General features: G+C 60.2%; 40 protein-coding genes (2 of these 40 only partly in view). 18 read left to right on the top strand and 22 right to left on the bottom strand.

Annotation, left to right across the window (positions count from 1 at the left end; genetic code table 11):
• Window positions 1-682, bottom strand: partial view of a tyrosine--tRNA ligase gene (gene tyrS, locus M1E04_RS02320; RefSeq protein WP_369319137.1) — the 5' portion only. Its footprint begins 518 nt before the window's first position; 682 of the gene's 1200 nt are visible here — the first part of the coding sequence; its start codon is at window positions 680-682; its stop codon lies off the left edge, out of view.
• Window positions 683-893: 211 nt separating this feature from the next.
• Between tyrS and M1E04_RS02315 the strand changes: the two genes are divergently transcribed.
• Entirely contained in the window at window positions 894-2327 is a 1434-nt protein-coding gene (locus M1E04_RS02315) for a peptidoglycan DD-metalloendopeptidase family protein (RefSeq protein ID WP_369319205.1), read from the top strand.
• 3 nt (window positions 2328-2330) lie between these two features.
• Window positions 2331-3422 carry an anhydro-N-acetylmuramic acid kinase gene (locus M1E04_RS02310; protein ID WP_065991367.1) on the top strand — a complete coding sequence of 364 codons (1092 nt, stop codon included), beginning with the start codon at window positions 2331-2333 and terminating at the stop codon, window positions 3420-3422.
• Between the two features lie 62 nt (window positions 3423-3484).
• Here M1E04_RS02310 and erpA read toward each other — a convergent pair whose 3' ends face one another.
• Entirely contained in the window at window positions 3485-3835 is a 351-nt protein-coding gene (gene erpA, locus M1E04_RS02305; protein ID WP_065991366.1) for an iron-sulfur cluster insertion protein ErpA, read from the bottom strand.
• Between the two features lie 176 nt (window positions 3836-4011).
• Window positions 4012-5046 carry an N-acetyl-gamma-glutamyl-phosphate reductase gene (gene argC / locus M1E04_RS02300; RefSeq protein ID WP_192134848.1) on the bottom strand — a complete coding sequence of 345 codons (1035 nt, stop codon included), beginning with the start codon at window positions 5044-5046 and terminating at the stop codon, window positions 4012-4014.
• A 133-nt stretch (window positions 5047-5179) separates the two neighbouring features.
• Here argC and hemJ point away from each other — a divergent pair, with 133 nt between their 5' ends.
• The 5 genes from hemJ to coq7 all read left to right on the top strand — a co-directional run bounded on the left by hemJ (window position 5180) and on the right by coq7 (window position 8603).
• A complete protein-coding gene (gene hemJ / locus M1E04_RS02295; RefSeq protein ID WP_065991364.1) occupies window positions 5180-5605 on the top strand; it encodes a protoporphyrinogen oxidase HemJ in 426 nt (141 codons plus the stop codon).
• 44 nt (window positions 5606-5649) lie between these two features.
• Window positions 5650-6564, top strand: coding sequence for a DUF805 domain-containing protein (locus tag M1E04_RS02290; RefSeq protein WP_065991363.1), 915 nt, complete (start codon window positions 5650-5652; stop codon window positions 6562-6564).
• Window positions 6565-6619: 55 nt separating this feature from the next.
• On the top strand, window positions 6620-7405 hold the full coding sequence (locus tag M1E04_RS02285; RefSeq protein WP_456292334.1) for an SDR family NAD(P)-dependent oxidoreductase: 786 nt from the start codon (window positions 6620-6622) through the stop codon (window positions 7403-7405).
• 86 nt (window positions 7406-7491) lie between these two features.
• Window positions 7492-7830: a histidine triad nucleotide-binding protein gene (locus M1E04_RS02280; protein WP_065991361.1), complete on the top strand. Its 339-nt coding sequence runs from the start codon at window positions 7492-7494 to the stop codon at window positions 7828-7830.
• Window positions 7831-7955: 125 nt separating this feature from the next.
• On the top strand, window positions 7956-8603 hold the full coding sequence (gene coq7 / locus M1E04_RS02275) for a 2-polyprenyl-3-methyl-6-methoxy-1,4-benzoquinone monooxygenase (RefSeq protein WP_369319139.1): 648 nt from the start codon (window positions 7956-7958) through the stop codon (window positions 8601-8603).
• A gap of 104 nt (window positions 8604-8707) precedes the next feature.
• Here coq7 and speD read toward each other — a convergent pair whose 3' ends face one another.
• Both speD and M1E04_RS02265 read right to left on the bottom strand, forming a co-directional pair.
• Entirely contained in the window at window positions 8708-9502 is a 795-nt protein-coding gene (speD, locus tag M1E04_RS02270) for an adenosylmethionine decarboxylase (protein WP_037019204.1), read from the bottom strand.
• Window positions 9503-9737: 235 nt separating this feature from the next.
• Window positions 9738-10160, bottom strand: coding sequence for an OsmC family protein (locus tag M1E04_RS02265; protein WP_037019202.1), 423 nt, complete (start codon window positions 10158-10160; stop codon window positions 9738-9740).
• A 206-nt stretch (window positions 10161-10366) separates the two neighbouring features.
• Between M1E04_RS02265 and crp the strand changes: the two genes are divergently transcribed.
• A complete protein-coding gene (crp, locus tag M1E04_RS02260; protein ID WP_065991358.1) occupies window positions 10367-11011 on the top strand; it encodes a cAMP-activated global transcriptional regulator CRP in 645 nt (214 codons plus the stop codon).
• A 27-nt stretch (window positions 11012-11038) separates the two neighbouring features.
• Here the strand turns inward: crp and M1E04_RS02255 are convergent, their stop codons facing one another.
• From M1E04_RS02255 to M1E04_RS02240, 4 genes are read right to left on the bottom strand one after another with little or no spacing between them, the layout of a single operon-like run.
• Entirely contained in the window at window positions 11039-11734 is a 696-nt protein-coding gene (locus M1E04_RS02255; RefSeq protein ID WP_456292333.1) for a lipoate--protein ligase family protein, read from the bottom strand.
• 49 nt (window positions 11735-11783) lie between these two features.
• Entirely contained in the window at window positions 11784-12620 is an 837-nt protein-coding gene (gene trpC / locus M1E04_RS02250) for an indole-3-glycerol phosphate synthase TrpC (RefSeq protein WP_065991356.1), read from the bottom strand.
• Window positions 12617-13666 carry an anthranilate phosphoribosyltransferase gene (gene trpD, locus M1E04_RS02245; RefSeq protein ID WP_192135072.1) on the bottom strand — a complete coding sequence of 350 codons (1050 nt, stop codon included), beginning with the start codon at window positions 13664-13666 and terminating at the stop codon, window positions 12617-12619. The genes trpC and trpD overlap by 4 nt, the downstream gene beginning before the upstream one ends.
• Before the next feature lie 18 nt (window positions 13667-13684).
• A complete protein-coding gene (locus M1E04_RS02240; protein WP_074887043.1) occupies window positions 13685-14284 on the bottom strand; it encodes an aminodeoxychorismate/anthranilate synthase component II in 600 nt (199 codons plus the stop codon).
• Window positions 14285-14753: 469 nt separating this feature from the next.
• On the opposite strand from M1E04_RS02240, the gene estP reads away from it, so the two are divergent.
• The gene (gene estP, locus M1E04_RS02235; RefSeq protein ID WP_456292332.1) at window positions 14754-16694 is read left to right on the top strand and encodes an esterase EstP; all 1941 of its coding nucleotides are present in this window, start codon (window positions 14754-14756) and stop codon (window positions 16692-16694) included.
• A 57-nt stretch (window positions 16695-16751) separates the two neighbouring features.
• On the opposite strand, the gene trpE is transcribed toward estP, so the two are convergent.
• The 10 genes from trpE to M1E04_RS02185 form a co-directional block, all read right to left on the bottom strand.
• A complete protein-coding gene (gene trpE, locus M1E04_RS02230) occupies window positions 16752-18233 on the bottom strand; it encodes an anthranilate synthase component I (protein ID WP_192134863.1) in 1482 nt (493 codons plus the stop codon).
• 68 nt (window positions 18234-18301) lie between these two features.
• Window positions 18302-19084 (bottom strand): phosphoglycolate phosphatase, encoded by a 783-nt coding sequence (locus M1E04_RS02225; protein ID WP_456293138.1) that lies wholly within the window; start codon window positions 19082-19084, stop codon window positions 18302-18304.
• A 47-nt stretch (window positions 19085-19131) separates the two neighbouring features.
• Window positions 19132-19803, bottom strand: coding sequence for a ribulose-phosphate 3-epimerase (rpe, locus tag M1E04_RS02220; protein ID WP_192134865.1), 672 nt, complete (start codon window positions 19801-19803; stop codon window positions 19132-19134).
• Window positions 19804-19960: 157 nt separating this feature from the next.
• Window positions 19961-21109 carry an iron-containing alcohol dehydrogenase gene (locus M1E04_RS02215; protein ID WP_192134867.1) on the bottom strand — a complete coding sequence of 383 codons (1149 nt, stop codon included), beginning with the start codon at window positions 21107-21109 and terminating at the stop codon, window positions 19961-19963.
• Window positions 21110-21855: 746 nt separating this feature from the next.
• On the bottom strand, window positions 21856-22680 hold the full coding sequence (locus tag M1E04_RS02210) for an ABC transporter permease (protein ID WP_065991348.1): 825 nt from the start codon (window positions 22678-22680) through the stop codon (window positions 21856-21858).
• Window positions 22681-22691: 11 nt separating this feature from the next.
• On the bottom strand, window positions 22692-23939 hold the full coding sequence (locus M1E04_RS02205; RefSeq protein WP_192134869.1) for an ABC transporter permease: 1248 nt from the start codon (window positions 23937-23939) through the stop codon (window positions 22692-22694).
• A 111-nt stretch (window positions 23940-24050) separates the two neighbouring features.
• Window positions 24051-25082 (bottom strand): polyamine ABC transporter substrate-binding protein, encoded by a 1032-nt coding sequence (locus M1E04_RS02200; protein ID WP_192134871.1) that lies wholly within the window; start codon window positions 25080-25082, stop codon window positions 24051-24053.
• Between the two features lie 90 nt (window positions 25083-25172).
• The gene (locus tag M1E04_RS02195) at window positions 25173-26297 is read right to left on the bottom strand and encodes an ABC transporter ATP-binding protein (protein ID WP_456292331.1); all 1125 of its coding nucleotides are present in this window, start codon (window positions 26295-26297) and stop codon (window positions 25173-25175) included.
• 290 nt (window positions 26298-26587) lie between these two features.
• The gene (locus M1E04_RS02190) at window positions 26588-27217 is read right to left on the bottom strand and encodes a response regulator (protein ID WP_065991344.1); all 630 of its coding nucleotides are present in this window, start codon (window positions 27215-27217) and stop codon (window positions 26588-26590) included.
• Complete coding sequence (locus M1E04_RS02185; RefSeq protein WP_456293137.1) at window positions 27214-29202, bottom strand: PAS domain-containing sensor histidine kinase; 1989 nt, start codon at window positions 29200-29202, stop codon at window positions 27214-27216. Before M1E04_RS02185 ends, M1E04_RS02190 begins: the two co-directional genes overlap by 4 nt.
• Before the next feature lie 222 nt (window positions 29203-29424).
• Here M1E04_RS02185 and M1E04_RS02180 point away from each other — a divergent pair, with 222 nt between their 5' ends.
• The gene (locus M1E04_RS02180) at window positions 29425-30408 is read left to right on the top strand and encodes an alpha/beta hydrolase family protein (RefSeq protein ID WP_456292330.1); all 984 of its coding nucleotides are present in this window, start codon (window positions 29425-29427) and stop codon (window positions 30406-30408) included.
• A 53-nt stretch (window positions 30409-30461) separates the two neighbouring features.
• On the opposite strand, the gene M1E04_RS02175 is transcribed toward M1E04_RS02180, so the two are convergent.
• Genes M1E04_RS02175 through M1E04_RS02165 form a run of 3 tightly spaced genes read right to left on the bottom strand, consistent with a single transcriptional unit; the run spans window position 30462 to window position 33006 of the window.
• The gene (locus M1E04_RS02175) at window positions 30462-31235 is read right to left on the bottom strand and encodes a DnaJ domain-containing protein (protein WP_369319147.1); all 774 of its coding nucleotides are present in this window, start codon (window positions 31233-31235) and stop codon (window positions 30462-30464) included.
• Entirely contained in the window at window positions 31236-31904 is a 669-nt protein-coding gene (murU, locus tag M1E04_RS02170; protein ID WP_369319148.1) for an N-acetylmuramate alpha-1-phosphate uridylyltransferase MurU, read from the bottom strand. It lies immediately after the preceding gene.
• 58 nt (window positions 31905-31962) lie between these two features.
• Window positions 31963-33006 (bottom strand): aminoglycoside phosphotransferase family protein, encoded by a 1044-nt coding sequence (locus M1E04_RS02165; protein ID WP_065991339.1) that lies wholly within the window; start codon window positions 33004-33006, stop codon window positions 31963-31965.
• 129 nt (window positions 33007-33135) lie between these two features.
• Between M1E04_RS02165 and M1E04_RS02160 the strand changes: the two genes are divergently transcribed.
• The 8 genes from M1E04_RS02160 to M1E04_RS02125 all read left to right on the top strand — a co-directional run.
• Window positions 33136-35919 (top strand): LPS-assembly protein LptD, encoded by a 2784-nt coding sequence (locus M1E04_RS02160; RefSeq protein WP_192134886.1) that lies wholly within the window; start codon window positions 33136-33138, stop codon window positions 35917-35919.
• Window positions 35900-37222: a peptidylprolyl isomerase gene (locus M1E04_RS02155; protein WP_456292329.1), complete on the top strand. Its 1323-nt coding sequence runs from the start codon at window positions 35900-35902 to the stop codon at window positions 37220-37222. The genes M1E04_RS02160 and M1E04_RS02155 overlap by 20 nt, the downstream gene beginning before the upstream one ends.
• A complete protein-coding gene (pdxA, locus tag M1E04_RS02150) occupies window positions 37219-38208 on the top strand; it encodes a 4-hydroxythreonine-4-phosphate dehydrogenase PdxA (RefSeq protein ID WP_192134890.1) in 990 nt (329 codons plus the stop codon). The genes M1E04_RS02155 and pdxA overlap by 4 nt, the downstream gene beginning before the upstream one ends.
• Window positions 38205-39011, top strand: a complete 807-nt coding sequence (gene rsmA, locus M1E04_RS02145) for a 16S rRNA (adenine(1518)-N(6)/adenine(1519)-N(6))-dimethyltransferase RsmA (RefSeq protein ID WP_065991336.1) — start codon at window positions 38205-38207, stop codon at window positions 39009-39011. The genes pdxA and rsmA overlap by 4 nt, the downstream gene beginning before the upstream one ends.
• A 118-nt stretch (window positions 39012-39129) precedes the next feature.
• Window positions 39130-39510, top strand: a complete 381-nt coding sequence (apaG, locus tag M1E04_RS02140) for a Co2+/Mg2+ efflux protein ApaG (protein WP_192134892.1) — start codon at window positions 39130-39132, stop codon at window positions 39508-39510.
• On the top strand, window positions 39510-40391 hold the full coding sequence (locus M1E04_RS02135) for a symmetrical bis(5'-nucleosyl)-tetraphosphatase (RefSeq protein ID WP_296310699.1): 882 nt from the start codon (window positions 39510-39512) through the stop codon (window positions 40389-40391). The genes apaG and M1E04_RS02135 overlap by 1 nt, the downstream gene beginning before the upstream one ends.
• A 53-nt stretch (window positions 40392-40444) precedes the next feature.
• A complete protein-coding gene (gene glpE / locus M1E04_RS02130; RefSeq protein ID WP_065991333.1) occupies window positions 40445-40765 on the top strand; it encodes a thiosulfate sulfurtransferase GlpE in 321 nt (106 codons plus the stop codon).
• Window positions 40766-41052: 287 nt separating this feature from the next.
• Window positions 41053-41471: the beginning of a PrkA family serine protein kinase gene (locus tag M1E04_RS02125; RefSeq protein WP_065991332.1), read on the top strand. 1504 nt of this gene lie beyond the right edge of the window; the window shows 419 of its 1923 coding nt (coding positions 1-419); the start codon lies at window positions 41053-41055; its stop codon lies beyond the right edge, outside the window.

Raw genomic sequence — 41471 nt, 5'->3', positions numbered from 1 at the left:
ACATCTTCTTGACGCCGTCCAATCCTTCCAGCAATGGCATCGTCAGAACACACTGAGCCTCCTGACCATATGCACGCTGCAGCTCGCGCCCCATCAGCAAGTTGAATTTCTGATCGGTCCCGCCCAGCTCAACGTCGGCGCGCAAAGCAACCGAGTCGTAACCCTGGACCAGCGGATAAAGGAATTCGTGGATGGCGATGGACTGGTTCGACTTGTAACGTTTGTCGAAGTCATCACGCTCCAGCATGCGCGCTACGGTGTACTGGGAAGAGAGTCGGATGAAGTCTGCAGGACTGAGTTGATCCATCCAGGTGGAATTGAACGCCACCTCGGTTTTGGCCGGATCAAGAATCTTGAACACCTGAGCCTTGTAGGTCTCGGCGTAGTCGAGCACTTGCTCGCGGCTAAGCGGGGGACGGGTGGCACTCTTGCCACTCGGATCACCAATCATGCCGGTGAAGTCGCCGATCAGGAAAATCACCTGATGACCAAGATCCTGGAATTGACGCAGCTTATTAATAAGCACCGTGTGCCCGAGGTGAAGGTCGGGCGCGGTCGGATCAAAACCGGCCTTGATGCGAAGTGGCTGCCCACGCTTGAGCTTTGTGACCAGCTCGGCCTCGACCAGGAGTTCATCTGCACCACGCTTGATCAGCGCTAGCTGCTCTTCAACCGACTTCATAACCGCCCCGTAATGCCGTATTTCAAAGGGAAACAACCATACAAGATCAGCGCCCAAATACAAGTTCTGACAATAGGAGCGCGACGAATCGCGGAGCGAGCCGATCGCAAGCTTGCCTCAGGCGAGATTTGGTTATATTTTATACAGTTATTTCATCTTCATCATGTCATTCATCTTTTCCATTTCATCTTTTTCAAAGTCAAAATTACCTATGACCGACACTCCGCCTAAAGCGCCACCGCTTTATCCGAAGAGCCACCTGCTAGCAGCCAGCGGCATCGCCGCACTGCTTAGCCTGGCTCTCCTCGTATTCCCATCCAGCGACGTCGAAGCCAAACGAACCAACCTTGCTCTGGAACTGGACACACCTGCCGACCAGATCAAGCAAGAACAAGACGCTCAAGAACAGACTCAAGCCACAGAGGCACCCGTAGATTCTCCCTTCGCCCAGATCGAAGGTGATGCGGCTGAACCGGCTGATGCCGCGAAGACAGCAAGTGACACCAAGGCCGCGCCGAAAGAGGTTGCTACTGCCAAAGGCCCGACCCACCGGGAAGTGGTGGTCTCAAAGGGCGATACGCTGTCGACGTTGTTCAGCAAAGTCGGCCTGCCTGCGACGGCGGTGCACGACGTTATTGCCAGCGACAAACAAGCCAAGCAGTTCAGTCAGCTGAAAAATGGCCAGGTGCTACAATTCGAGCTCTCGCCTGAGGGCAATCTCAAGCAGTTGCACAGCAAGCTGAGCGAGACAGAAAGCATCAGTTTGTCTCGCACGGACAAGGGCTATACGTTTACCCGTGACGTGAGCAAACCTAATGTACGCACGGCCTATGTGCATGGCACGATCAACAACTCACTGTCGCAATCCGCCCAGCGCGCAGGCCTCAGCCATACGATGACAATGGAGATGGCAAACATCTTCGGGTACGACGTCGACTTCACCCAGGATATCCGCAAGGGCGACGAATTCGATGTGATTTACGAGCAGAAGGTTGTCAACGGCAAGACGGTCAGTACAGGGAATATCCTTTCGGCTCGCTTCGTAAACCGTGGCAAAACCTACACCGCTGTGCGGTATACGAACAAACAGGGCAACACCAACTATTACACTGCGGACGGCAACAGCATGCGTAAGGCGTTCATCCGTACGCCGGTCGAATTCGCCCGCATCAGCTCACTGTTCTCATCCGGTCGCAAACACCCGATCCTGAACAAGATTCGCGCCCACCAAGGCATCGACTACGCTGCACCTCGTGGCACCCCAATCAAGGCCACTGGCGATGGTAAAGTCATCCTTGCCGGTCGGCGCGGCGGTTACGGCAACACTGTGATCATTCAGCACGGTGAAACCTACCGGACGCTGTACGGCCACATGCAGGGTTTTGCCAAGGGCATTCAGTCCGGATCCAGCGTCAAGCAGGGCCAGGTCATTGGCTATATTGGAACCACCGGCCTGTCCACGGGTCCTCATGTTCATTACGAGTTCCAGGTAAATGGCGTTCATGTCGACCCGCTGGGGCAGAAGCTGCCGATGGCTGATCCGATCGCCAAGTCCGAAAAACAGCGGTTCATGCAGGAGAGCCAACCTTTGATGGCTCGCATGGACCAGGAAAAGGCCACCATGCTGGCCTCGAGTAAGCGCTGACCCATGACTTTATATGTAGGTGTAATGTCCGGAAGCAGTCTGGACGGACTCGACTTCGCGCTGGTAGAACAGGATGACCGACCACGTTTGCTCGGCACCTACTACATTCCCATGCCGGACGACCTTCGCGCCGAACTGCTGGGGCTCTGCGCCAGCGGCCCGGACGAGTTGGCCCGCGCCGGCATCGCCGAGCAGAAATGGGTTCGTCTCGCGGCTCAAGGCGTGCTGGCCCTGCTGGACCAGCAGAGCGTGTCAGCCGGTGAAATCCGCGCGATCGGCAGTCACGGTCAGACGATTCGTCATGAGCCGGCCCGCGGCTTCACCATCCAGATTGGCAACCCTGCCCTGCTCGCCGAGCTAACGGGCATCACCGTGGTCAGCGACTTCCGCAAGCGCGATATCGCCGCAGGTGGCCAGGGGGCGCCGCTGGTTCCCGCTTTCCATGAAGCGTTGTTCGACGATAACAAAGACTACCGCGCCGTGCTCAACGTCGGTGGTTTCAGCAACCTCAGCCTGATCGAAATCGACAAACCGGTTTCCGGCTTCGACTCAGGGCCAGGCAATGTGCTGCTGGACGCCTGGATTCAGGCACAGCGGGGCGTGAGCTATGACCGCGATGGCGCGTGGGGCGCGAGCGGGACAGTCAATGATGCGCTGCTGAAGTCCATGCTCAGTGATCAGTTCTTTCAAACGAAGGGGCCTAAGAGCACGGGTCGTGAAGTATTCAACCTTGGCTGGGTTCACCACCATCTGTTCCAGATGCCAACGCTGAGACCCGAAGATGTGCAGGCGACACTGCTCGAAGTCACCGCATTGAGCATTACCGAGTCCCTGCAATCGGCACAGGCGCAGACCAAAGAACTGCTGGTCTGCGGCGGCGGTGCTCACAACAAGGCGTTGATGGATCGGCTGGCGGCGCTACTGCCAGCAACAAAGGTTTCTAGCACTGCAGAGTTCGGCGTTGATCCTGATTGGGTCGAAGCGATGGCGTTTGCCTGGCTTGCCCATTGCGCGCTGGAGAGCGTACCCGCCAACCGTCCAAGCGTGACGGGGGCCAAAGGCCTGCGAGTGCTGGGCGCGATCTACCCGGCCTGACCCAACGCCCACCATGCAAAACGCCGCGCAAATGCGCGGCGTTTTTGTGTGTATCGCCTGGATCAGATCGAGAACGAAGAGCCACAGCCACAGGTAGTCGCGGCATTGGGGTTCTTGATCACGAAGCGAGAGCCTTCAAGCCCCTCCTGATAATCCACCTCCGCACCTGCCAGGTACTGGAAGCTCATAGGGTCGACCACCAGACTGACGCCCTCGCGCTCGACAATGGTGTCATCATCGGCGACGTCTTCGTCAAAGGTGAAGCCGTACTGGAAACCGGAACAACCGCCACCGGTCACGAAGACACGGAGCTTCAGGCGATCATTACCCTCTTCATCGACCAGAGTTTTCACCTTGTGCGCGGCACCGTGGGTGAATTCCAAAGCCACTGGGGTAAAGGATTCAACGCTCATGTTCAAAATCTCCCGGCGCTAAGCCGTCATAATGCGTAATGACGCGCATTATCCGCTTCTCCTAGAAAATTGGTCAACTATTGTGACGGCAGCCACAGCTCGCAAGCGACAAGCCGCAAAAAACAGCCGCTATCACCAGCGAGTTGAGACTTGCCGCTTGAGGCCTGAAGCCGCTATTACGGCAACATCCCCGCATGGGACAGGCCTAGGCGTTCATCAAGGCCAAACATGATGTTCATGTTCTGCACGGCCTGGCCCGAAGCGCCTTTGACCAGATTGTCGATGACCGACAGCACCACCACCAAATCCCCGTCCTGAGGCCGATGCACGGCCATGCGGCACACATTGGCGCCACGTACGCTCCGGGTTTCCGGATGGCTTCCGGCGGGCATCACGTCGACGAAAGGCTCATTGGCATAGCGCTTTTCGAACAACGCCTGCAGATCGACCGACTTGTCCACGACGGTTGCGTACAACGTGGCGTGAATCCCACGGATCATCGGCGTCAGGTGCGGCACGAACGTCAGCCCGATATCGCCACCTGCAGCACGGCGTAGCCCTTGAGTGATTTCGGGGAGATGGCGATGGCCTTTAACGGCATAGGCCTTGAAGCTCTCGCTGGTTTCGGAATACAGCGAGCCCACACTGGCGCCGCGACCTGCACCACTGACACCCGATTTGCAGTCCGCGATCAGGCGCAATGGATCAGCAAGGCCCGCTTCGAGCAGTGGCAGAAAACCCAACTGAGTGGCGGTCGGATAGCAGCCAGGCACTGCAATCAGGCGCGCGCCCTTGATGTGCTCGCGATTGACTTCCGGCAGGCCGTAAACCGCTTCGTCGAGCAATTCGGGCGCGCCGTGGGGCTGGTTGTACCACTTGGCCCACTCGACCGGGTCTTGCAGACGGAAGTCAGCGGAGAGGTCGATGACCTTGGTGCCCGCGGCGAGCAACTCGCCCGCCAGCGCATGTGCGACACCGTGGGGCGTGGCGAAGAACACCACATCGCACGCGCCCAGCACTTTGACGTCCGGTACGCTGAACGCCAGGCCGTCATAGTGACCACGCAGGTTGGGATACATGTCAGCGACAGGCAAACCTGCCTCGGAGCGCGAGGTGATCGCAACCACTTCAGCCTCTGGGTGTTGCGCCAGAAGACGCAGCAACTCGACGCCGGTGTAACCCGTACCGCCGACGATACCGACCTTGACCATAACCTGCCCCTCAACCAAACCAGTGGAAAGCCGCTGATCATATGGGTCGATTGCCGATGGGACAACCGCGAACGTGACGTACGGGCGCGGAAGCCACTACTATTTGGCACCGTGTCCCTGGAAACAAACCAAAATGCTCTATCTCTGGATTAAAGCGCTGCACATCATTGCAATGGTGTGCTGGTTCGCCGCCCTGTTCTATCTGCCGCGATTGTTCGTCTATCACGCCATGAGCGAAGACTCCGTAAGCCGCGAGCGTTTCTGCACCATGGAACGCAAGTTGTACCGCGGGATCATGATGCCCTCGATGATCGCTACCCTGGTATTCGGTATCTGGCTGATCGTTCTCGCACCGGGTTTCCTGCAGCAAGGCTGGTTGCATGCCAAGCTCACCCTCGTTGTCCTGTTGATTGGTTACCACCACGTGTGCGGCGCGCAGGTCAAACGCTTCGCGCGCGGCGAACCTGGTCGCAGCCATGTGTTCTATCGCTGGTTCAACGAGGTACCCGTGTTGATCTTGCTGGCGGTGGTCATTCTGGTCGTCGTCAAACCGTTCTGACGCGCATTGCTCATATCGTATGAACTCAAGACAAGGAAGCCAGCATGGCGGAGCACTTCAAGATCGTTTTCGAGGGACAGCTGCGAACAGGCGTTGAGCTGGAGACAGCGCGCCAGAACCTGGCGCAGCTGTTCAAGACTGAGGTGTCCGGCGTTGATCGTCTCTTCACCGGCAAACCCGTGACCATCAAGCGAAGCCTGACGCGGGACGACGCGCAGCGTTATCTCGCGGCGTTGAACGATGCAGGTGTCGAGGGCCGTATCGAGCCCGAGGAGCCCGTGTCATTGAGGCTTGAGGACGTGGTCGAAGATACTCCACAGCGTCCGGCTTTCGAACCTGCGGCCTCGCCCTACGCACCGCCGCGCACGCCGGCCGCACAAAACTGGCCCGCCGTAGGCGACTTGAAGGTGTTCTCCATTCGGGGGCGAATCGGCCGTCTGCGCTACCTGGCGTGGAGTCTGGCGCTGGTGGCCGTCGGCCTGCTGGTCGCTGCCGTGTGCGTCGGCGTTCTCAGCGTTTCGCTGGTGGCGGGCGGACTGCTCGGCACCGTTGCCCTCGTCGCGTTCGTGGTTGTCAGCATCCAGATCGGCGCCCAGCGGTTGCACGACGCCGGTTGGTCAGCCTGGTTGCTGTTGCTGAATCTGGTGCCGGTGGTGGGCAGCTTCTTTCCGATCCTGATGATGGCAGTCCCTGGCAACACGGGCCCGAATCGGTATGGTCCGCCGCCGCCCGGCAACACACCGCGCGTCAAGGTCCTCGCCATTCTGTGGCTCGCGGTGCTGGCGCTGGCCTTAGTGGCCGGGATGATGGGTGGTCTGAACACTGTTCAGGAGCAGGTCGAAGCCACCACCAGCGAATACGAGCAAGCGCTGCCTTACGACGATGACGCGGAACAACCGGTCGTTCCCGTTGATCCTGTCGATAGTGGTGACTCGTCCGACAGCAACGACGACCAATAACTATCTGGCAGCAAGGACGCTGTCTCAATACAAGCTGCAAACACTGGAGAATTGCATGACCCGTTATGCCATGGTCACAGGTGCATCCAGCGGTATTGGCCTGGCGATGGCCGAAGCCCTCGCACGCCGGGGTCGCAACCTTATTCTGGTGGCCAGGCACCGGGAGATGCTCGAGAGCATCGCCATCGAGTTCACCCAACGCTTTGGTGTCGAGGTGCTGTTCCGCGCCTGCGATCTGGGTGAGCCGCTGCGCCTCTCGGGCTTTCTGCTTGAACTCGAGGAAGGCTCGCGAAGCATCGACTTGCTGGTTAACTGCGCTGGCATCGGCAACAGCGGGCCCTTTCTCGCTCAAGAGTGGGCGCAAGAGCAAGATCTGCTCGACCTTAATGTGCTCGCGTTGACGCGTCTCTGTCACACGGTTGGCAACCTGATGGCGGTGCAAGGCGGCGGCCAGATCCTCAACGTTGCGTCGATCATGGGCTTTCAGCCGGGACCATGGATGAGCACCTACGCGGCGAGCAAAGCGTACGTCCTGCATTTTTCCGAAGGGCTTCGCGAGGAGCTGCACAAGACCGGCGTGAAGATTTCGGTGTTGTGCCCCGGGCCGACGCGCACAGCGTTTTTCCGCACCGCACAACTGGATGCCGGCAAGTTTACGCACGACGACCACATGACCGCCGAGGAGGTCGCGCTGTACACGGTTCGCGCGCTCGACAAGAACCGTGCGGTGATCATCCCGGGTTGGCGAAACAGGCTACAGACACGCCTGCCGCGCTTTGCCAGTCGCTGGATGACGCGAAAGCTCTGGGGCTCGATGCTCAAATCTCGTACGTCAGTCTGACGGGGCACATCGCAATAAACGTCTGGGCGTGAACCGGGACGCTCAGTACACTGCCTTCATCCCCCTCGAAACGGAGCAAGAAGGCTGTGGATACTTTGTTTACCAAGATCATCAATCGGGAAATCCCGGCGAAGATCATCTACGAAGATGATCAAGTGCTGGCCTTTCACGACATCGCCCCCCAGGCGCCTGTGCATTTTCTGGTTATCCCGAAGAAGCCGATTGCCACCCTCAACGACGTGACTGAAGACGATAAGGGCCTGCTGGGCCACATTCTGTTCACAGCCCAGCGCCTGGCAAAAGAACTGGGTTGCGAGGACGGCTTCCGCGTGGTCATGAACACCAACGAAAAAGGCGGACAGACCGTCTATCACATCCACATGCACGTGCTGGGTCAGCGCCAGATGAACTGGCCGCCGGGCTGAGTCATCCTCTCCGGTCTTCGTAGACCTGCCGGATGCGCGCCAACGCCCCGGCGGGCTGACACCGGACAAGCCCGGTTACACCGTTTGAGGTAGACTGACCGCCGTGGATTTACCCGGAGGCGCCCATGGCTACCGAACGTCACTACTCCCCTATCGACCGTTTCCTGCTTCAAGCCGACGCAGCGATGAAGACGCTGCTGCCCGTCAGCGCGCACGCACATCGTCCTTCGCCTGCCATCGTTCAACCCGACGTCAAGATGAATGAGTCCGACACCCGGCATGTCGCAGGGCTCATGCGCATCAATCACACTGGCGAAGTCTGTGCTCAGGCGTTGTATCAGGGGCAGGCACTCACCGCGAAACTGCCTCAGGTGCGCAAAGCCATGGAGCACGCCGCCGAGGAAGAAATCGACCATCTGGTGTGGTGCGAGCAACGCATTCATCAGTTGGGCAGTCATACCAGTGTGCTCAACCCATTGTTCTACGGTGCTTCGTTTGGCATCGGCGCAGTGGCTGGCTTGATCAGCGATCGAATCAGCCTGGGCTTCGTTGCCGCGACGGAAGATCAGGTGTGCAAACACTTGAATGAGCATTTGGAGCAATTGCCAGTCGAGGATGAGAAGTCGCGGGCGATTCTCAAACAGATGCGCGCCGACGAAGAGCATCACGCAGAAAGCGCGATCGAGGCAGGCGGTTTCCGCTTCCCGGCGCCGGTGAAGTTCGGCATGAGCCTGTTGGCAAAAATCATGACCAAAACCACCTACAGGATCTGATCGAATCTGCGGTCGGCCGGCCTTTATCAGCGAACAAAGCTGCCACGAAAGACCGGAAACAAAGAAGGCGCCTGAACAGGCGCCTTTTTTGTATCACTGAGACCTTAGACCGGCATGTTGCGGCCGTAGAAGATTTCGAGCATCTCGTGCTTCACGCGGCCGGTCACCTGCTCGCGCTGTTCAGCGGAGAGATTGCTGGTGGCGTCGCCGAACAGGTAGTTGTCCAGCTCGAACTGCTTGAGCAGCATTTTGGTGTGGAACAGGTTTTCCTGGTACACGTTCACGTCAGTCATCTGGTAGCTGTCGCGCGTGTCATCGGAAAGGTAATTCTGGATCGAGTTGATCTCGTGGTCGATGAAATGCTTCTTGCCTTCAACGTCACGGGTGAAGCCGCGCACGCGATAGTCGACGGTCACGATGTCGGACTCGAACTTGTGGATCAGGTAATTCAGCGCTTTCAACGGGGAGATCACGCCGCAGGTCGACACGTCGATGTCCACACGGAACGTGGCGATGCCGTCAACGGGGTGGATTTCAGGGTAGGTGTGAACCGTGATGTGGCTCTTGTCCAGGTGCGCGAGAATGGTTTCCGGCAGCGGACCCGGCGATTCTTCGATCTGGCTGTCAGTCGGCGTAACCGGCTGCTCGGAGATCAGAATGGTCACACTGGCGCCTTGTGGATCGTAGTCCTGACGGGCGATGTTCAGGATGTTCGCGCCAATGATATCGACGACATCGGTGAGAATCCGCGTCAGGCGTTCGGCATCGTACACACTGTTGATGTACTCGACGTAGGCCTGCTGGTCCTGCGGGGTTTCCGCATAGCAGATGTCATAGATGTTGAAGCTCAAGGTCTTGGTCAGGTTATTGAACCCGTGGAGCTTGAGTTTGCTTTTCACCGTTAAAAACTCTCTATATGGGTGCGGCGCTGGCCGCGTGATCAAGCATGCCCGTCAACTGAGCCCGGCTCAGCTGCGTAGGACGGTTAACACCTCTTCGCGTTGGCGATTTTGGTTGTCTGGTCGGAGGCGAGCCGGCTACCCGGCGGTCGCGCCCTGAAAAAGGGGCGCATTATGCAGACGTCAGAAGTCGCATGCCATAGCCTGCACCGCTTTTGTGAAAATTGAGCGTTGCTCAACCCAGTTCGATGATCTCGTAGTCGTGGGTGATTTCGACGCCGGCATTACCCAGCATGATCGACGCCGAGCAGTATTTCTCGGCGGACAGCTCGATCGCACGTTTGACCTGCGTCTCTTTGAGGCCGCGCCCTTTAACCACGAAGTGCAAATGGATCTTGGTGAACACCTTGGGATCTTCGTTGGCGCGCTCGGCTTCCAGGAACGCCTCACAACTCTCGATGGGCTGACGGGCTTTCTTGAGAATGCTGACCACGTCGTAATTGCTGCAGCCACCCAGGCCAATCAGCACCATTTCCATCGGGCGAACACCCAGATTGCGACCGCCGCTTTCTGGCGGGCCATCCATCACAACCACATGGCCGCTGCCGGACTCACCGAGGAACATCGCCTCACCCGCCCATTGAATACGCGCTTTCATCACCGGACTCCAATGCTTGAAAAATGGCGGCCAGCTTAGCACAGGGCCCTGCCGTCGCTGAGTGGACGGGACATGCCCGGCAACGACCGAAATGTAGGAAGTGTCTGAAAAATTGGCTAATTGCCGCTGTTGAACTGCGTCAAATGGCAACTACTGCCGATACCTCTAAGAATGCCTAAGGGCGCAGTTTTTTACGGGATACAGCCATGCTCGCCGTGCAGCCTCCGAACAAGATGAAAATCGCCGACAAACTGCTGCCGCACGCCCAGCGGCGACGATGCCTGGCGAAGACCAATATCCTCTGCGCAGGCGAAGAATCGGATTCGCTGTACCTGCTCATCAAGGGCTCGGTGACGATCCTGATCGAAGACAACGAAGGTCGCGAGATGATCGTGGCCTATCTCAATACAGGGGACTTTTTTGGCGAACTGGGACTTTTCGAGCAGACGGCCGCCGGTGCCCACCGCAGCGCCTGGGTGCGCGCCAAAACCGAATGTGAAGTGGCCGAGATCAGCTACGCCAAGTTCCGCGAGCTCAGTCAGCAGGATCCCGAATTGATGTACGCCATCGGTGCGCAAATCGCCGAGCGTCTGCGCAACACTACCCGCAAGGTGGGCGATCTGGCGTTTCTGGACGTCACTGGCCGCGTTGCCCGCAGCCTGCTCGATCTGTGCAAGCAGCCTGACGCGATGACCCACCCCGATGGCATGCAGATCAAAATCACCCGCCAGGAGATTGGCCGTATCGTGGGGTGTTCGCGGGAGATGGTTGGTCGTGTGCTCAAATCGCTTGAGGAGCAAAACCTGGTGCATGTCCGGGGCAAAACCATGGTGGTTTTCGGCACCCGTTAACACACGCACCGGGTATTGGCAGGTGAGTCAGATTCCGGCCAGAAGGCGTATATAGCGCTCACTCAAACGGCCAAGAAAATCCGGGGCGTCGAACAGCTCATGCAGAGCGATATGGCTTTGCGCTTCGCACCGCGCATCGAGTTCACAGGTTTCATTGAAGCGATTGACTGCGTTGACCATCTCAACGCGCTCGTCATCCAGCAGCATCGCGGCATGGGCCAACACCACCGGCCGCTTGCCACCCTGACTCTGCCGCCAGCGCTGCGCAGTACCCACCATCTTGCGAGCGTTGAGGTTGACGTTGAAACGGCCATCGCAGAAGGCCCCTTCGACTTCGCCCAAGGATGCAGCGCCACCCAGCTCACTCAGCGTATCGAGGATCGGCTGACACAGGCGCATGTAGGCGTTCTCGATGCGGTCGCGATCCAGATCGGTGTCCGGCTGCACATACACAAGCGCCACGTTGACCGTCGAGGGCGATTGCGGCACGGGCTCGCCGCCACTTTCACGCAACAGCACAGGCCAGCCACTGTCGGCGAGCGTTTCGCTGGCTTCAGTGAAGCCAGGAAGACGGCTCAACCGCCTTGGCATGACCAGCGCGCGGTCGGTAGGCCGCCAGAACAGCAAACCGCTCTCGGCGTGCCCATCACACGCTGACGCCAGCAGATCCTGCTCGGCCTTGAGGCCGGCTTCAACGCACGTTGCCAAGAGCTGAAGGGTCATGCTGCCTCCTGACGTGAGTGGCGACGGCTTTCTGGCCTACACCGGTGGATCAGTCCAAACCGCCGGACTTGATCGCGGTGCCTTTCTCCGGGAAGAACAGTCGCTGCAATTCCACACCCGGCTTCTCGGCGCGCATGAATGCCTCACCCACCAAGAAGGAATAAACGTCGTTGATCTCCATCAGCTCGACATCCGCGCGGTTGAGAATCCCGCTTTCCGTGATGACCAGGCGATCACGGGGGATGCGCGGCAGCAGATCGAGCGTGGTTTCCAGACTGACGTCGAACGTGTGCAGATTGCGGTTGTTGACGCCCACCAGCGGAGTGTCGAGGGTTTTCAATGCCCGCTCCAGCTCGTCGCCATCGTGGACTTCTACCAGCACATCGAGGCCAACACCTTTGGCGACTGAGGCCAGCTCGGCCATCTTCACATCATCCAGCGCCGAAACGATCAGCAGGATGCAGTCGGCCCCCAATGCCCGCGCTTCGACGATCTGATAAGGGTCGATCATGAAGTCCTTGCGGATCACCGGCAGCGAACACGTCGCCCGGGCCTGCTTCAAATACTCATCAGCGCCCTGGAAGAAATCGACGTCGGTCAGCACAGAAAGACAGGTGGCCCCGCCTGCTTCGTAGCTAGTGGCAATCTCCGCAGGATGAAAGTTTTCGCGGATCACGCCCTTGCTCGGCGAAGCCTTCTTGATTTCTGCAATGACGGCCGGCTGCTTGCGCTTGGCCTGGGCAATCATCGCGGCAGCAAAACCACGCGGTGCATCGGCTGCTTTCGCCAGAGTTTCCAATTCGGCGAGGCTGACACTGGCACGGCGCGCAGCGACTTCCTCGACCTTTCGGGCCAGAATCTTTTCCAAAACCGTCGGCACACTCATTCTTCATTCTCCTGCTTGAATACCGCGGTAAAGGCACCCAGTTCTTCCAGCTTTTCGCGGGCCAGGCCCGTGTGTAATGCGTCGTGGGCCAACGCCACGCCTTCTTTCAATGACGAAGCATGATCAGCGGCATAAAGCGCAGCGCCGGCGTTGAGCACGATCATTTCGGCGGCTTTCTGGCCGTGCTCGGACTTGCGCCGACCCAGCGCGTCACGAATCAATTCCAGCGACTGCGCCGGGCTGTCGACCACCAGACCGAACAGGCTCTGGCTTTTCATGCCCAGATCTTCCGGCTGTACCCAGTATTCGGTCACTTCGCCGTTCTTCAGTTCCGCGACAAAGGTCGGCGCGGCGATGCTGAATTCGTCCAGGCCGTCCTGGGAATGCACCACCAGCACGTGTTTGCTGCCCATGCGCAGCAGCACCTCGGCCAATGGCCGGCACAGCGCCTGACTGAATACGCCGACCACCTGGTGCTTGACGCCGGCCGGGTTAGTCAGTGGACCGAGCATGTTGAACAGTGTGCGCAGGCCCAGTTCCTTGCGTGGCCCTGCGGCGTGTTTCATCGCGCCGTGGTGGGTTTGCGCGAACATGAAACCGATGCCGACGCTGTCGATGCAGCGCGCCACTTGCACCGGGGTCAGGTTCAGGTAGACGCCTGCGGCTTCCAGCAGATCGGCGCTGCCACTCTTGCCGGAGACCGCGCGATTGCCGTGCTTGGCGACTGTGCAACCGGCCGCCGCGATCACGAACGAGGCAGCGGTCGAGACGTTGAATATGTTGGCGCCATCACCGCCGGTGCCGACGATGTCGACCACGCCGTCGAGGGTTTTGAGTTGAACCTGATCCGCCAGCTCACGCATGACCGACACTGCACCAACGATCTCGTCAATGCTTTCGCTTTTCATGCGCATGCCCATCAGAAATGCGCCTATCTGCGCCTGGGTGCACTGGCCTGTCATGATTTCGCGCATGACCTCGCGCATTTCATCAGTGCTCAGGTCCAGTTGATTCACAACCCGGCCCAGCGCCGTTTTGATATCCATTGCCATGTCGATGTGTCCTTAACCCTGACGGGTGCCGCCGGTCTGCTTGAGGAAGTTGGCGAACAGCTCGTGGCCCTGCTCGGAAAGAATCGACTCAGGGTGAAACTGTACGCCCTCGACGTTAAGGGTTTTGTGACGCAGGCCCATGATTTCATCAACGGACCCATCTTCGCGCTGGGTCCAGGCGGTCAACTCCAGGCACTCCGGGAGTGTTTCGCGCTTGACCACCAGCGAGTGATAGCGGGTCACGGTCAGCGGATGCTTGAGGCCTTCGAACACGCCTTTGTCTTCGTGGATCAGCTCGCTGGTCTTGCCGTGCATGACCTGGCGCGCACGCACTACGTCGCCGCCAAACGCCTGGCCAATCGACTGATGACCCAGGCAGACGCCGAGCACGGGCAGCTTGCCAGCGAAGTGTTTGATCACGTCGATGGACACACCTGCTTCGTTTGGCGTGCACGGGCCGGGGGAAACGACGATACGTTCGGGGTTCAGGGCTTCGATTTCGGCGACGGTCATTTCGTCGTTGCGAATCACTTTGACGTCGGCACCCAGCTCGCCCAGGTACTGCACGACGTTGTAGGTGAAGGAGTCGTAGTTATCGATCATCAGCAGCATGGTGCTTAACCTTTTGAATGACTGACTTTTAACGTGGCCTTCCGTTTTCTGACCGCAGTTGCGCGCAGAGGGTCGCGGGAGGGATTCCGGCGAGTCACTGCAAAACCGAGGCATCAGAAGGCATATCAATACAGATCCGGCGGAGCCGGCGGGGGAAATAGTCAGGCGCGCCAACGCCAACGGGCGTGGCCCTTGATAACGCGCATCAAGAAGCTGCTGACAATCGACACAGGAAAGGTCTCGTTCATACGTTGCCGCACAGTAGCGTACCGCCGCAGGGCGCGCAATATCGCAGTGCCCGGATGGCGCGGGGCAGCGGCCGATTGGCAGGATTTGAATGCCCGCAAGGTGCAGATCGCAGCCTGAAGGCCGGTACAGAATATTTGCCGTGAATGCCACGGCATCGTGGGCGATTTGTGTCGCGGCTGCTACCTTCTCGTACAGCACTAAAACAATAAGGGATGCCCCCATGATCAAAGCCACACTGCGCTGGCCGTTCGCGGCTTGCCTGCTCTCGCTCGCCTGTTCCTCGGCCCTGGCCGCCTCTTCCCCCTATTCAACGATGATCGTATTTGGCGACAGCCTCGCCGACGCCGGGCAGTTTCCCGATGCCGGCGGACCACCCGGCGCCACCTTGCGTTTCACTAACCGCACCGGCCCGACATACCTGAACGGCAGCGGCGAGGCATTCGGTCTGAACTCATCGACGCTGTTGGGCGAAATGCTTGGCGTGGCGCCCGGGGATTTGCAGGCATCGACCTCCCCCGTCCGCGCGGCGCAAGGGTTGCCGGATGGCAACAACTGGGCTGTGGGTGGCGACCGGACCGATCAGATTCTCGCGGCGATCACCACCCAATCTCAGATTGCCAATACTGACGCCTCGACCGGCGTGACGACGGTGTTCCGGACGCGACCCGGTTATCTGGTTGAAAACAGCTCTCGGGCTGACCCGAATGCCCTTTACTATCTGACCGGGGGCGGCAATGACTTCCTTCAGGGCCGGGTGCTGAGTGCGGGACAGGCCGTCAATGCGGCGAACAACCTGGCGAACGGCGCACAAATCCTGTCCCAGGCCGGCGCGCGTTACATCATGGTCTGGCTGCTGCCTGACATCGGCCGCACACCCGCTGTATTCGGCACGCCATTGCAGGGGCCATCGTCGTTGCTGAGCGGGGTGTTCAACCAGCAGTTGGTCAATCGGCTGGGGCAAATCGATGCCGAGGTCATTCCGCTCAATGTGCCGGGGCTCATACGTGATGTCCTGACCGACCCGGCGCGCTACGGGCTGGCGGCCGATCAGAACCTGGTCGGTACCTGTTTCAACGGCAACAACTGCACCGCCAACAGCGTTTACGGGATTGGCGGCCTGACGCCTGATCCGACCAAACTGCTGTTCAACGACGGCGTGCACCCGACCGTCGCGGGTCAGCGTCTGATCGCCGACTACGGGTATTCGATTCTGTCCGCACCGTGGGAAATCACGCTGCTGCCGGAAATGGCCAACGGAACGTTGCGCGCGCAGCAGGATGAACTGCGCAGTCAGTGGCTGGCGGATTGGGGCAATTGGCAGAACGTCGGTGAATGGCGCGCCATCGTCGCCGGTGGCGGTCAGAAACTGGATTTCGACGCGCAAGGCAATTCCGCCAGCGGCGACGGTCACGGCTACAACCTCACGGTGGGCGGCAGCTATCGCTTCGCTGAAGACTGGAGAGCCGGGCTGGTTGCAGGTGCTTACCGGCAAACACTCGAAGCCGGCGCCAAGGATTCGGACTACAAACTCAACAGCTATATCGCGACCGCATTCGTGCAGTATCAGGCGCAGCACTGGTGGGCAGACCTGGCGGCATCAGGCGGAAAACTCGACTACGACAACCTCAAGCGCAAGTTCGCGCTGGGCATCAGCGAAGGCGCGGAGAAAGGCGACACCGACGGCGACCTGTGGGCGGTCAGTGGGCGCGTGGGCTTCGACCTGGCCGAACAGAGCAGTCGCTGGCATTTCTCGCCGTTCATCAGCGCCGACTATTCTCACGTCAACGTCGATGGCTACTCGGAGGACAGTGCTCGCGCGACCGCACTCAATTACGACGACCAGACGCGCAAGTCAAAGCGGCTAGGCGCGGGGCTTCAAGGGAAGTTCGACGTCACGCCGCAGACCCAGGTGTTTGGCGAAGTGGCCCATGAGCGTGAGTTCGAGACCGACCAGCAGGACGTGACCATCGCGCTGAACAGCGTGCCCGGCCTGGATTTTGATCTGAAGGGCTATGACCCCCAGCGCAGTTTGAATCGCGCAAGCGTGGGCCTGAGCCAGAAGCTGGCGCCCGACCTCACACTGCGTGCCGGCTATAACTGGCGCAAGAATGATGACGTGACGCAGCAAGGGGTGAATCTGGCGGTGAGTCTGGATTTCTGAAGCTACCAGGCATGTGGGAGCGACCGGGGTGGCGCTCCCACAGGGACGTCTAAATCTTCAAGCCTCTGGCGTCTGCTGCGCCAGCGCCACGGCGCGGAACATCGCGCGGCGCTTGTTGAGGGTTTCTTCCCACTCCAGCGCCGGCACAGAATCCGCGACAATGCCGCCACCAGCCTGCACGTGCAGCTCGCCGTTCTTGATCACCGCAGTACGAATAGCGATCGCGGTGTCCATGTTGCCGTTCCAGGCAAAGTAGCCCACTGCGCCGCCGTACACACCGCGCTTGACCGGTTCCAGCTCGTCGATGATTTCCATCGCACGAATCTTCGGCGCGCCCGACAAGGTGCCCGCCGGCAGGATGGCCCGCAGCGCATCCATCGCCGTCAGGCCACTCTTCAGCTGGCCGGTGACGTTCGACACGATGTGCATGACGTTTGAATAACGCTCGATGACCATCTTCTCGGTGAGCTTCACCGAACCGACTTCCGAAACCCGCCCGGTGTCGTTGCGTCCCAGATCGATGAGCATCAGGTGCTCGGCGATCTCTTTGTCGTCAGACAGCAAATCGACTTCCAGCGCGTAGTCTTCTTCCTCGGTGGCGCCGCGAGGACGCGTCCCGGCAATCGGGCGTACGGTGATCAAGTTGTCTTCGACCCGTACCAGCACTTCCGGCGAACTGCCGACGACGTGGAAGTCGCCGAAGTTGAAGAAGTACATATAAGGCGTCGGATTGAAACACCGCAGCGCGCGGTACAGGTCGATCGGTGCGGCCTTGAAGTCGATGGACATGCGCTGCGACGGCACGACCTGCATGCAGTCGCCCGCGAGGATGTATTCCTTGATCGTGTCGACGGCTTTTTCATAATCCGACTGGGTGAAGCTTGAACGGAACACCGGGTCCGCCGCCTGCGGACGGGTCAGGTCCAGACCACGGCGGGGCGTGATCGGCTGACGCAGTTTCTCCATCAACGCTTCGAGTCGCGCCAGGCCACCTTCATAGGCTTCAGGCTGAGCCGGATCGACCAGCACGATCGCGTGCATCTTGCCGGCCAGGTTATCGAACACCACGACGGCATCCGACACCATCAACAGAATATCCGGCACGCCCAGTGGATCAGGATTCGGGCATGCGCCCAGGCGCGGCTCTACATAACGCACGCAGTCATAACCGAAATACCCCACCAGACCGCCGTTGAAGCGTGGCAGACCGGCGATGGTCGGGACGTTGTAGCGGGCCTTGAAGGTCTCGACGAAGTCCAGCGGGTCTTCAGCTTCCAGGCGCTCGATCTCAACACCGTCGTGGGTCACGCTGACGGTGTGGTCGTGCACACGCATGACCGTGCGGCACGGCAGTCCGATGATCGAGTAACGCCCCCACTTCTCCCCGCCCTGCACGGACTCAAGCAGGTAGGAATTGGGCTCGTCAGCAAGCTTCAGATAGATCGACAGCGGCGTGTCGAAGTCAGCCAGGGTTTCGTAGGCAAGGGGAATGCGGTTGTAGCCTTCAGCGGCCAAACGCAGGAATTCTTCGCGGGTCATATCAGCCTCGTGGTCTGAGGTAAAACGGTCAGGGATGCAAACGCGCCGGGGCTCCGGCCAGGTTCAAGTCAGGCGCGCCAACGCCAGCGGGCCAGGGCCTTGATGACTTTCATCCAGAGTTTGCGAGTGACCACCACGATGGATTCTCTAAAGGAGGGGGCTTTGATGTCGGGCAACGTTATCTCAGCGCCCTGCGCTAAGCAACCGGCAGAACTGCCCGGAATCAGCATGCGCAAGTCATCGATCACCAGCGCCGGTGACTCTTCTGCGATAGGACGGCCGTGGTTGTAGCCGTAACTCAATGCCACACAGGCGACACCCGCCGCTTTGGCCGCCAGCACGTCGTTGCGCGAGTCACCCACGAACAGCGACTGAGACCCCGGTATACCGGCCATTTTCATGACAAAAAACAGCGCGGCCGGGTCGGGCTTCTGCTGCGGCAGCGTGTCGCCGCCGACGATCCAGCGAAAGAACCGCCCGAGCTTGAGGTCATCCAGCAAGGGGGCAACGAAGCGTTCCGGCTTGTTGGTGATCAGCGCCATCTCGACGCCCATCTTCTGCAGCCATTTCAGGGTTTCGCGCACGCCGGGGTAGACCTCGGTCAGGGCATGGCTGCCGCTATAGGCCTCCATGAAAATCGCCAGCGCAGCCTCGGTGGACTCTTCGTCCACGGCGGTGTGATCCATGCCGTTCGCCAAGGCGCGGCGAACCAGCACGCGTACGCCGTTGCCGATCCAGTCACGTACCCGTTCGATGCCCGCCGGCGGCCGGCCGAGCTGGATCAGGGTCTTGTCCACCGCTGCAGCCAGATCCGGCACCGAGTCGATCAGTGTGCCGTCGAGGTCGAACATGATCAGCCTGGGCAGACGTCCCGGAAACAGCTGTTCGAAGCCGCTGGTCAACGGGCCAACGCCAGTTCTGCGTGCATCTTCGCAATGACTTCGCGGTAATCAGGCGCATTGAAAATGGCCGAGCCCGCGACGAAGGTGTCAGCACCGGCTGCGGCAATCTCACGGATGTTGTTGACGTTGACGCCGCCGTCGATCTCCAGACGGATGTCGCGACCGGACGCATCGATCAGCGCACGAGCCTCGCGCAGCTTGTTGAGCGTGCCGGGGATAAATTTCTGACCACCGAAGCCCGGGTTGACGCTCATGAGCAGGATCATGTCGACCTTGTCCATGACGTACTCAAGCAGGTTCAGCGGGGTCGCCGGGTTGAACACCAGACCTGCCTTACAGCCGCCTTCGCGGATCAGTTGCAGGGAGCGATCAATGTGCTGGGTCGCTTCCGGGTGGAAGGTGATGTAAGTGGCGCCGGCTTCGATGAAGTCGCCGATGATGCGATCCACCGGGCTGACCATCAGATGGACATCGATGGGGGCGGTGATGCCGTATTTGCGCAACGCCGCGCAGACCATCGGTCCGATCGTCAGGTTGGGGACGTAGTGGTTGTCCATGACGTCGAAGTGGACGATGTCGGCGCCAGCGGCCAGGACGTTGTCGACTTCCTCTCCCAGGCGGGCGAAATCGGCGGACAGAATGGAAGGAGCAATAGCGAAGGGCTGCATGACGCACCTTTTATGAGCGAAATCACGGTGGCGCGCATTGTACTCCAAGAGTTTGAAACGTGCGTTGGGTCGCAAGTGAGTCAGTCAAGGGACGTGAGCTGTGGCCATAAACATACGCGCCGCGCCGCGCAGGCGGCACGTCATTGCGTCAGCCTGATCAATACGCCGCATGGTAGATTTTCTCGATGTCGGCGGCGGTCAGCTTCCGTGGATTGTTGCGCATCAGGCGTTCGATCCTGCTGGCCTCCTCGGCCATCGCGGGAATGGCGTCTTCGGGCACGTTGAAGCTACGCAGCCCGGACGGGATTTCCACCGCGGCGCACAAGTCGGCCATTGCTTTGACTGCCAGGTCTGCGGCGTCCCTGTCGCTCAAGTGCGCGACGCGGACGCCCATCGCATCGGCGATGTCGCGCATCCGTTCGACGCAGGCCAGCTTGTTCCACTCCATCACATACGGCAGCAACAGCGCGTTGCTCACGCCATGAGCGATGTTGAACCGCCCTCCCAATGGATACGCCAACGCATGGACTGCGCCAACCCCGGCATTGCCGAACGCCATGCCGGCCATGAGGCTGGCGGTGGCCATGTCTTCTCGCGCCTGCAAATTCGAAGGATTGGCGTAGGCCTTGGGCAGCGCCTTGACGATCAGTTTGATGGCGCCCAAGGCGATGGCGTCGGTGATCGGCGAGGCATTGACTGAAAGGTATGACTCGATGGCATGCACCAGCGCATCGACTCCGCTGGCTGCCGTGACACTGCGCGGACAGGTCAGGGTCATCAACGGGCTGACCAGCGCGACGTCGGGCAACAGGTAATCGCTGACGATGCCTTTTTTCAGCTGTGCTTGCTTGTCTGAAAAGATCGCCACGTTGGTGACTTCCGAACCGGTGCCTGCGGTGGTCGGGATGGCAATCAGCGGGGGGCCTTTGCGCTTGACCAGATCAACGCCGAACAACTCGGCCAGAGGCCCTTCGTGACTCGCGAACGCGGCGACGCCTTTGGCGATGTCGATGGCACTGCCGCCGCCCACACCGATCAGGCCGTCGTGACCGCCCTCTCGGTAGGCCCGGGTGCAGTCCTCGACGATAGAGATTTCGGGCTCGGGTTTGACCTGATCAAACAGGCCATAACGACGGCCGCCCAATTGCGCCAGCGCGAGGTCGACCGTTCCGGACTTAACCAGTATCGCGTCGGTGACGATGAGCGGGTTTTGAACGTTGAGCCGGGTCAGCTCGGCGGACAACTGCTCAATCGCGGCGGGGCCGGTGATCAGTTTGTTGGCGATCTTGAAAGCAGAAACACTCATCGGGCTCGTCCTTTATGTTGCTGTTGGAGCCGTGGCTCTTTTACAAGGCAGGATTGGCATGCGCTGAGTGAAACATAGACCGGATCGTGCGGGGCGTCAGTTTTGTGGTGCGGGAAGATCCCTCGGTGTGCGCTATCAATCTGCGGTGTGGCACCTGACGTCTTCCCGGCTAAAGCCAGTCCTACAAAGAGCAGGCGGTGTGTCAGCAACAATCATTGGACGCACGCGGTGTGTCAGCAACACTCACTGGGTGCACGCGCTGCATGTGTAGGACCGGCTTCAGCCGGGAAGAGGCCTTTGAGTGCGCTATTAATCTGCGGTGTGCCACCTGACGTCTTCCCGGCTAAAGCCGGTCCCACAAAGAGCAGGCGGTGTGTCAGCAACAATCATTGGACGCACGCGGTGTGTCAGCAACACTCACTGGGTGCACGCACTGCATGTGTAGGACCGGCTTCAGCCGGGAAGAGGCCTGCGTGGACACCGTCCATTTTGCAGTGTGCCGCAGGCCGCTTTCCCGGCTAAAGCCAGTCCCACAAAGAGCAGGCGGTGTGTCAGCAACAATCATTGGACGCACGCGGTGTGTCAGCAACACTCACTGGATGAACGCGCTGCATGTGTAGGACCGGCTTCAGCCGGGAAGAGGCCCTTGGGTGCGCTATCAATTTTGCGGTGTGGCACCTGGCGCCTTCCCGGCTAAAGCCGGTCCTACCATTCTCGTTTCAGCCAGTTCCTCCGGTGGGCTTTGATTACTCCACCGCCGTGCGCAGTTTCTCGCTCCGGCCGCGCAGCCATTCGAGCACCAGCAGGAGCACCACGGAGAATCCGATGAGCAGGGTTGCCGCGGCTGCGATGGTCGGGCTGAGGTTTTCGCGGATGCCGCTGAACATCTGCCGGGGCAAGGTCGCCTGGCCTGGACCGGCGAGGAACAGCGTGACAACCACTTCATCGAACGAGGTCGCGAAGGCAAACAGCGCCCCGGAGATCACCCCCGGCGCAATCAGCGGCAGGGTCACGCGCCGGAACGCCGTCGTTGGCGAAGCGCCCAGACTCGCCGCTGCACGCACCAGGTTGTAATTGAAGCCCTGCAACGTGGCAGACACGGTGATGATCACAAACGGCACACCCAATACGGCGTGCACCAGGATCAGCGAGATGTAGCTATTGCCCAGACCCAGCGGGGCAAAAAACAGATAACTCGCCACCCCGACAATCACCACCGGAACCACCATCGGCGAAATCACCAGCGCCATCACCAGCGCCTTGCCAGGGAAGTTACTGCGCGTCAGTCCGATGGCCGCCAACGTCCCGAAACCCATCGCCAGCACCGTGGCAGCCGGAGCGACAATCAGGCTGTTTTTCAGCGCGCGCATCCACTCGGCCGAGCCGAAAAAGTCCTGATACCAGTGCAGCGAAAAGCCCTGCAGCGGGTAGACCAGAAAACTCCCGGAGTTGAACGACAGCGGCACGATCACCAGCACCGGCAGCACCAGAAACAACAAAATCAACCCGCATAACGTGCGCAGCGTGTAATGCCAGACCCGCTCGATCGGCGAGGAATAAGGGCTCAACATGGTCGTTCTCCTCAGCTCAGACGCAGGCGGCTGGCGCCAACCAGCCAGTTGTAGATCAGGTACAGCACAACGGTCGCCAGCAGCAGCAACCCGCCCAGCGCCGTCGCCATGCCCCAGTTGATGCTGGTATTGGTGTAGAACGCCACGAAATAACTGACCATCTGATCGTTCGGGCTGCCGAGCAGCGCCGGGGTGATGTAGTAGCCGATGGCAAGGATGAACACCAACAGACAGCCCGCGCCCACACCGGCGTAGGTCTGCGGGAAGTACACGCGCCAGAAACTGGCGAACGGGTTGCAGCCCAGGGAGATCGCCGCGCGCATGTAGGTCGGCGAGATGCCTTTCATCACGCTGTAGATAGGCAGGATCATGAACGGCAGCATGATGTGCACCATCGAGATGTAAACGCCGACCCGGTTGAACACCAGTTCCAGCGGTTTATCGATGATGCCCATGGCCATCAGCGCGCCATTGATCAGGCCGCTCGATTGCAGCAACACGATCCAGGCTGCGACTCGCACCAGGATCGACGTCCAGAACGGCAGCAGGACCAGAATCATCAACAGGTTGCTCTGCCGCGCAGGCAGATTGGCCAACAGGTACGCCAGCGGGTAGGCCAGCAGCAGGCAGATCACGGTGATCACCAGGCCCATCCAGAAGGTGCGGGCAAAGATGTCGATGTAAATCGCCTGATCGGGTGTGGCCGGTGCCAGTTCACCGAGGTCATCGATGCGGTGGTCGACAGCGGCCAGCAGATAATAAGGGGTGAAACTTGAGGTGTTGCGGCGGATCGCCTGCCAATACGCGGGATCGCCCCAGCGTTCATCGATGGCTTCCAGGGCCTCTTTATAAGAAGCCGGCTCTTCCTTGAATGGCATGGCGCGGGCCGTTTTCGCCAACAGGCTGCGGTAGCCCGCCAGCTCCTGGTTCAAGCGTTTGGACAGATCGCCCAGGGTCTGATTCTTGCGCGCTTCGGCCAGGTCCTGGCTCGCGGCTTTGTAGACCGCGTCAGGCGGCAGCCCCTTGCCGTCCCATTTCGCCACTTCCACCACCGTGAGCGGCATGCCACCCACCACTTCCGGGTTACTGACGCTTTTGTAGAGCAGCGCCGCAATCGGCACGAGAAACACCAGCAGCAGGAAGATCACCAATGGCGCGATCAACGCCTGAGCCTTCCAACGATTGACGCGCTCGGCACGGGCCAGGCGTTGCTTCAGGGTCGGGCTGGCGCCTTCAGTCAGGGGCACGGCGGTGGCCATAGTGAACTCCGAAATCTCTCAACAAAGAGCGCGCCCCCTGCCCTGCTTTCAGACAGTTCAGACGACGCACCCGGATCTAACTCACAACCAAGCGCTTACTGGGCAGTGCGCTTATTTGGCGGCCCAAGAGTTGAAGCGCTGTTCCAGCGACTCACCGAAGTCGGCCCAGAATTTCACGTCGATCTGCACCTGATCCTTGATGTTCTCAGGGGTGGTCGGCATGTTTTTCAGGGTTTCAGCACTCAGCAACGGGACCGCGCCGGTGTTGGCCGGGCCGTAAGCGATATTTTCGGAATAGGTTTTTTGCTGCTCTGGCTTGAGGGAGTAAGCGATGAACTTCTTCGCCTCTTCGGCGTTTTTCGCGCCCTTCGGAATGGCCCATGCGTCGAAGTCATACACGCCGCCGGTCCAGACCACTTTCAAGTTGCTCTCTTTCTGCACGGCAGCGATGCGACCGTTGTAGGCCGAGCTCATCACGACGTCGCCCGACTGCAGATACTGAGGCGGCTGTGCGCCTGCTTCCCACCACTGAATGCTTGGCTTGAGCTTGTCGAGCATCTTGAAGGCGCGATCCTGGCCTTCCTTGGTCCCTAGCACCTTGTAGACGTCTTTCGGCGCAACGCCGTCAGCCATCAGCGCGAATTCCAGGGTGTATTTGGCGCCCTTGCGCAGGCCACGCTTGCCCGGGAATTTCTCGGTGTCCCAGAAATCAGCCCAGCCGGTCGGTGCGGATTTCAGCTTGTCGGCGTTGTAGGCCAGCACGGTGGACCAGACGAAAAAGCCCACGCCGCACTCGGAAATTGCGCCCTTTACGTAGTTGTCTTTGTTGCCGAGATCGACCGACGCCAGCGACTCGAACATGTCTTCGTCACAGCCGCGGGACAGCTCTGGCGATTCCACTTCAACCAGATCCCAGGTCACGCTCTTGGTGTCGACCATGGCTTTGACCTTGGCCATCTCACCGTTGTACTCGCCCGCGATGATCTTGCCGTTGCCGGCCTTTTCCCACGGCGCGTAGAAGGCCTTTTCCTGGGCCGCCTTGTTCGCGCCACCGAAGGAAATGACCGTCAGGTCCGCTGCCATGGCTTGCGCGGCGCACATCATGCCGACCGATAAGGCGGTGAGCTTCAATGTCTTGAGCATCAGTTTTTCTCTCCACGAACAATGTTGGTTAAGCGATGGGGGCGATTGGCTCGCCTCTGGGTTCTTCGGTTGACGCGTCACGCGGGTGTATCAATGTGCATCCAGCAACGGGTCCAGGGCGCGCGCGTGCTCGACCTGCCATCCAATGGGCACGACATCGCCAACGCTCAACGCCGGATCAAGCTCGGCGATGGGCTGCTTGACGAAGAAATCGGTTTTCCCGGCCACTTCCAGACGCACCCGCACGTGGTCGCCCAGGTAGATGAATTCGGCAACGCGGCCGGAGAAGCGGTTGACGCAACTCTCGCTGCGGCCGTTGAGATTCACGCGCTCGGGACGAATGGAAAGCGTGACCGGGCTCCCGGTGGCACCGACGTTGATCGCCAGCGCTTCGACTTTTTCGCCGCGCGCCAGGCCCACCACGCAGCGGTCGCCGCTCTGGCTGAGCAAGGTGCCGCTGATGCGGTTGTTCTCGCCGATGAAGTTGGCGACGAAGGTGTTTTTCGGCTCTTCGTAGAGGGTGCGCGGTGGGGCGATCTGCTGGATTTCGCCCTGATGGAACACCGCGACGCGGTCCGACATGGTCAGCGCTTCGCCCTGGTCGTGGGTGACGTAAACGACGGTCACGCCCAGACGCTGGTGCAGGTGCTTGATTTCCATCTGCATGTGTTCGCGCAGCTGTTTGTCGAGTGCCCCGAGGGGTTCGTCCATCAGCACCAGCTGCGGTTCGAAGACCAACGCCCGGGCCAGCGCGACACGTTGCTGCTGACCACCCGACAGCTGCGCGGGGTAACGATGGGCGAAGGTGCCGAGCTGCACCATGTCGAGGGCGCGTTTGACCTTTTCGGCCATGTCGGTCTTGCTCATGCCGCGCACCGACAGCGGAAACGCCAGGTTTTCAGCGACGGTCATGTGCGGGAACAGCGCGTAATTCTGGAACACCATGCCGATGTCGCGCTTGTGCGGCGGCACGTTGTTGATCGAACGGCCGGCCAGCAGGATCTCGCCAGCAGTCGGTGTCTCGAAGCCGGCGAGCATCATCAGGCTGGTGGTTTTGCCGGAACCGGACGGCCCGAGCAGGGTGAGGAATTCGCCTTTGCAAATATCCAGGTTGAGGTCTTTGACGATCAGGGCTTCGCCGTCGTAGCTCTTTTGCACACCGCGAAAGCTGACCAGAACATCACTCGCCCCAGCGCTTGAATCGACGTTGCTCATTGCCCACACCTTTGTTTGATCCACCGTAGGGATCAAGCCTAGATGAGGCTGAAGGCCGCGCAAATCGGGGCGTGAGAGAGAATGGCCTAGGTGGGGTGGAAGGTTTCGGGTAGGGATTGCCCTACAGGGATGGCGGGGATAGGTATGTCGCCCGGAAGGTATTTATGACCTGGTCTGGCGTCTTCGCGAGCAAGCTCACTCCTACAGGGGATCGCAATAACCTGTAGGAGTGAGCTTGCTCGCGATAGCGTTTTACGAAGTACCAAAGGAAGTCGTTTTTAGACACGCAATCAAACCAACTTGTGTTCCATCGCATACTTCACCAGCTCGGCCAGCGAGTTGATTTTCAGCTTTTGCATCAGGCGCGCCTTGTGGGTACTGATGGTCTTACTGCTCAACGCCAGTTGCTGGGCGATGTCGTTGACGTTGGCGCCCTGGGCCAGGCGTTCGAACACTGAAAACTCGCGTTCGGACAACAATGAGTGCAACGGCCGGCTGTCCGTGAGCCCGACTTCAAACACCATGCGATCAGCCAGGTCCGGGTCGATATAGCGCCCGCCTGCGGCCACTCGCCGGATCGCTGTCAGCAGCAACGCGGGGTCGCTGTCTTTGGTGGCATACCCGGCGGCGCCGACCTTCAGGGCCCGCGCGGCCATCTGCGCCTCATCGTGCATCGACAGCACCAGAATCGCAGGGGGATTGCTCAGCGCGCGGATTCGCGGGATCGCCTCCAGGCCGTTGACCCCTGGCATGGAGATATCCAGCAGCACGACTTCGCACGGGATGTGACGCAACGCCTCCAGCAACTGCTCGCCATTGCCGGCCTCCCCGACCACTTGCAGATCCTTTGCCAGGCCGATCAGCTGTTTGATGCCCTCTCGGACAATCGTGTGATCTTCGGCAACCAATACGCGAATCAATGCACGTGCTCCTCAGCGACCGGGTCCAGCGGAATGTGGATGCGCAAGGTTGTGCCTTCTCCGGGCAAGCTGTCCAGATGCAATTGCCCGCCCATGATCAGAACCCGCTCGCGCATGCCCACCAGTCCGAACGAGGCCGGACGCTCGGCGCCCAGATCGAAGCCCTTGCCGTCATCGGCGATGCGCAAGCACAGCACGCCGTCGCTCAGCGTCAGGCTCAGCTCGACCGTGTGCGCTTCGGCATGGCGCATGACGTTGGTCAGCGACTCCTGAAGGATGCGGAACAGCCCGATGGCCGTTGCATCCGGAAGACTCGGCAGATTGTCCGGCACCTGCACCAGGCAGGGGATCTGGGTGCGCGCTTCAAAGCGTCGGGCCTGCCACTCAATGGCCGAGGCGATGCCTGCATCGAGAATCGGTGGCCGCAGGGCGGTTGCCACGTCTCGCACCAACTGGAACAACTGAGCAATCAGGCGTTTCATGCTGTTCAGCCGATCCCGCAGGCCAGGGTCCAGATCGGCGTAAGCCAGTTCGCACATGGAAGTTTCCAGCTTGAGCACGGTCAGCATCTGACCCAGCTCGTCGTGAACCTCCCTGGCGATGCGCGCCTTTTCTTCTTCGCGCACGGTTTCAAGGTGCGCCGACAGCTCGCGCAACTGCTCGGCCAGCACCTGCAAGCGCGCTTCACTTTCTTGCAGCGCGGCCAGGGAACGGCGCCGTTCGGTCACGTCGGTGATGAACACCACCAGATACTCGGCGTCGCGAAAGCGCAGAAAGCTCAGTGACACATCGGCAGGCAGGATGCTGCCATCCGCGCGCACGCAATTGCTTTCGTAGTTCTGCGGCCCCTCCTCGCTGGAGCGCGCGGTTTTCCACAGATTGAGCCAGCGATCCATGTTCAGCCCCGGCTCGAAATCAATCAGCGGCCGGTCTACTACCCCGCCGGGCGCATAACCCAGCATGGTCTCGGCGGCCTGATTGGCGTAGCGCACATGGCTGTCCCAGTGGACCCAGAGGATGCCGACGGTGCTCTGATCGATGGAGAACTGCGCCAGCCGCAATGCCTCCTCCCCTGCCAGTCGCTTGGCAATGTCATCCCGCGCAGTGAGCAGCTGCTTCTCCAGTTGCTGCTGTTGTTTGCGCTGCCAGTAAACAATCGCCGCGCTGGCCAGGAGCAGGACCAACAGCAGCAGCGCGATGTTCTTCCACAGCCCCGGCGATTCACTGATCTGCGGGTATTTGGGCTGCAGCCACTGTGTGTGCAACTGCTCGAGATCCCGGGCCGGAATGGCGCTCAATGCCTGGCTGATGATTTCGGCGAGCTGCGGCGTGTCCCTTCGGGAGGCCACGCGCAGCAACTGCGGAAAGCCGATGTCACCGACCACGGCAAGCCCGACAAACTCGGCCTCGCGGGACAAACGGCTGAGCTGCGCCTCATCGATGACGGCGTATCGCGCCTGTTGACTGAGCAAGAGCTGCAAAGCCTGACGTTCCAGCGGCACGCCTTGCAGATTGAGGTGAGTGTAATTGCTGCGCAGGTAGTCAGCCGTGGTGCTAGGCATGCGCACGGCAACGCGCACCTGGCTGTCGAGCTTTTCCAGATCCACCGCGCCGGCGCCATCACGTTCGCCGACGATCAACTGCGGCACGCGCATGTACGGATCGGAATACAGCCACAGGCGCAAGCCGGCAGGCGTCTGGGTCAGGCCCGGGGCGAAGTCGATCTGCCCATCGGCGAGGGCTTTTTCAAGCTCGGCCTGATCGGCATAACTGCGCCACAGCAGCTCCACCCGAAGGGTCTTTGCCATGAGATTGATGAGGTCGACGTTGGCGCCCGATAACTGCTGGGCGCGACGATCGAGCTGGGCGTAGGGTGTTTGAAGGACGAGCCCGACGCGCAATGGCCCGCGCTGGGTCAGCCATTCCCGCTGCTCGTGGCTCAAGGGGTCGGCCTGGATGGGTGAGGCGACGGCATGGTGCGACATCGGCAGCACGATCAGCATCAGGCCGATCAAGAGCGCGCGGGTATCGCCGATAACCCGAAGGCACAGCGCACGGATTCTCAAACTGTCGTCTCCATTTCTCTGAATTCCATGCCGATCATGCGCTGTGCCTGTCGCTCGCTGAAGCGCGGCGATTGCCTGGCCTGACAAACAGCCGTCAACCCATTAGTCTGCCGGAATTGTTTCCGGCCTTTGGAATACTCGATGCCCTACACCCTTCGCGCACTATTTCCTGCGCTGTGCCTGACGCTGATACTACCTTGCTCGCCGCTCGTCATGGCCGCGGACCCGGCGCCGGATAAAGACGCCAAGTCGGCTGAAGCGCCGGTCGAGCGGGCCGCATTGCCGTCGCGCAGCGAAGAAGACACCCTGGCGCTTGAGCGTCAGGTGCCGCAGGTCGAGCAACAGCAATTGCAGGCGGGCGACGAGACCTTTCTGGCGTTGTGGAAACCGGCGAACGTCGATGAGCCCAAAGGCGCAGTGATCATCGTGCCGGGCGCCGATGAGTCAGCGGATTGGCCGATTGCGGTCGCACCGCTGCGGCGCAAGCTGCCGGACGTCGGGTGGTCCAGCCTCAGTCTGAGCATGCCGGACGCTCACAACGACGGTATTTTTGCCCGTGCGGCGGATGCCCCGGCAGCGGCGGGTGGCGGCGATAAAGCCAAAGACGCTGCGGTGAAAGCCCCCGACCCTGCGGCCACAGCCGAAGCGGAAGCTGCAGCGGCTGCCGAGCAGGCATCTGCCCAGGCGGAAGTGGCCAAGGCCAACGCCGAGAAAATCTTCGCCAGGATCGACAGCGCCGTGGCGTTCGCCCAGCAGAACAAGGCCCGCAGCATCGTCCTCCTCGGCCATGGCAGCGGCGCTTACTGGGCAGCGCGATACATGAGCGAGCGCCCCTCGCCGGCTATTCAACGCTTGGTCATGGTCACGGCCGTGGACACCGGAAAGGAAACGCCAGGGCTGATGGAGCTGCTGCCGACGCTGAAAGTCCCGACAGCAGACTTCGTCAACAAGGATCGTCCGGTGCCACGTCAGCAGGCACAAGACCGACTGGACGTTAGCAAACGAACTAAAAACGCTCGATTTACCCAAGTGGCGTTGAGTGCGATTCCCGGGAATCCGGCGATGGAGCAGGATCAACTGTTTCGCCGCGTCCGGGGTTGGCTGGAAGGGGACGCAGCAAAGTAGCGATTACCGCCTTCGACGCTGCCCGTGGGCGGGGCAGCCTTCAAAAGGAAGCGTCAGCGGAACCCGCGCCGATCGCGAATCACTGCATAGGCATGATGCAGCTCGCGGGTTTTCTCGGTGGCATCACGGACCTGTAGTTGATTGGCGCCACTGCCGGCGATCTTGTCCGGGTGGTGACGACTCAGCAATCGACGGTAGGCGCGCTTGATCTGCGCAGGTTCGGCATCCGCTTTCACCCCCAACAGACGCAGCGCGTCCTGAAACTCGCCGCCACTGCTGGCGGGAGCGCCCCTCGAACGTTGTTCGTCTTCGGTTAATGACAACCCTTCGACTTTGCCCGCAGCCCAGCCCAGCCATTTGCCCCACAGCACGATCAACTCGCGTTCGGTGCGCGACGCCCTGCCATCCGCCCACGCCATGCGCCAACAGGCGCGCAACAAACCTTCTGCCGCGTGGGGCTGGCTTTTCAGGCGCGTGAGGTGGACGCGCAAATTGTCGCGCCCGTCCTTGCCCCGATTGAACGCCTGAATCGCCCGCCGTTGCGCCGCCTCGCTGAGGTCCAGTCGGCGCATTTCAACGCGCGCCTGCTGTATATGCCCGTCGACCACCCGACCTTCGCTCTTCGCCAGACGACCCAGCAGAATGAAAATGAGCTCGTCATCGCGCGGTACGTTGCGGCCGCTGGCACGCTCGCGCATCTCCGCCCAGCTCCGGAAATGCAGCCGCCGATCAAGCGCCTGTCCCAGAAGTGCACCGAGCATGGCACCGGGAATGCTGGCAATCAGATACCCGACGCCACCGCCGACCACCGTGAATGGCCACAGCATCTAGGGCTTCACCGCAAGGATCTGCTCGACTTCGGCCAGTCGTTCATGGGTACCGACGTCCACCCAGCGACCGGCAAAACGTCCGCCGGTCACCAGGCCTTTCGCCATGGCGTCACGCAATAAGGGCGCCAGCTTGAATGCGCCCCCGCTGCAGCCCGCAAAGAGTTGCGGGTGCAGGACCGCTATGCCGCTGTAAGTCAGGCGCGGCTGAGCTGCGTCGTCGTGCACCTGCCCGTCGACCAGCGCGAAATCGCCCGCGGGGTGATGCGGCGGATTGTCCACCAGCACCAGATGGGCAAGCCCCTTGAGCGGTTTCGTCAATGAACTGAAATCGAAGTCGACCCAGATGTCACCGTTGACGAGGATAAAAGGCTCGTCGCCCAGCAGCGGCAGCGCACGGAAGATCCCGCCGCCCGTCTCAAGGGGCTCGCCCTCAGGGGAGTAGCGGATATTCAAACCCCACAGGCGACCGTCGCCGAGATGATCTTCGATCTGCTGGCCCAACCACGCATGGTTGATCACAACGTCTTCAACGCCGGCCGCTTTGATCGCGCGCAAGTGGTATTCAATCAGTGGAACGCCGCCGGCTCGCACCAGCGGTTTGGGCGTGTGCAGGGTCAACGGGCGCAGGCGCTCGCCTTTGCCCGCCGCCAGAATCATCGCTTTCATGCGGCCCTCATCAAGACAATCTTCACGTGCAGTCCCTCTTCAATGGCAGTCCATCCCATTACCCGACAGATGCTGGTTTTGCCTGTGTCGGTTTTGTATGGCCAAGGCTGGTCAACAGATTACTCAACTCAACCAACTCCGGGCGTCGCGCCAACACCGCTTCTATATAGGAGAAGAAGCGCGGCACATCGGCTAGGTAGCGTGGTTTGCCGTCACGGTGGCAGATCCGGGCGAAAATACCGATCACTTTCAAATGCCGCTGCACGCCCATCAAATCACTGGCACGACGGAATTCATCGAATTCGTCCTGCACCGGGATGCCCGCCGCGACGGCCTTGTTCCAATACAGCTCAAGCCAGCCGGCTACGCGCGCCTCCGGCCAGCTCAGGAATGCATCCTTGAACAGGCAGGTGATGTCGTAGGTAACCGGGCCGTACACCGCGTCCTGAAAATCCAGCACGCCAGGGTTCGGTTCGCTGAGCATCAAGTTGCGCGGCATGTAATCGCGGTGCACCAGCACCTTCGGCTGGGCCAGCGCGCTCTCGATCAGCAGATCGCTGACGGCCTGCCAACTGGCCTGCTGCGCCTGATCGAACTCCACGCCCAGATGACGCTTCACGTACCACTCGGGGAACAGTTCCAGCTCGCGGCGCAGAAGTGCCACGTCGTAACTCGGCAACGGCGCGTCCATCGGCAGTTGCTGGTAGGCGAGCAGTGCGTCGATTGCGTCAATGAAAAGCTGATCGGCGTTTCGCTCGTCGATGACATCCAGGTAGGTCTGACGACCCAGGTCATTCAACAAAAGGAAGCCCTGACTCAGGTCTTCGGCATAAATTTTCGGAACATTAATGCCCGACCCGCTCAATAAATGAGCGATATCCACGAAGGGTTTGCAGTTTTCCTGGGGGGGCGGCGCGTCCATGACAATAAAAGTGCGGCCCTCCCCCTCCCAGCGGAAGTAGCGCCGGAAACTGGCATCGCTACTGGCGGCAGTCAACGTGGCCGGGGGTATTGGCCCCCAGCCCTGGGCCTCAAATAAACGCGGGAGCTGCTCATCGAGCCAAACTTTCAGGTGTTGCAGGCGTACATCTTGATCTGGCATTGCAAGGGTCTCCGACGGCGCTAGCCGTCAAGCGGGTCATGCTTTATTATCCGACATCTTTTTCAGCCCATCGAGAGGCGTGCGGCCCCCCCGCGGGCAGATGGCGCGCAGGAAGCCCGGACTAATAAGATGGCATTGAAATCCCCCGCGTTTCGTAAAAAATTTCCGTTGCTCGTAACCGGCAGTTTGCTGGCGATGCAACCCCTGGCCGTCCCGTACGTGGTTGCCGCCGAACAGTATGACTGCTCGGTGTCTGCAACAGGTGCATGGGATTGCTCTCCGAAAACCAACGCAGCCCAGTTGCCTCCGCGCCCCGTGCACGACGCCAACAGTGTTTCGTCCAACAGCAGCACGGCAGATGGCGCTCAGACGACCACCACTTCCGACGGCGAAGTCGTGCCCAAAACGATGCTGGTCACCGAGGCCAAGGGCCGTGGCCTGAAATCGCGCAGCGCCGATTACAGCCACCTGGACTGGGTTCCGCGCGAGAAACTGACCGCAGCCCAACTGGCTGAGACCGGTCCGTACTGCTCGGGCGCCTACATCGAACCGATCCGTCCGGGCATGGACGACAAGACGCCGAAGAGCGACGCACCGACGTTCATCGGCGCCAAGGCTTCGCGTTATCAGCAGGAAGAGCAGGTTGCGACCCTGGCCGGTGACGTTGTCCTGCGTCAGGGCAGCATGCAGGTCGAGGCTGACGAAGCCAGCCTTCACCAGGCCGAGAACCGTGGCGAGCTGAACGGCGATGTCCGTCTGCGCGACAACGGCGCCCTGATCGTCGGCGATCACGCTGAAGTCCAGCTCGACACCGGCGAAGCCAAAGTCGACAACGCCGAGTACGTGCTGCACAAAAACAACGTTCGCGGTAACGCCCTGTACGCTCGTCGTGCCGAGAACGCGATCATCCGCTTGAAGGACGGCACGTACACCACGTGCGAACCGAACAGCAACGCGTGGACCGTGAAGGGCAACAACATCACCCTGAACCCGGCCACCGGTTTCGGTACTGCCACCAACGCCACACTGCGCGTTCATGACATTCCGATCCTGTACACGCCTTACATCTATTTCCCGATCGACGACCGTCGCCAGTCCGGCTTCCTGCCACCGACCATCGGTACCGGCACCGACACCGGCTTCTCGTTGCTCACCCCGTACTATTTCAACCTGGCGCCGAACTATGACGCCACGTTGTACCCGACCTACATGGCCAAGCGTGGCATGTTGCTGGAAGGCGAGTTCCGTTACCTGACCAAGACAAGCGAAGGTCAGTTCGGTGCGGCTTACCTGAACGACGACAACGACGATCGAAAAAATCAGTCGGACTACAAAGACACCCGCTGGTTGATCAACTGGCAGGATCGAAGTGGTCTGGATTCGCGTCTGACCAGCAAGATCGACTACACCAAAGTCAGCGATCCTTACTACTTCAAGGACCTGAAAAGCGGTCAGGAAGGCGTAAGCACTCACGACTATCTGAACCAGCAAGGTGCGGTCTACTACCGTGGTGACAACTACACCGCGACGCTGAACGCTCAGCAGTATCAGCTGACCACCGTGACCCAGATCACGCCTTATGGCCGCCTGCCTCAGCTCACGCTGAATGGTTCGCTGCCGTTCCAGCCTGCAGGCTTCAAGTTCGATTACGAGACTGAGCTGGTTCGCTTTGATCGTGATTTGAGAACCGGTGGCTACACCAACGAAGACGACGTGACCTCGCCGCGCCTAGACACCAACGTCCGGGGTCTTGCTCGTGCGAATGGCGATCGTCTGAACCTCGCGCCGTCAATCAGCCTGCCGCTGACTGCCAGCTACGGTTTTGTAACGCCCAAGTTGAAGTACGTTTACACCCAATACGATCTGGATCTGGACTCGCTGGGCAAAAGTTCTCTGCTGGCGGATGAGACCTACCACAGCAGTGAGAACCGCAGCGTTCCGATCTTCAGCGTCGACAGCGGCTTGTACTTCGATCGCAACACCAACTGGTTCGGTAAAAACTACCGCCAGACACTTGAGCCTCGTGCGTACTATCTCTATGTTCCAGAGAAGGATCAGACCGACATCCCGATTTTCGACTCGGGTGAAACTACGTTCAACTACGCCTCGCTGTTCCGCGACAACCGCTTCGTCGGCTCCGACCGTATCGGTGACGAAAACAAACTGTCGCTGGGCGTGACCAACCGCTGGATCGAAGACAACGGTTTCGAACGTCAGCGCGTGAGCATCGGTCAGGCGGTGTACTTCGCAGATCGCAAGGTGCAACTGCCGGGCATCGCCTACGAAGACCGCAAGGACGCGCAGTCCGACGTGTCTCCGTATGCGCTTGAGTACGAATACCGCTTCAACCGCGACTGGCGTGCCACGTCGGACTTCAACTGGGACCCGGACAGCCGCAGCACTCGCTCCGGCAGCGCAATGGTCCACTACCAGCCTGAAGACGAGCCGGGCAAGATCATCAACGCCGGCTATCGCTATCGCAACGACCAGGTCCGTTACGACCAGACAACAGGTCGCTGGAGCGTCGGCGGGGGTGATTACACCTACCCGGATGGCACCGTCATCAAGGACTACTACAAGATTCAGCAACATGACTTCTCGGTCATCTGGCCTGTGGTTCCGCAGTGGAGCGCAATCGCCCGCTGGCAGTACGACTACAACCGTGACCGTACCCTCGAAGCCTTTGGTGGTTTTGAATATGACAACTGCTGCTGGAAGCTGCGTCTGATCAACCGGTACTGGGTCGACTATGACGAGTCCACCCAAGAGATACCGCAGAACGAGAAAGGCGACCGCGGCGTCTTCCTACAAATCGTGTTGAAGGGACTTGGCGGCGTCGTTGGCCAAAAAGTTGAAAGCTTCCTCGACAAAGGCATCCAAGGTTATCGTGAACGTGAAGACCAAGCTTTCTGATTGTCTGCGCCCGCTGATGCTGGGCGCGCTGCTTATCGGTACTGTTGCGCACGCTGAAGTGCGCACCATCGACAAGGTAGTTGCCATCGTCGACAACGACGTGGTCATGCAAAGCCAGCTCGACCAGCGCACCCGTGAGGTTCAGCAAACCATCGCCAAGCGCGGGCAGGGTGTTCCGCCTGCCAGCGCACTGGAGTCTCAGGTCCTGGATCGTCTGATCCTGGAAAACCTGCAGATCCAGATCGGCGAACGCTCCGGCATTCGCATCAGCGATGAAGAGCTGAACCAGGCAGTTGCCACCATCGCTCAACGCAACAACATGAGTGTTGACCAGTTCAAGGCCGCACTGACCCACGACGGGCTGTCCTATACCAGCGCACGTGAGCAGATCCGCCGGGAAATGATCATCAGCCGTGTGCGTCAGCGCCGGGTTGCCGAACGCATCCAGGTCTCGGAGCAGGAAGTGAAGAACTTTCTGGCCTCCGATCTGGGCAAAGCTCAGTTTTCCGAAGAGTTCCACCTGGCCAACATCTTGATCCCGACGCCGGACAGCGCGACGTCGGATCAGATTCAGGCCGCTGCAGCCAAAGCCAAGGACCTCTACGGCAAGCTGCAACGAGGCGCGAACTTCGAGCAGATGGCGATCGCGTCTTCGGCCAGTGAAAGTGCTCTGGACGGTGGTGACATGGGCTGGCGTAAAGCCGCTCAACTGCCGCCTCCGTTCGGCGACATGCTGTCGTCGATGCGTCCGGGCGAGGTTACCCCTCCTGCGCGTACACCGGGCGGCTTCATCATTCTCAAACTGGTGGAAAAACGCGGCGGCGAGACTCAGACCCAGATGCGCGACGAGGTTCACGTTCGTCACATCCTGATCAAGCCAAGCGAAATCCGCAGCCCGGCTGAAACCAAGTTGCTGGCTCAACGTATCTACGATCGCATCCAGAATGGCGAGGACTTCGGCGAACTGGCGAAGGCCTTCTCCGAAGACCCGGGTTCGGCGCTTAACGGCGGCGACATGAACTGGGTTGACCCGCGCTCGCTGGTTCCGGAGTTCCGTGACGTCATGAACGAGACCGCTCAGGGTGTCGTGTCCAAGCCGTTCGAAACCCAATTCGGCTGGCACGTTCTGGAAGTCCTCGGCCGTCGCTCGACTGACAGCACCAATCAGGCGCGTGAGCAACAGGCGATGACCGTGCTGCGTAACCGCAAGTACGACGAAGAACTGCAAACCTGGTTGCGTCAGATCCGTGATGAAGCCTACGTCGAGATCAAGCTCCCCGGAGCTGATCAGGCGGCCAAGTGAAACCACAGCGTTTCGCCCTGACACCCGGCGAGCCGGCCGGCATAGGCCCTGACCTTTGCCTGCTCCTCGCCGCGCAGTCCCAGCCCCATCCCCTGATTGCCATTACCAGCTGCGACCTGCTCACCGAGCGGGCCGCCCAGCTGGGCGCGGCTGTCAGCCTGATCCCCGTCACACCCGCCGCATGGCCTGATGCCCCCGCCCCCGCTGGCAGTCTGTATGTCTGGGACACGCCGATTCAGGCGCCAGTCGTTGCCGGCCAGCTCGACAAGGCCAACGGTGGTTTCGTGCTCGAAACCCTGATCCGAGCAGGCCAGGGCTGCATCGATGGCCACTTCGCGGGCATGATCACAGCGCCGGTGCACAAGGGCGTGATCAACGACAGTGGCATCCCGTTCTCCGGCCACACTGAATTCCTTGCCGAGCTGACCCACACCGAACAGGTGGTGATGATGCTGGCGACCGGAGATCTGCGCGTGGCGCTGGTGACCACTCACCTGCCCCTGCGTGACGTTGCCGATGCGATCACTGCTGAACGGCTTGAGCGTGTGACGCGCATCCTGCACGCGGATCTGGTCAACAAGTTCGGCATCGCCCACCCGCGGATTCTGGTCTGTGGCCTCAACCCCCATGCCGGCGAAAGCGGGCATCTGGGCCGCGAAGAAATCGACATCATCGAACCTACTCTGGCGCTTCTGCGCAGCGAGGGCCTGGATCTATATGGCCCGCTGCCCGCCGACACGCTCTTTACCCCCAAATATCTGGAGCACTGCGACGCAGTGCTGGCGATGTACCACGACCAGGGCCTGCCCGTGCTGAAGTACAAAGGCTTCGGCGCCGCCGTCAACATCACGCTGGGCCTGCCGATCATTCGCACCTCCGTGGATCACGGCACGGCGCTGGATCTGGCAGGCACCGGCAAGATTGACACCGGCAGCCTCAGGGTCGCTCTGGAAACCGCCTATCAGATGGCCGAGACCCATTCATGAACGAGCAATACCAACACAAGGCGCGCAAGCGTTTTGGCCAGAACTTCCTGCATGACGCTGGCGTGATCGACAAGATCCTGCGCTCCATCCGTGCCAAGGCCGAAGACCGCATGCTGGAAATCGGCCCGGGACAAGGCGCTCTGACCCAAGGCCTGCTGAACAGCGGCGCGCAACTGGACGTCGTCGAGCTCGACAAAGACCTCGTGCCGATCCTCATGCATCAATTCGGCAGCAAGCCAAATTTCAGCCTGCATCAGGGTGACGCGCTGAAATTCGACTTCACCAGCCTGAATGCCGCACCCAACAGCCTGCGCGTCGTCGGCAACCTGCCGTACAACATCTCGACGCCGCTGATTTTCCATCTGCTGCAGAACGCCCACCTGATCCGCGACATGCATTTCATGCTGCAGAAAGAAGTGGTCGAGCGTCTCGCGGCAGGTCCTGGCGGCGGGGATTGGGGTCGCCTGTCGATCATGGTTCAGTACCACTGCCGCGTGGAGCATCTGTTCAACGTCGGCCCCGGCGCGTTCAATCCGCCGCCGAAAGTGGATTCGGCCATCGTTCGTCTTGTGCCGCACGAAACCCTGCCGCACCCGGCCAAGGATCACCGCGTCCTTGAGCGGGTCGTCCGCGAAGCGTTCAACCAGCGCCGCAAGACCCTGCGCAACACGTTGAAGGCCCTGCTGACCAGCGAGGAAATCACTGAAGCCGGCGTCGATGGCAGCCTGCGTCCAGAGCAGCTGGACCTGGCGGCGTTTGTTCGCCTGGCCGACACGCTCAGCGAAAAGCCTGTCGTCGCCTGACCTTCTGGGGACATGTCCGGTCAAAGCCTGAGTACTTGCTTATCCGTGACATGTCCTAGACTGATTTCCAACCTGGCCACTTCCGGCTTTCTCCGCTTTCGCTTTTAAGGCCTCTTGCATGTCTGATTCTCGTTACCAGGTCGACGTCAGCGTCGAGACCCGTTTCCTGGCGGAACAATCGCAGCCTGAGCACAACCGCTTCGCCTTCGCCTACACCATCACCGTGCACAACAACGGCGAACTGCCAGCCAAGCTGCTGTCACGCCACTGGGTGATCACCGACGGTGACGGTCAGGTTGAAGAGGTTCGCGGCGAAGGCATCGTGGGCCAGCAACCGCTGATCCAGCCAGGACAAAGCCACACCTACACCAGCGGCACCGTGATGACCACCAAGGTGGGCAACATGCAGGGCACTTATCAAATGCTCGGAGAAGACGGCAAGCGCTTCGACGCTGTCATCGCTCCCTTCCGTCTGGCCGTACCGGGGGCGCTTCACTGATGGCGGTCTACGCAGTCGGTGACCTGCAAGGCTGCCTTGAACCGCTGAAGTGCCTGCTCGAACGCGTTGCATTCGAGCCCGGCAAAGACACGCTCTGGCTGGTCGGCGACCTCGTCAACCGAGGCCCGCAGTCACTGGAAACCCTGCGTTATCTCTATGCCATGCGCGACTCGGTCGTCTGCGTGCTGGGCAATCATGACCTGCACCTGCTGGCTGCCGGCCGCAATATAGAGCGCCTGAAGAAAGGCGACACGCTGCGGGAGATTCTGGAAGCGCCGGACGCCGTCGTGCTGCTCGACTGGCTGCGCCAACAGAAGCTGATGCATTACGACGCCGAACGCGATATCGCACTGGTGCATGCCGGAATCCCGCCGCAATGGACGCTGAAAAAAGCGCTGCGCTGCGCCGAAGAAGTCGAGCAGGCGCTGCGCGATGACAATCGCTTCGAGCCTTTTCTCGACGGCATGTATGGCAATGAACCTGCGAAGTGGGACAAGGATTTGCAGGGCGTCACCCGGCTGCGGGTCATTACCAACTACTTCACGCGCATGCGTTTTTGCACCAGCGACGGCAAGCTTGATCTCAAAAGCAAGGAAGGTCTCGACAGTGCGCCGGCGGGCTACGCGCCGTGGTTCAAGCACAAAGAGCGCAAGACCAAAGGCGTGGGTATCATTTTCGGCCACTGGGCCGCACTTGAAGGCCAATGTGACGAGCCCGGGGTGTATGCGCTGGACACGGGCTGTGTCTGGGGCGGCGCGATGACGCTGCTCAACGTCGACACCCGCGTGCTGATTCGTTGCGAATGCGACGAGCGTGGCAACGCAAAGGCACCCGCTCCTGCGACATCCTCCGTCAACGAGCCAATTCCGCTGCAGCAGTAATTTCCCCTACGTTCTCGACCGTTCGAGGACCCGACGGCCCAGGAGCCCGAGCCATGACTGACTTCAAACGCATTTCACCCGAACAAGTCCATGCCCTGCGCGAACAAGGCGCGGTGCTGGTGGACGTACGGGACGCGCAGACCTACGCGACCCAGCACATTCCGGACTCCCATCACCTCGACAACCATTCCATCGCCGACTTCATCCGTCAGGCCGATCTGGACAAACCGTTGGTCGTCCTCTGCTATCACGGCAATTCGAGCCAGAGCGCAGCAGCCTATCTTGTAGGTCAGGGCTTCTCCGAGGTCTACAGCATGGATGGCGGTTTTGAGTTGTGGAAAACCAAATTTCCCGAAGAAACCGCACAAGGCTGATCGAAAAATATTTTTGCTGGCCGCTATCCCGCGTCCTACGCGGGCTCGCGCCCTCTTCTGACGAACGGGTATGCCCTCTTCATACCCATCGCTTCTTTCTGTGCCCGAATCCGAACTACTCTTAGGCTCAGGCCATCCGAATCAGGGGAGAGCCGGTACACCGGCGCGTGGGTCATCGGTCGCTACTTTTATGGTGTTTGGGGGGTAATGGCAGCCGCGTGATCGGCTGCCATCCAGCATCAACTGACGATCCGCCGCCGGCTCCACGTATCGAGCGAGGTGACGTCATGAGTATTTTTAGCCACTTCCAACAACGCTTTGAATCGACACGGCAGGAAGAGCTCTCGCTACAGGAGTATCTGGAGCTCTGCAAAACCGACCGCAGCGCATACGCTTCCGCCGCAGAACGTCTGCTGATGGCCATCGGTGAGCCTGAGTTGTTCGACACGTCGACCAATTCCAGGCTGTCCAGAATCTTCTCCAACAAGGTCATTCGGCGCTATCCCGCGTTCGAAGAATTCCACGGCATGGAAGACTGCATCGAGCAAATCGTCTCGTACTTCCGCCACGCCGCCCAAGGCCTGGAAGAGAAGAAACAGATCCTTTACCTGCTCGGCCCGGTAGGCGGTGGTAAATCGTCCCTGGCTGAAAAACTCAAATCGCTGGTTGAAAAAGTACCGTTCTACGCCATCAAAGGGTCACCGGT

The organism is Pseudomonas sp. AK106 (assembly GCF_053903055.1).
This window is presented reverse-complemented; position numbering and strand designations above follow the sequence as displayed.

Bases quoted from the DNA above. Each gene is read 5' to 3' on its own strand.
- M1E04_RS02315 (WP_369319205.1), top strand. From the start codon at position 894: ATGACCGACACTCCGCCTAAAGCGCCACCGCTTTATCCGAAGAGCCAC.
- M1E04_RS02310 (WP_065991367.1), top strand. From the start codon at position 2,331: ATGACTTTATATGTAGGTGTAATGTCCGGAAGCAGTCTGGACGGACTC.
- erpA (WP_065991366.1), bottom strand. From the start codon at position 3,835: ATGAGCGTTGAATCCTTTACCCCAGTGGCTTTGGAATTCACCCACGGT.
- argC (WP_192134848.1), bottom strand. From the start codon at position 5,046: ATGGTCAAGGTCGGTATCGTCGGCGGTACGGGTTACACCGGCGTCGAG.
- hemJ (WP_065991364.1), top strand. From the start codon at position 5,180: ATGCTCTATCTCTGGATTAAAGCGCTGCACATCATTGCAATGGTGTGC.
- M1E04_RS02290 (WP_065991363.1), top strand. From the start codon at position 5,650: ATGGCGGAGCACTTCAAGATCGTTTTCGAGGGACAGCTGCGAACAGGC.
- M1E04_RS02285 (WP_456292334.1), top strand. From the start codon at position 6,620: ATGACCCGTTATGCCATGGTCACAGGTGCATCCAGCGGTATTGGCCTG.
- coq7 (WP_369319139.1), top strand. From the start codon at position 7,956: ATGGCTACCGAACGTCACTACTCCCCTATCGACCGTTTCCTGCTTCAA.
- M1E04_RS02265 (WP_037019202.1), bottom strand. From the start codon at position 10,160: ATGAAAGCGCGTATTCAATGGGCGGGTGAGGCGATGTTCCTCGGTGAG.
- crp (WP_065991358.1), top strand. From the start codon at position 10,367: ATGCTCGCCGTGCAGCCTCCGAACAAGATGAAAATCGCCGACAAACTG.
- M1E04_RS02255 (WP_456292333.1), bottom strand. From the start codon at position 11,734: ATGACCCTTCAGCTCTTGGCAACGTGCGTTGAAGCCGGCCTCAAGGCC.
- trpC (WP_065991356.1), bottom strand. From the start codon at position 12,620: ATGAGTGTGCCGACGGTTTTGGAAAAGATTCTGGCCCGAAAGGTCGAG.
- trpD (WP_192135072.1), bottom strand. From the start codon at position 13,666: ATGGATATCAAAACGGCGCTGGGCCGGGTTGTGAATCAACTGGACCTG.
- M1E04_RS02240 (WP_074887043.1), bottom strand. From the start codon at position 14,284: ATGCTGCTGATGATCGATAACTACGACTCCTTCACCTACAACGTCGTG.
- estP (WP_456292332.1), top strand. From the start codon at position 14,754: ATGATCAAAGCCACACTGCGCTGGCCGTTCGCGGCTTGCCTGCTCTCG.
- trpE (WP_192134863.1), bottom strand. From the start codon at position 18,233: ATGACCCGCGAAGAATTCCTGCGTTTGGCCGCTGAAGGCTACAACCGC.
- M1E04_RS02225 (WP_456293138.1), bottom strand. From the start codon at position 19,084: ATGTTCGACCTCGACGGCACACTGATCGACTCGGTGCCGGATCTGGCT.
- rpe (WP_192134865.1), bottom strand. From the start codon at position 19,803: ATGCAGCCCTTCGCTATTGCTCCTTCCATTCTGTCCGCCGATTTCGCC.
- M1E04_RS02215 (WP_192134867.1), bottom strand. From the start codon at position 21,109: ATGAGTGTTTCTGCTTTCAAGATCGCCAACAAACTGATCACCGGCCCC.
- M1E04_RS02210 (WP_065991348.1), bottom strand. From the start codon at position 22,680: ATGTTGAGCCCTTATTCCTCGCCGATCGAGCGGGTCTGGCATTACACG.
- M1E04_RS02205 (WP_192134869.1), bottom strand. From the start codon at position 23,939: ATGGCCACCGCCGTGCCCCTGACTGAAGGCGCCAGCCCGACCCTGAAG.
- M1E04_RS02200 (WP_192134871.1), bottom strand. From the start codon at position 25,082: ATGCTCAAGACATTGAAGCTCACCGCCTTATCGGTCGGCATGATGTGC.
- M1E04_RS02195 (WP_456292331.1), bottom strand. From the start codon at position 26,297: ATGAGCAACGTCGATTCAAGCGCTGGGGCGAGTGATGTTCTGGTCAGC.
- M1E04_RS02185 (WP_456293137.1), bottom strand. From the start codon at position 29,202: ATGTCGCACCATGCCGTCGCCTCACCCATCCAGGCCGACCCCTTGAGC.
- M1E04_RS02180 (WP_456292330.1), top strand. From the start codon at position 29,425: ATGCCCTACACCCTTCGCGCACTATTTCCTGCGCTGTGCCTGACGCTG.
- M1E04_RS02175 (WP_369319147.1), bottom strand. From the start codon at position 31,235: ATGCTGTGGCCATTCACGGTGGTCGGCGGTGGCGTCGGGTATCTGATT.
- murU (WP_369319148.1), bottom strand. From the start codon at position 31,904: ATGAAAGCGATGATTCTGGCGGCGGGCAAAGGCGAGCGCCTGCGCCCG.
- M1E04_RS02165 (WP_065991339.1), bottom strand. From the start codon at position 33,006: ATGCCAGATCAAGATGTACGCCTGCAACACCTGAAAGTTTGGCTCGAT.
- M1E04_RS02160 (WP_192134886.1), top strand. From the start codon at position 33,136: ATGGCATTGAAATCCCCCGCGTTTCGTAAAAAATTTCCGTTGCTCGTA.
- rsmA (WP_065991336.1), top strand. From the start codon at position 38,205: ATGAACGAGCAATACCAACACAAGGCGCGCAAGCGTTTTGGCCAGAAC.
- apaG (WP_192134892.1), top strand. From the start codon at position 39,130: ATGTCTGATTCTCGTTACCAGGTCGACGTCAGCGTCGAGACCCGTTTC.
- M1E04_RS02135 (WP_296310699.1), top strand. From the start codon at position 39,510: ATGGCGGTCTACGCAGTCGGTGACCTGCAAGGCTGCCTTGAACCGCTG.
- glpE (WP_065991333.1), top strand. From the start codon at position 40,445: ATGACTGACTTCAAACGCATTTCACCCGAACAAGTCCATGCCCTGCGC.